This is a genomic window from Aurantibrevibacter litoralis, from assembly GCF_034651555.1.
GTDB lineage: Bacteria > Bacteroidota > Bacteroidia > Flavobacteriales > Flavobacteriaceae > Aurantibrevibacter > Aurantibrevibacter litoralis.
Window position 1 is genome coordinate 1 of the sequence record NZ_JAYEEQ010000002.1, and the last position, 57,671, is coordinate 57,671.

Genomic DNA, 57,671 nt, shown 5'->3' on the forward strand with positions numbered 1-57,671 from the left:
ACAAAGTTATCTCAAAAGATAACATTTTCCTAATTTTCGTAAGATTATTTTCGGTCGGGTCAAAATGCACCACAACGGTTTGTGTATGATTAGTTGCGTGTTTCAGCAACTAATTTAGCAAACAAAAACGAACGAGAGAAAATTCCGAAGGAATTTTCCAAATAAGCAACGACCAAAGCAATTAATTATACACGGTGTTGTGTGTAGGCTTTTTTTGTTCTCACGACTATTGTATTCGCAACCATATCTCCAATACGTTTATTCTGCTTATTAGTTGCTGCTATTATCAATCCGATTAGAAATATGTAATCTATAAATCCGAGAAAAAATCGACCGAATGCTTGTCCGATTCCAATTGGTTTGAATTCGTTGGTAACAACTTTTAAGTCCAAAAATCTTTTTCCAATTGTTTGTCCCCAAATTCCTTCGCTTACTGGCCAGAGAAAAATTCCGCAACACATCCACGCAAAGGCAGGAAATCCATTAAAACTATATCCAATTCCATCTTCGTGAGGTGTTCCAAAAAATATTCCGATGACCATTCCAATTAGCCAGAGAATTAAAAAGTCAATTAGAAATGCTCCGATTCTATATCGTTTTTTTGCGATTTCAATTCCGTTATTTTGAGTTTTAGTTTGGTTTTCAATTGTAATTTCTGTCATTTGGTACTTTTGTTCTTAAAATTCTCAAAAAAATCTCCACTTTTCATTCCGTTATTTTCTGTAATAAAGTACTAAAAATTTGAATTGAAGCACGATTTTCGTTGGTCGGTTCAGCTTACACACAACGGTCTCGGCTATGAGTAGTTGCGTGGTTTAGCGATTAACTTTGCAAGTACACACCAAGTTGGAAATTCCTGCGGAATTTCCAAAGTAGGCGAGAACAAGCAATTACTTATAGCCATTGTTGGGCACAGTATTTATTTTACATTTTTCTATTTTATTATCTCTTATTGAGTCAAATTTACGCTCGTACTTAAAATTAAACTTTTCTGTTAAATCACTATAAGTCGAAACGTAAAATTCGTTAAAAGTGTAAAGGTCGTCTTCGTTAGAAACCTCTCCATTTTCGTCTATCATTTTTCCCATACTTCCAGTTCTTCCCCAATGAAAAACTCCAAGTTTTTCTCTTGGTGGTTCGTTAGGGTTTTTCTCCAAAGTCCATTCCTCATTAAAGTCTCGTACATCCATTTTTGGCAATTCAGTCCGTTTTCCATTTTGGTCAATCAAATAGTATTTATGGTCGATAAAACCATATTTTTGTTCCTTGTCAAGAATTAGTATTCCGTCATTCGGTATTTTATAAACTAATCCTTCTTCGGTTTTTTCCAATTCTATTCCGCAATCTTTTTTATATATTATATTTACTCGTCCACGATAATTTTCAGGAATTAAAAAAACTTCTGGTCCAACAGTATTTATTCCTCTCCATATTGGCCAAAAGGCTACTATTCCAATAATAAAAATTCCGATTGGAATTAGTCTTTGTTTCCTAGTCTTTTTTAAAGAGACCAAAACCAGAATAACTCCTATTACAAAAACTGGTAGTCCGATTATTGCAAAGAACGCAGCAAAAGTCAATCCAAATGCTCCGATTGTGAGTAAAATCAGTCCGCTGTAATATAGGATGTTACTTGTCTTATCGGTCATTTTCATATTGTGCCCAACGGTTTGGGCTATGAAAAGTAGCGTGCAAACAATCGCAAACTTTTCGGATTAATAACTGAGAATAAAAATAAACAAAAACTTTGGATTAAGCACTTTGTAGCTATTTTTTATAGCCATTGTTGGGCGCAGGTTTTTAATCCGCGTTGTTTTTAGTTCAGCTCGTTTTTAAAGGGTTCAATTTGATATTCAGTTTTTTAGTCCGAGATTTTTCTTTTAAAATTCCGAAAATAAAATCGGTTGCGCTTTTTTATTCAGCTTTTTATTCAGTCAATTTTTGAACGAATGTTTGTCGGCAAAGTTGCTAATCCCAAGCGATTGTCGGTTGTGCCTTTTTCGATGCAAGTTGCAAGTTTTTGGAAAGTCCATTCAGCGTTTGAGTCAGCCGTAACTTTTATCGTTTCTGCTAGTCAGCCAAAAGATGATGACTTAGACTATGTTCGAATAAATGCAAAGACATTTGGCGAGCGTTTAAGTCTGCGCAATTAATTCCGCACTGTTTTTTATTCCGCTTAGTTTTTCAATTCTACATTTTTTTTCAATCCGCACAGTTTTTCAATTCGGTTGAGTTGATTTAATTCCGATGATTGGTTTTAATTCCGATGATTATTTTTTAATCAGCCTAAAATTTTGATGTTAAAGAACTTGTTTTCGGGTTTGGTCAACTTGCGCCCAACGGTTAGTGTATGATTAGTTGCGGACTTTTCCAACGGAAAATGTCCGCCTGACTTTAAAGATAATTGATTGCAGTGATTTCCCTTGTGGAAATCCGACCGCAATTAATTATACACCGTGTTGTGGGTAGTTTTTATTTAAGTCCAAGTTGGGTGTCCAAATAGTCGGCCCACTTTTTATTTCCAATAGGATTTAATCCATGTTCTGTTTCCAAGTCAAACACATCATTAATCGAATCGGAAATCTTGTAATAATATTCGATTAATTTGTATTTTTCTTCTATCGATGGGAATCTTAGCTTTTCAATACTGTCCATAGCTTTTCTTCTATAAACCTCTGTCAAGTCCAAATGTCTTTTTTCATGCCTAAGAAGCTTTTTTAAAGCATTGCTATCCTTCTCTTCAAACAATTCTTTTTTTATCCATGAATTTTTACTGTTGTCAGCGGTGAAAATAATTGATGAAGGAAAATTATAAACTTTGCTGAATTTTCCAATAATCGATGGATAAACAGCTGCAGTAGCATTCAAATCTTCCATAGGTTCGCCCTTAAAATGCTCTTTTCTCAATTCCTTTTCAGACCAGTAATGCCAATTGCTAAATAATGTTTTGTAAATCAATGCATCTGGTAAAACAGTAACAATTATATTAAGAGAGATAAATACTATGGAAATTGATTTTAGTAATCCATTTTGCATATTTTTTATTTCGTAGACATAAAACAGGGCAACTAAAATCAGAGGAAATATAAAATGATAGTAGTCATAATGCAGTTTTAGGATTACAACGATTATAGAAGCGATTATTAAAATTGCAGTTCTAAATTCTTTCAAAAGAGTCATTTAAATTACCCACAACGTTTTCGGGCTTGGCGAAGGTGGCGATTTTCGCCACAAATTTTGATGCGGAGAACCAATGTTTGATTAACCACAAATGTGTCTGCGGAGCACTGAACCGCCACTTTTGCCAAACCCGTGTTATGCCTTCGTTGTTTTTTCACTCGTCTGTCAGTGCGTTAGGGAAGGCACACTCTTTGGCAAGTTTTGGTCAAGCATTGGGATTGTGCGACTTGTCAATGTGTGTGACTTTGAAGCGTTGGCTTTTGTCTTGTTAAATATGTCGTTGTTTTCAATCAGGTCTGTAATTACTGCTTCAATTACAGGAACAGAAACAGCATTGCCCATTTGTTTATATACTGCGTTGTCGTTGTCTAAAAGTTTGTAAGTGTCAGGGAAGCCTTGAAGTCTTGCACATTCTCTCGGTGTCATTTTTCTTGCTCTACCATTTTGAACAATTCCAAGTCTGTTCGTGTCAGAAGCTGTTAGAGTAATTGAAATACTTTCGGGGTCAAGGAATTTGAAAACTTCAAATGACATATTTCCTGCTACTGGATTGTATTTGTCTTCATAAGCACTCAAGTAACCTTTGTTTACTAATGAAGTCAAAATGGTGTCAATGTCGTTCTTCTTGTAAAATGTTTTTATTTGTTCAATGGTCAATGACTTCCCATCTTGATGAGTGCCGAAAGTCTTCTTTCTTCTGTTTCCGATTAGAAGATTTAAAAATTCAATTTCTGCTTTTGTACATTTTCCCTTTATTCCTAATTCCCAAGAGTGAATTGCTTGTCCACCTCTGTAATCAATAAGTCTATAGCCGTGAAGTTTTGATAAATCCTCGCCAACTACATTTTTTAATTTATTTACAAAGTCTTTTGTGCATTCATAATTTTCCGGAAATTTCTTTTCAAGAATATCTTTTACAACTCGAATTGTTTTTGGTTCTGAAAAAAGTGAGGTCTGTCCGTTTTGTTCTTTAAATTTATGAGAGTCAGAAGCTCCAACGTCAGAATGTAATTTGGATTTAATGTCTCCGTTTAATGTGCCAAGAATGTAAATACGAACTCTGTTTTGCGGAACGCCAAAACTGCTGCTGTTTAAAAGGAAATAATTAACACTATAACCAAGATTTTTAAGGCTATTAATTATGGTTTCAAAAGTTCGTCCTTCATCGTGAGTTGTCAAACCTCTTACATTTTCAAGTAAAAATCCATTAGGCTTATATTTGGATAACAATCTTTCAACTTCAAAAAATAAAGTTCCTCTCGTTTCTCCAAATCCTCTTCGTTTTCCAGCGTATGAAAATGATTGACAAGGGAACCCTGCTAACATAAAATCAAAAGGTGGTAATTCTTCAACTTGTGTAACGTCTGAAAATGGGTTGTGTCCAAAATTTAATTCATAAGATGCACAAGCATTCTTATCAATCTCGGATGAAAAAACACATTCAGTTTTTAAATTAAAATTTTTACAAGCCTGTTCAAAGCCTAAACGAATACCACCAGTTCCTGCGAATAAATCAATGAATTTTATCATAGCACACTTTTTATCCAGTTAGACAATACTTTAAATTCTGCAACTGTATAGGCTACTGTGCAATCGCTATGATTACAAATTGTTGAAATTGCAGATGAACGTTGAAAATTTCCTGCACCGTCTAGAACATAAGCAATCTGATAACCGCTTTTGTGAACTAATGCTTGGCGGTCTGCTGCTTGTCCAGCTTTTCTTTCTATGGTGCTATTTGTAGTAACTTGAAAGCTAACTTCAATGCCAACTTTTTTCTTTCCCTTTTCTACAACTAAGTCGAAAGGCATTCCACCTTTTTTATCATAACCGTCAATGGTAATGTAACCGTTGCGAATAATTTTGTATTTGTCGCCAAGTTCTTTGGTAAGAAAACTTACTATTTCTGTTTGTGCTAATTGACCCAAACTATTAGCGGTTGCAACGCTTGTTTGCTTACTAACGATTATATATCTCTGCTTTACAAATTTTGTTAACACATCCTCATCGCCAAGCATAGTGCCAATTTCACAAGCGGTTAAACCAGCGTGTTCAGCATAATCAGAAGTGGAAGCAAACAATAAAAGTGCAATCATATCGCACGTTAAATCGTCTAATTCTTTTTCTTTAATTAATCCTGCTCCGTCAATGAATAGTTTTTTGCTGTTTAGTCCATTAACAGGTAAAGCCTTAAACTCGTATTTAAATTTTTTCTCTTTCCAAATAAAATCGAAATAGTATTTTCCATTTGCTCCCTTTCCTTTTGGAAAAATGTCTTTGAAAGAACGACCTAGGCGTTGAATTGGTTCGCCTCCATAGTCAGACAAAACAGCTAAATGTTTAAGAAATAGATTTGATGGGTATTTGGCAACTTTTATTAAATCAAAAAGTTGAAATGGGTCATTTTTACTTAAAACAATTAGATGTAAAAAGTCCTCTTGTGTTTTGAGAAGCAAAGGAAGAACATTAGCTAAAGCGTTTTTGGTTTTTAATTCTTCAGGCCACCACATTGCAGCCTTTGTTTTAAGTTCCGTTATATTTCTATTGTATTTAGCCATTGTGAGTTTTTATGTATTTAATTTTGCCTTCGGCAACTTTTAAAATATTCAAATCTGTTTCCTCGTTTAAAATTTTATAAACTATTTGGTCGCTAAGAAATTCATCAACCAATTCTTTTTCTTCAACTTTAAAGAAGTTTGCGAACTGTTTTATTAGTTGTCGAGTAGGTTGTCTTTCGTTGCGTTCAATTTTTGCAAGAAGAGATGTGTCAAGAGCTAAACTGGCTGCAACTTCTCGCAAGGTCAAGCTATTAATTTCTCTGAGTGTCCTGAGATGTTCTCCGAAAGTGGTAAATTTTTTCACGACTGTCATTTGGTCAATTTGTGTCCAAAAATAGGCAATATTTTCTTTTGGTCAAAAGTAGTCCAAAAGAATTTATTCACATTGTCGTGGGCAGGGAAATTTTAGCTCTTTTGGTTGCGAAGCGGTCGCCTGTGTGTTGGGCAACCAAAAGTGCTAAAATGTGCGGTCGGCTGTTTCGTTTTCTTGTCGAAGCCTGTCGGTTTGTCTGTCGTCCTACAATGAGGCATAACGGTTTGCGTATATGACTTGTGGCGGTTTTGGAAGCACTTTCTTGTCGGCTTGCGACAAACTTACTTAATTGCCCAAAGCTTGAATTTACCACTTTCCCCGCCATAAGTTATATACGCTGTTACCTGCTGGCTTTCTATCTTTCGCTTTGTATTTCATACTTTTTCTTGTCAGGGTTGTGAATTCTGTATGTGTACTTTTCAAACATTGTCGAGGTACATACTTCGTCCGCAATTTGTCTTGTTTTTAAAAACAATGTGTCTCCCGAAAATTCAATATCTCCAATTGTCTTCCCACACGCATTTACTTCAATTAAAGTCGTTACAATTAATGTGTCTCCATTTTGTTCTTCAGAAAAATAGTCCTTGATAAAATTTTCATAATCTTCGTGGTATCCGTCCGCTTCTTCTCCGTCTTCCATTACATATCTCGTTTTACAGTCTATTAGTCTTTCGTGAGTTTTTGTCTTTTTAGTTTGCTTTTTGTTGGTCGAGTTTGAACACGAAAAAAGTCCGAACGATAATGTCAAGAAGATTGTCAAGCCGTATGTTTTCACTTTATTCATTTAGTTTTAAGTCTTGAAAGTATAAATGAAACAATGTTCAACAGGATAAGTCCGGGAATGTAAAAGAAAGCACCAACAATTGTGAAGGTCATTCCTGTGTTCATAAGAATATCTGTAAAGTCAGTACTTTGTCCTTCTGCATATATTTTCTTGTCCATAAACCCCATTAATCCTAAATACAACCCTGCCAAGATAATTTGAACAATAAAAGCAAAATTGAAACTTTTAGTCAATTGTCCTAATGAAAACGGGGTTAATGCTTTTCTTGTCAAAATGAAATACAAAACAGGAAGTCCAAATGATAGAACTGTCAAAAAGATTGCTATTTCATATTTTCCTGTCATAATGTTGTATCGTGTCGCTGTCTTAGCTTGCAGGTAACGGTCAAGTATAAGCGTAGTGCGGGGTTTCGGAGCGATTCACTGTCCGCCCGCACTAAACTTTGATAGATGCCAAAATACTCAATTTTAGCCATTCAGCCCGCATTACGCTTATACAATGTTGGTAGCCGTATTTTTTTACTTACTCTTATGTTTCGGTTCTTAAATCAGTCTTACAAAAGAACTTAACCTTTCATTTTCACGACTTACTGGAATTCCTGCTACAATTCCAATTAGTAAGTTGTCCGTAATTCTCATTCTCATTTGGGATCTTTTACAATAATTATCTCCGATACTGATTTATTATTGACAAATTGATTTACTTCTTCCGCATACTCAAATTCTGATACATCAAATACCGAACCTAATGATGTTAAGAAATATGCATCACTTTCAAACTTTTGTATAATTGCTTGCTCGATATAACAATCAGGACAAATGAGATATAATTTTTCTTTCTTTATTATTGATTAATCAAGGTGATAAATTTTCATTACATTTTTTAAAATTTTGCTGAAGTCTATTTTTAAATCAATTAGTTTTCCTGAATGTATATCGAAAACCCAACCATGAACAGTTATACCTTTATCTCGATATGCTCTTTGAACTGCTGCCGTTTTTATCACATTGATGCATTGTTCTTGCACATTTAATTCCACAAGTCTTTTATAGCGTTTTTCTTCGTCACTAATTCCTCTTAACTCTTCATGATGAGTACGATAAACATCGCGTATGTTCCTTAACCAAGGATTAAGTATTCCTAAATCTTGTGATTGCATAGCGGCTTTTACACCACCACAATAATAGTGTCCGCAAACAACTACGTGATTAACTTTTAAATGAAGAATCGCATAGTCAATTACAGACATTGCACTCAAATCGGTATTTGAAACCACATTGGCAATATTTCTATGTACAAAAACTTCCCCTGGTGAAACTCCCATTATTTCTTCGCAAGTTACTCGACTGTCAGAACATCCAAATTAAAGTATATCAGGATTTTGTCCTTCCGATAGGTTTTTGAAATAATTGGAATTAAACTTCATTTTGTCCTCCACCCATTTTTGATTGTTTTTAAAAATTTGCTTTATGTCCATTTTTTTATTTGTTTTAAGTTTAATTTATTCAGCTTGCATACAACGGTTCAGCAGTGTCATACCTTCTATTAAAATTCTTCAAAATGGTTTTGTTTGATTTGTCCATTTTGAAATGATTTGACGGAATTTTGGTTTCACTTTTAATACTGCTTGGCACTATCCTCAGATTCGTTCAATGTACAACTGAAGTGACGTGGGTTTGGGAATTTTCTATATTGTACTCTTTCCTAAATCCAACCAACTCCACGGTTATATTTCTTTCTTTCGAGGAAATATTCACAAAATCCCTAATAATCTGTAAAACATCGTGATCTATATAGACGGTATTAGAGGCATCAATAATTACCCTACTATTTTCAGGAAAATGAATGAAGGTTTGCTTAATTGCAGCCTTGTTCAAAAATGAAACTTCCTGTGCCAATTCTACTCGAATGGTTTCATCATCCTTATGTAGTTCTTTTTTAAAGAAGTAGGCGAGTTTGACATTTCCTCTAAGAATAAAATATACACTGATCAGCATTCCAATTCCAATCCCAATGAGTAAATCGGTCATTATAATGGCAATAACTGTTACGACAAAAGGAATAAACTGAAATTTCCTACTGGTTTTCCACATATGTTTGAAGATTTTGGGGTTTGCCAATTTATAGCCGATCATGATTAACACTGCTGCTAGAGAAGCAAGTGGGATTTTGTTCAGTATATTAGGTATGACCAAAACGGCTATCAAGAGAAGAAACCCATGTGAAATTGCAGATAGCTTGGTACGCCCCCCAGAACTTACGTTGGCAGAGGTTCTTACAATAACGGACGTCATGGGGATACCACCGATTGCACAACTCAATATATTTCCTACCCCCTGAGCTTTCAACTCAGTATTGGTATTGGTAAAGCGTTTTAAAGGGTCTATCTTATCAGCTGCCTCAATGCAGAGTAAAGTCTCGATACTTGCTACTGCTGCAATCGTAAATGCAACTATCCAAACCTCTGGATTAGCTATTTGCGTAAAATCAGGCGATCTAAACTGTGCCCAAAATTCAGTAATAGAAGATGGTACAGGAAGGCTTACCAAGTGGTTCGGGCCAATCGCCAAGGATGAGCCAGAAATTTTGAAGGCTTCATTGAGTGCCACTCCAACAAGTACTGCTATAAGAGCACCTGGAACTGCCCTAATCTTTTTCAGGAACGACACCCTTTCAAAGGAAATTAACACGGCCAAGGACGATAGTGCCACTAGCAATGCACCGATGTGTGTAAAATTAATGGCGTCAATAATGGTCGAAAAAAGTTGGTGCTTCCCTTCTTTATCGACATAAAAATAATCACCTTCATGCAATACATCATACCCAACCGCATGTGGCAATTGAGTGAGTATGATAATGATGCCTATGGCTGCGAGCATACCCTCGATCACATTGGAAGGCAAATAATTTGAAATGACACCAGCCTTTACATATCCTAAGATAATTTGAAAAACACCTGCCAAGACTCCTGCCATTAAGAATCCCTCGAAAGAACCTAAACTGGAAATAGCAGCTAAGATAATAGCGGTTAAGCCGGCAGCCGGTCCGCTAACACTTAATTGTGAATTACTAAGAAACCCTACAACAATACCACCTACAACCCCCGAGATTATCCCGGAAAATAGGGGTGCACCACTTGCCAGTGCAATTCCAAGGCAGAGGGGAAGGGCAACTAGGAAAACCACCAAACTGGCTCTAAGGTCTGATTGAACGTATTTTGACTTTAATCTTTTCATAATTTTTATTTTTCAATTTGTTTTATTCATTTTTTCTTATGTCCTGGTTCCCAAATCAGTCGTACAAAAGAACTTAGTCTCTCATTTTCACGACTTACAGGAATTCCTGCAACAATTCCAATGAGCAAGTTGTCCGCAATTCCTAAGCGCATTTGTGGTCGCATTGTCATATCAAAGTCGCCATTGTCGAACGTCTTATTGAATTCAATGCCAATAAAGTTTCTCGTTCCTGTTATCATATAATGGAAACTTGTATTGATGTCATAAGTCGTATGGAATTTGTTGGTGCTGAAATCCTGTTCAACCATTGGTCCTGTGTAAATCAATGAATGAAAATTGTTTCCCCAACGTTTGGCAACCACCAGGAAAGGGTTATACACGTTTCCTTTAATAAATGGCTTTCCAAAGTTCCTGAAGTCTGAAAGCTCAAACTCGTTTATGTATCCGAGTGCCATTGAGGTAGCCATAGGCTCATTCACAAAAAACGACCATTGAGCAGCAATTTTGATACTATTCAATTGGTTAGATGGAATTGAGTCGTTTTCTGTTCCGTTTACAGGCGAATAAAAAGTGAAAGGCAATTCCACTTCCAAACCCAACCTGTCTATAGGTGCCCACTCATATTCTACCAAGGCTTCATAAGAATCATATTTTAGATTGTCAGTCAGTCCTAGTCCTAAGTTCCACTCTTTTTCACCTTTACGAGCTCCTAAATCTCGAATCAGGTCTATATATAAAGGTTCTGCGTGTAGAACTTTGTCAGGTTCTTTGTGGTCTTCAATTTGTTGAATGTAAAGACTGTCTTTTTCTGCATCCGTAGTTTGAGCAGAAATATATGTTGAAGGTGCTAATACAATGATTAGCACCAAGATTTTTTTGATGTTCATTTTTGATTTGTTTTAAATGCAATAAGGATTACCCCGTATCCTATTTGGTCACAGGGTGAGATAGAGCTGGAAAACAAATCAAACTTTGGGCGGAGGACTGTCTATTTCGTTGAAGCCATTTGATAAGCGAGCTTCATAGTCAGTAAAGAGTTTTTTTCTTTCGAAGAATTGATTATGGTCAATTTTGTCGGCTTTGATTACATGAACCAATAAGTCAATTTTCACATTCTTTTTCTTGTTGTGGTCTTCAGTATCATGGTCGTCATACTCTTTGATTGCATCTTCAAAGCCTAAAACTTTTTCGACTACTATTTCTACGATACTTTCTTGGTCATTTAAGGACAAGTCTTCAGGAATATGTTCAGGGTTGGGGTCTGCCGTGTCAACGCTAATGTTGAGCAGGTAAAGTCCCATGATTCCCCAAAGGAATTTCGTGAAAATGCTATTTCGTATTCGACTTATCACAGTTCAAAATTAACGTTTTTTTGTCGGTTTTCGTATATGGCTACCAACGGTCTTGGCTATGCGTAGTGCGGGATTTCAAGGCACTTCACTTTCCGTTTTGCAGTTAGTTTATTTAATGTAATTACTTTCATATCAGCACTTTCGCCCGCATTACGTATAGCCATTGTTGGGCGTTCGTTATTCTTTTTCCGCATATTTTATTGTTAATTCATCTTCTGAATCAAAAATCGTCAATGCGTGTTTTATCTTCTCAAATTTCCCAATATTGTCAATGTTTCCTTCAATGAAATAAGTATCATTAATTGCAACTGCTTGTCTTGGATTTCCTTCTTTTGGATTTTTGGTTAACGTTATTTTCTCTGCCAAGTCTGTTGTAAAAAATGTCTCTGGCTGTAAGTCAAAAAGTTGTTTAAATACTTCTACATACAATTTAGCAACTTGATTAACTTCTATTTTTTGGTCGAAGAAAATGGCATACTCCAATTTTTTATGTTTTGGGTCTTCTGCTTCAAAAATGTTTACTTCATTGTTTTCATCTCTTTCTTCTAATTCGATTTCTGGCATTTGCCAAATTTTCAAAAATCGTTCTGCAAGAAGGTCAAAGCGTCTTTCTATTTCTGCTTTATCCCATTTGTCTGCAATTGACAAATACTTATTAAGCCACAAGCGACTGTCTTTATATCCTGCATTTTCTAAATCTCTTTTAAATACGAACGGTTTGTTTCCAAGTTTTCCATTGTTACCCGATAACGTCAAATTACCAATTGTGTTCAAATAGGTTTCTTTGATTAAATTATATTCATCTGCTCCCAAATCCACTTTCCATTTCGGGTCAGGGTTTTGAGGGAAAATGTGTTCTATGGTTATATCTGCGTTGCCTTCTATTATTACTGGTTCGTTATTTTCAAAATTCTCAAGTCGTTCAAGTAGGTAAGTTCTGTTTTTGGATTTTATGTTGTAAACATCTTTTAGTTTAAGGCTTTCAATAACTTCTTTATTTTTTGGAAAACGTTGTGAGCCTGGTCTTTTTAGTAACCATTTTTGCAAGGACAACAAATAATCGTTTTTATCCACTTTTTCGTAAAGTGTCATAAATATTTTGTTCAGTGCGTTTGTTGGCAAACCAACAATAAATCTTCTCCAAGCAAAGGATTGTATGAAATCCAAAACTTTTATAAATGTTGCTTTGTCAATTACGTTTTCTGAATAGTCTTCATAAACTTTCATTAAAAACGGATAAGCCACATTTATTTCAAGTCTGTTTATATATTCAAGTTGTAATCTTATGTCTTTGTCCGTCTCGTTCTTAGGATTTAGAAGTTTATTGTAAAACTTAACAAGTGATTTTATTGGCGAAAGATTAGCTTCTAATTCTTGCAAATCCGTTGTTGGAAACTTTGCTTTAAATTCCAAATAAACTTTGCTTTTGTTTGGGATTTTGTTGTTGACTAAAGTCAAATAATCTCTAATAAAATCAGAAACTTTGCTTGTATTTAAGGTTTCATCTTTTGCGAGTTTCTCAATGATTTCCCAATAGTTGTTGTAAATCTTATTTTGGTCTCTACGATTGAGCCCCATTAAAATATAGTTTCTAATTAAGTCCGCTTGTGATAATTCAAGTCCTGTTGAGTTTAAACTTTCAAAAATTCTTTGAGGGTCGTCTTTTTCTCTGTCAAGCGAGATTTCTACAAACATCAGTTTTGAAAGTCCTTTCAATACGAACTCAAAATTTTCTTCAGTTATTCTGCTTTTAAAGTAGTTGAAATTGTCAATTACTTTCGAGAAGTCACTAAACTCTTCATCTTTATCGCTTCTTAAAAGGTATTTTATTGCTTTGTCGTTATTTTCAGTTGGTCGAAGTTTTAATTTTTCTTCTTCGGGTGCAAATTTGTTTGTGAGATATGTTTCTGAAATTTCAGCTTCAAGTCCTTTGTCTCCAATTTCAATTGCCAAACGATAAAGAGCTAAATAAATTAAAGTCAAAGTAGTCAATCTTTGCTGTCCGTCAATTACAGTTAGTTCCTTAATTCGTGAAGAAGTATAAACATCATCGTGAACGTAAACAACACTACCAATGAAGTGAGCATTCATTTTGCTACTTGTTCCGACTTCCAAAATGTCGTCTAAAAGTTGTTTGCATTGACTTGTCGACCAATCGTAATTTCTTTGGTAAACTGGAATTACAAATTGTGTCTTATTTGAAGATAAAAAGTCTTCTACTTTCGTTTCGTTTGCTTTCATTTATTCAATTCTGTTCAATGTTTGTTCGGGTTTTCTTTAATGACGCCCAACGGTTTGGCTATGGTTTCGTTGCGGATAAATCCGCAGGATTTGTCCGCCGTAAACCGAAGATAGCAAATTAGCGAGGACTTTCCGCAAGGAAAGTCAGAAGCAATGAACTATAGCCGGTGTTGTAGCCAGTTTTTTTATTCATTTTCTATTCCAAAATTCGCCCAATTCAGCACATTAAATTCGGCTCTCCGAAAATTGGATAAGTCCGATTTATTAAATATCAATTCCACGCTATTTTTGGGTCGCTCATATGTCATAAGCCAAGGCGAGCAAATTCGGTCGGTCAATTCAATTGATTCTGCAACCGAGTTTTTATCCGTTATTTGTCCAACAATTTCTATTCGATATGAGTTTTCAAACTTCTCATATTTTGAAATTTCATATCCGTTTTTACAATTCAGTGTTCCACAAATCAGTTCCGCAAACTTTTTTGCTTTTTCAAGGGATTTTTGGTTTTCAGTTACTAAAGTCAGTCGGAATTTTGTCATTTCTCAAATTGGCTACAACGGTCTAGTATAAGAATAGTAGCGGATTTTTACGCACTAAATTTTCGGTTAAACACAGACCTTTTTTATATTTACTTACCTTCGTTTTAGCGATTAAACCGCTATTATTTTTATACATTGTTGGCAACTGCTTTTTATTCGTATGCAAATGAAACGGGTTCATTATACTCCTTTTTCAGATGATTGTTTATTTCTAAATAATTCATCCATTCTTTTGCTCTTGAACGTGAATTGCAAGCGTACATTCCATTTGAACTACAAAGTTTGTTTGGAAAGCCTAATGTCTCATTAAAAGTGATTTCAAGAACCTTTATAACAGCATATACTCCATTATCCTTTGTACTTCCTCCACCACCGGCAAAAGCAGAATTTATATCGTATTTCAAAATTTCATAAATCTTGTCAAAATCTAAATTGCTGTTAGAGTCTGTGAAATCGATTCCGGCATCTTGCAAGTAATATTTGTACAATTCTAGCTCATTAAATTTTTCATAGTTGGCTAAAAATTCTTTTCGAACTTCTGATTCCTTAAAATCTCCAATAAATGAAAACCCAAAATCTCTGTCTAAGAAGGTATATTTAATAAAATCCTTAAAAGGAAGTTTTTCTACAGTTTTTATAGCTTTTTCTATTTGAGAATATTTGATTTTTGACAATAACAATTCAATTTCGTCTTCAAATACATCTAAGCTATCAGAAAACTTTTCTAGTTTCGTGAATGATTTGTCAAAGTCGTCAATTCTATCAAATGTATTTCCATTCCAAGTTTTCTTTTCTTTTTCTTTGAATTCAATTTGTTTATTAGCGATTTCTAATGCTTTATCGATTTGGTGTTGAATCTTTAGATTGGTAGAACTTAACTTTTCGATTGAAGTTTTAGTTTCTTGAGATGAGCCAAGAAATTTGACTAAATAATTATTGCAAAACCCAATAATACCAAGGTCATCGAAAAGCCTTGATTTGAGCAAATAGGTTTTAAGGTGTTTGGGATTATTAATTAAGTTGTTCCAGTTGTTTGAGTAGAATTTATCCAAAATTCTTCCTGCAGAATAAGTCAATGACCAAGACTTTTGGTAAATCAACGACCAATACTCAAATGCTGTAATATTGACCAATGTCAATTCGTTTATTAATTGGTCTTCTAGCTTTCTACGTTTACTGAAAGTCAAATTCGTTTTTAAGAGCTCAATTTGATTCTTTAGTTTTTCGTTTCCTTCAAAGTCAATATTATTCTCTTTGCTGTAATTCGTTAATTGAACCAATTGTTTTAAAAACCTAAACGAGAATTGTGGAAGAATATAATTTTCTGATATATCTGCTTTTCTATACTGGTCTGATAATTCACTGACTCTTGTAGGGTCTAATTTTGTAAGACTTATATATGCATTTTGAGCTATTGTATCATTTTCACTGGAAAGCATTTCAAATAATTGACTTTCGTAGTCAACGGTTTTTCTGTCAAGATTTTTGTTGCTAAAAGCTCTTATACTTTCGTTCCACTTGTAGCTTTTGTAGTTATTAGCAAAGAAAATAAGCAAGTTTATTTTGGGCTCATCATAAAATTCTTTTTCCAAATGATAGCTTAATTCTCCTCTTTCATTAGGTACAGCAATTTCTGATTTAGTCAAGAGTTGAATTAGATTGACCACTTCTTCTTCGTTGTAATCATATTCATCAAATCTATTTCTGTCCTTTAGTAAAACAGATGCTGTTTCTAATAATGCTAAAGAATTTTTAGCCTTAATCAAACTGTCAATTTTATTTTCCTTAACCCAATCAAGACTTAATAATTCATTCCGCTTGGCATTTAATTCTGACCACTTGAAGTCTGTTAAATCAACAATCTCAAAGTCTGTGGTTCTCTTATCGAAGTCTGTGATTAAAAACGCATTTGCCAGATTTGAAAATTTAATTTTCTGCTGATTATCTGTTAGGAATTTTTTGAAATCAGCAGTTGTCGTGGTTGAGTCAATAACTATTTCTGAATATAGAAACATTGTGTTTTCTTGAACTATTCTTTTAGAAACAGTTGATTCGTTAGTGTTTATTATGTGATAGCCTAAATATTCAGTCAAATCAGTTTTGCTGTTAAAAAATTCAGCTATTTCGGTTAAAGCATTAAAATCTCCTTTACGCAATTGCCAATCTAAAAAATATAGTCTCTCTTTTTGAGCAAATAGATTAGAAGAAATAATTAGTAATAATATCAGTATGTTTCTTTTCAATCTCGATGTTTTTCAAAGTTGTTGCCAACGTGTTCGTGTATGATTAGTTGCGTGGTTATGGACTAAATTTAGCAAATAAAAACCGAATAGAAAATCCGCGAGGATTTTCGTAAGCAAGCCAGAACCTAGCAATTAATTATACACGGTGTTGGCAACTGTGTTTTTATTCCACTGTCATAACATAAGGTGTTTTCATTTTTCCAATCCAATTTTTGTCAAATAAATTCAGCACCTCATTTCTATTATTTGCAATTATCGTGTCTTTTTTAGTGTAAATTTTTAACTCACTAAAAGGTAAATCATTTTCCAATTCGGCAATGCTAAATCCACACTCAAATTCCTGTCCAGATTCAATTTTGAATTGAAGTCGGCCATTTTCGTCCGCAATATATGTTGTCGTTAATCCAGGGTTAAAAGAATTTGTCAATTTTGCGTCAACGACAATTTCAGTTCCGCTATTATTCTTTATCGAAATAGGATAAGTCGGGTCGCAAGATTGTATTAAAATTGCAATCAAAACTATTATTCCAATATTTAGTTTTTTTCTCATTCTCGGTTTTCCGACATTGTTGCCAACGGTCTAGCTATGCGTAGTGCGGAAGCAGATATTCTCAGAATTTCCAGTCAAGCCCATCGCAAAAGCGGTTTGTTTTGTTTTTCTTTTTTTTATCACAAAGCAAAATCAAACTGATTTTGCGATCTTATAAAGATACACAAACCATTTAATAAAGGACCATACTCCGCATTACGCATAGGTTTTGTTAGCAAATCGTTTTTTTTTTTTTTTACGTCTGAGTACGGAAAAGTCAGCGCACTGCTTGCGTATTGCGTGCGTCTGAGTAAGAAAGTCTTGCGTACTGCTTGCGTATCCCTCCGAAAGAAGCTAAAATCCATTTGCGCCTGAGTAAGCCGTCCACCTTTTCCAATGTATTGAACACCTAAAACCGCCGGATCTAATTTTAGATAAAATCGTTTTTTTGGGGATTGAGTAAGAGAAAATCATACTGCTTGCGCCTGAGTAAGCCGTCCAACTTTTTCCACGAATGTGATATCTCAAAACGGCACGGCATACCTTTTATAAGCACCCCGAAAATGTTTGCTAACGGTCTAGCTATGCGTAGTGCGGAAGCAGATATTCTCAGAATTTCCAGTCAAGCCCATCGCAAAAGCGGTTTGTTTTGTTTTTCTTTTTTTTATCACAAAGCAAAATCAAACTGATTTTGCGATCTTATAAAGATACACAAACCATTTAATAAAGGACCATACTCCGCATTACGCATAGGTTTTGTTAGCAAATCGTTTTTTTTTTTTTTTACGTCTGAGTACGGAAAAGTCAGCGCACTGCTTGCGTATTGCGTGCGTCTGAGTAAGAAAGTCTTGCGTACTGCTTGCGTATCCCTCCGAAAGAAGCTAAAATCCATTTGCGCCTGAGTAAGCCGTCCACCTTTTCCAATGTATTGAACACCTAAAACCGCCGGATCTAATTTTAGATAAAATCGTTTTTTTGGGGATTGAGTAAGAGAAAATCATACTGCTTGCGCCTGAGTAAGCCGTCCAACTTTTTCCACGAATGTGATATCTCAAAACGGCACGGCATACCTTTTATAAGCACCCCGAAAATGTTTGCTAACGTGTTGGCTATGGTTTGTTGCGTGTCTCGGCACTAAGATAGCAAAAAAACACAGATAGAAAATCTGAGAAGATTTTCGCAAATTGGCAATGACCTAGCAATGAACTATAGCCGGTGTTAGCAAACGTTTTTAATTCATATTCGGCATTATTAAACTCAATCCATAAAAGTAAATTACACCAATAATTAAAATTCCGATTAAGTTTAATTTCAAATTTTTGCTTTTAAGGTCAGTCCAAATTGTTTTTAATTTTTCCTTTTCAGAAACGACAACTTTCGTATTGGCTAAAAAATCTCCAATTCGCCTTTCGGGATTAATTAGTCCAAAAATAACTTCTAATGGCCAAGCTACAGCAATTGTCAAATTCCTGACAAAGCATTGTAATTCAGATGCTGGTTTTTCAGTTTTTCGATTGATAACTTGATAACCTAAAATTCGTTTCGCAGGACTTTTAGCATTAAAAAAATCTTTGTTGATATAGATGAACATCATAAAAAAGAAAACCACAGAAAAAGTTCCATTTCCTATTTCCAATATTCCATTCGTAGCTAAAATCATTAGAAGAATCAATGTTGGAACGATAACGATAGTCATAATTATATGGTCCAATAACATACTTGAAATCCTATGAAATCTTGGGTTGATTCCAGCAAGTTTATTAACCTCTTTACGCAAAACTCCTTTGTATTCTGTTTCGTTCATTAAATCTCGACTAACGTCAAATTTTGTTATTGATAATCAGTTATTTGTGGTTTTTGTAAATTTATTAATTTTCTCCAACATTTGATTGATTTTTTCTCGTTAGCTCGAGGAATTAATCGGAGCTTCTGATGTGGGGAATGTTTGCTAACGGTTTCGGCTATGCGTAGTGCGGGATTTCAAGGCACTTCACTTTCCGTTTAGCAGTTAGTTTATTTAATGTAATTACTTCCATATCAGCACTTTTGCCCGCATTACGTATAGCCAATGTTGTAGCACGTTTTTCTTTTTCATAAGTCCTCAACAAAGAAGATTGCATTGTTATTCAAATCATAAAACCCAAATTCGCTAGTATTCCAAGCCGTCTTTAATCTCAATTTTTCTCTCTTTATTGTCCCTCTTTCTACCAATTCCTCGAAAATTGGCATTAAATTCTTTACAAAAACCTTTATCACAGAGCCTCCGAGAAGAGGGTCATCTTCTGTATCTGCATGCCACTGTAGATGGATACAAAGATTTTCTCTCCTCAAAACAGCATACATATTGTCTTTGTGGAGTAGTTTAAATCCGACTTTTTCTTCATACCAATCTACATCTCTATCAATATCTTGACTTGGCAGAACTGGCGATATTTCTAAAAACTTTGTTTTCATCTTCCTTTTTATTTTAGTGATGTTGTTTGCCGTATTTCTTCAAAGCGGTTTGAACGTCTAAAATTGGCACTTTGAGCGTTCCGTTTTTTTGGTCTTCTGATTCATAAATATCAAGATTGTGAATGTCATAATTTTTGTCGTTCAAGTCTAATATTATAACGTCAAATGTAAATGCGGTTTCCGTATTGGCTATAAACCAATGGACATTATCTTTTTCATCAGAAATAGAGGAACTGTCTCCAACTTTTGCAATACGGTCAATAGAAGGTTTGATTAACAAATTTTGTCCTTCTTTATGGATTTTCTCGTAATGTCTTAGGTGCATTTCACCGTTTAATATCAAATGAGCAGAAGCCATATTGCTGTGCCCGTGTGGAATAATAGCTCTGTCTTTTTTCATTCCAAATATTTTTTTAACAAATACGGTTCTCTCGGGCAGACCATTTAGTTTAGGAAGTTTAACTGATTTTGTTGAAACACCTAAATCAGGATAATCAAAGCCCTTTATCAAATTGTCAAAATCAATAAATTTTAAAATGTCTTGAAGTTCGACTTTAGCATAGAGTTCTTCGATTTTTTTTTGCCATTGTATGGTGCTTATTGAATTCGTTTTCAAGTCGGCACAGTATTCATTGAGTTGAATTGCCCAATGGTCAGTTATAGGTTTAATGTCCTTTCCAATTGCATTAAATGCAAAAAGAGAGTCCATCAATGCAAAACTTGTAACAGTTGCTAAAATTCCTTTTGTAAATTCTCTTCTGTCCAATGGTTTTCGTTTTTCTCAAATGTGCTACAACGGTCTCGGCTATGCGTAGTGCGGGATTTCAAGGCACTTAACTTTCCACTTAGCTGTTAGTTTATTTAATGTAATTACTTTCATATCAGCACTTTCGCCCGCATTACGTATAGCCAATGTTGGCAGACGTTATTATTTTTTTATTAAATTGCTTGTAACAAATTCTAATGCTTGTTTAGATTCTATTTCTATATTTGGTTTTACTCCATTTTGGTCAATTTTATATCCGTCTGAAGTATAGTAATCTGCTGTCGGAACAATTAAGGAATATCCATTTTGTAAATCAAACAATTCTCCATTTAACATCGCTCCTGCTGTGGTTTCTCCAATTATTGTCGCTCGATTATGTTGTTTTAAACTATAAACAATAGGTTCGCAAGTGCTTGCTGTATTACTATTTGTTAATATAAAAAGATTACCTTGATATGTGTCTTTATTTGGAATTACTTTAAGAACCAAACCTTCTTTTTCGTGAATTCCTTGTATAATCAAATCATAATTTGATGCTGAAAAATCAGGAAATTGATTGTATTCATTTAATTGGGGAATTTTGTTGTGTTTAGAAAACCATTTTTGCGTAAGAAAAACACCGCCAATTATTGTTGTATCAACTACATTTTTAGCGAATTCCATTCCTGCCTCTACGGTTCCACCTGAATTATTTCTTAAATCTACAATCAGGTTTTGAAAGTTTCTTTTTTTGATAATAGAAAAAACACTATCCATTTCTTTTGCACTTCCACTAAATGACTCTATTTTTAAATAAGCCGTTTTTTCTGATTTTTCTTCTAAACTTACAAAACGCTTTGAATATCCTATGTTTTTTTCATCATTAGTCGATGGTTGATTTTTTAAAAGTGAATAGTGAGAAATTGGTAAATTATCTGCAAAATAATAATATGTAAATATAAGTTCTACATCATCCATTACTTTTTCCGATTTATTTTTAATCTTTGTTTCAAAATTTTCCCATTCCTTTGTTTTTAAAATTCTGGGGTTGAAAATCTTATTTTTTGTAACTTTGATGGCTTGATTTACAATGGTTGGATAATCAGAAAGAGGTGACTTTATTGTTGTTTTGTTTCCTGAAATACTTCCTCTGTGTTTTTGATTTTTATTTGTTAGCTTAGCTGTTAGAGAGTCATTTACAATTTTTCCGTTGAAATAATAGTTCCCCATTACTGACCTAAAAATTCCTTTTAAAATTAAAGTATCATTTCTCTTTTCTATTATTCCATCGGTTATATTTAATAATGAACCGTGTTTAAAATCACTGGTAAAAATTTTAGCTAATGTAGATTTCCAAAATCCTAAAATGTCATTTGTAGCTTTTTTTCTTGTATAAGCATTAAATGTACTTTCATCGGTCTCAAACGTAAAAATTGTTTTAGCTAATCCAATATCATTGCTATTTAATTCGATTAACCATTTTCCTTCAATCTCAGAAAATGAACCTTGTTTTTGAGCATTACAGCTAATTGTTATTCCGATGGTTAAAATAAAGATTAATTTTTTAATCATATTTCGTTTTTTTATAATGACTGCCAACGGTTTGGCTATGCGTAGTGCGGGATTAGAATGCACTTCACTTTCAGTTTGCTGTTATGTTTGTTAATATTCATTTACTTTCAAATTAGCTCTAAAACCCGCATTACGTATAGCCGTTGTTGTGCTTTCGTTATTTTATTTCTACTGTTTTAAATATTTTCATTAATTCGTTTTTGTCAAATTCCATATCTGACTTTATTCCGATTGATAATTCATTTTTTGATTCGCCATAAATAGGCTTAAAATTCACGCTTGAAATATTCGGATTTTCTTTGTCTTTCCACAACGATATCGTCCTTTTGTGTTTTCCAATTGTGTCTATTGTCAATTCGTAATTTTCAAATTGCTTCCTCTCTTCATTTGGTATGCAAAAAGGAACTTTAAATTCCGCTTCTTCATATTCAAAGGTGTAATAATACTCGCAATTGTTTTTAAAATTATTATGAAAAGCAATACTATCGGTCATTTTATGTAAAGTCAAATTCTTTATCTTTTTAATGATTTCTCTTGGATTTACTCCTCCATTTGCGTCTTCGTAGGGTTTTAAGTCTATTTGGTTAAAGAACTTTTGGGTAGTTTCAAAATCCATTCCTTTTCGGCTTTCCTCAATATAGGTTTTTTCGTCCAATGGTGGTTTTGGTGAATACCAACCATAATCAAAAAAGAAAGTCGATTTTCTACTTTTTATTTCTCCAACAAAGGAATCAGTTCCGTCAACCTTTTTGTATTTGAAATCAGTTGGCAGAATAATACTGAACAAATCGAAATCAATTAGATGACTTTTCCCGTCTTCTTGAGGGACGTAATTCACTCCGTTATTACAGCTGATTAGTAGTAGAAGTGAAAATAATATGATTATGTTTTTTTTCAGTTTGAATGTTTTTTATAATGAAGCACAACGGTCTCGGCTATGCGTAGTGCGGGATTTCAAGGCACTTCACTTTCCGTTTAGCAGTTAGTTTATTTAATGTAATTACTTTCATATCAGCACTTTCGCCCGCATTACGTATAGCCATTGTTGGCATTTCGTTATTTTTTATTTTTCTTAATCGACTGTTTTATAAGGCTTAAAATATATTCTAAATCCTCGTCTGAATTTATTTGTAATTCATAATCTCCATTTCCCCAATGTCCTGTCGAAGAGACGTCTCTTGTAATTCCTTTCGGGTCGTCAAGTTCTCCAATTGTCATATTAATCCACATTTTCAATGCTTTCCGTTGCGGATGAATATCAACTACGTTTCTTCCCGAAACAAAAGCGATATATTTCTTTTTTGGTTTAATCTCAATATTGTCAAAATTCAGAATTGCGTTTTTCATTTTTTCGTACAATTCCTTAATTTCCTCACTTGCATTTTCTAAATGTTCTTGCTCGGAATAAACTTTTATTTCTTTCGCAACATTGTCAATTGTATGGTCAGTTTTGGAAATAGTTTTTATGCTCTCTTGAGCTCCGGATTTCTGTATTTGTTCAAACGAAACGGTATTATTTTCAAATCTTTTTACTTCCCATAATTCGATTGGCAAGTCCTTAAAATTAATTGCCTCACGTTGATAGTTTGTAAATGCTGGAGAAACAAATAAAACTCTTGATTGAGACCAATCCACATCATTCCGTTTGAGTGTTTTGTCAAGATTTTCATTGAATTCCAAAATGAAGTCGGCTTTGTTATTTAGCATTAAAGACAAGTAGGCATATCCTTGGTCAATTACGCTGAAATTTTTATCTCGTTTGTACTCAATTATAACAAAAGCGTTGGCTTCTTTGTCAAACGCAAGAGTGTCAATTCGGAAGTTATTTAGAGAAAATTCAGATTTCACAAAGTCAAGTCCGAGAATTGTCTTTAGATTACTTTCGGTCAATTCTTGAATGTCTTTTTCAAGTCGGAAAGGTTTTTCCTTTATGTATTCTAAAGATTTTTCAATTTTAAATAATGCCATTTATCTTCTCGATTTTTGTTTTTTCATAATGAATGCCAACGTATCGCAGCTAAGAAACGTGGGGCATTTCGGAGCGAGTACCTGTCCACCGAAACAAGAGTTGCTATAGAGAACAAACCTTGCGGAAACCACTGTCCGCCCCATGTTTTCTTAGGTGCTGTTGGCATTAGTTTTTATTCCTTTCGGTCAATTGTTAAGTCCTTTTTTTGTCTTTTAATCCTTGCTTGATGCGAACGTCCTAAGTTTTTTCCTTTCTTAACCAATCGCAAGTTTGCTTTATCTCTATGATAATTTTTAAAATTTTCGGCAAGTTCAATGTCTGTGAAATGATAAACTCCGTCCATGATTTCTGTGTATTGAACAGCATTTATGTCAATCCTGTGAACTTCAATAAATCTGTCAACAATTACTGAAAACGTATTTGGTTGGCGGTGGTCAACATTCAATTCTTCCCATTTACATAATTCTCCCGTTTCTTGGCATTTTACTTCACCTTTGGTTGAGAATTTTTTAAAGTAAGTCAGTTTAACATTTCTCAGGTCTTCGCTTATTGTTTCACGACAAGTTTTATTGAATTTCGCTAGCGGTTTAGACTTTCCATTTATACAGTTTAAATAGGAAAAAATTTCTTTAGAGCCGTCTTTCCGCGTTAACTCAAAACATTTTGTTTTATAACGGACTTCAATAACTTGAATGCTTTCAATTCCACAACCAATTTTCTTTTCCTTGTCAGGGCGAAATTCTATTAGTCCAACCAAGTCTCTAAAATCATTTTCGTTAACTGTGTGTGGCGGTTCATATGAATTCAGTATCGCTTTATAATAATTAAGAGCGTCTTTCTTGTATTTAAATTCTTTGTCTCCTATTATCATGTTCGGTTCTTTTCAAATTAATGCCAACGGTCTCGGCTATGCGTAGTGCGGGATTTCAAGGCACTTCACTTTCCGTTTAGCAGTTAGTTTATTTAATGTAATTACTTTCATTTCAGCTCTTTCGCCCGCATTACGTATAGCCATTGTTGGGCAATCGTACTTTTTTTCGTCCGTCTGTCAGCGTTGGCAAAGACATACTCTTTTGTAATTTTTGGTTGCAGCGTTGGCTGGTGCGAATTGCAAATGTGTATGGCTTTTAGCGTTGGCATTAGATTTTCCATCCCATTCTTTTTGCTTTTGATTCTAAAAAGTCATTTTCAGTCGCCCATTTTCTAAGCAATTCAATTCTTGTTTTCATTTTTTCATCAAATTCACTTTGTCCAAAAGATTTGAGAAATTTCTCTTGATTCTCTAACCATTTTGTAAAACCTTCACCATTTTCGATTGACATTTTTTCTAAGTTGATTATTTGCTCTTCAACTTGTTCATCTGTCATATCTGGAAATGAACTAATTTCTTTAATTGTCTCTTGCGTAGTCGGGTCTTCATTGGCTATAATTTCAATATCTTCTAAATATTTTTCAGGTAGTATTGAAGCAATTTTATCAATATTATATTCTTCCAAACCACCAAAGCTAGGAATATCAATACCGAATTTTTTACTGTAGTCAAATCTAATTACTGAAATGGGGTATTTTAAAAGGTGTAATGTGCTTACTAGAGAAATGATATCTGCGTAGGAATTCAACCATTTTAAAATTAACTTTTCTTCAAAAGTTTGCGAATTACTTTTTAGTAAACCCATTCTGTTTGAATGTTTAGCTCCTTTTGTATGAACGTAATTATGTAAATAACCAAGGTCTTTGTGTACTTGCTCTAAGTCGTGTTTTTTATCAAACTTTTTGATACTATCATTTTGCCTTAATATTTTCCAAATTTTGTCTGCTCTTGGCGTATTATCTTTTGAATTAAGCCACTCCTTTACGGCATTATGACCATCATCATTGATGTTAAAATAAACTGATAGTAGACCTAATTCTAAACCACTTCTTAATGAAACAAAAGCTTGTTTGTATAAACCAAAACAAATTTGATTAAATGACACTTGAAGCTCTTCCCAAGAATCTATGAATGGGAAATAATGACCTGACCAAAAGTTTTCAAAATTTTGAGGGACAATCATTCCAACAGTATGATAAATCCAACCCAATTCTTCAATTCGTTTTTTTATATCAGGATTCGCTTCAAAGTATTTTTCAGTTTCCCTGTAAACTTCAATGCTTTTGTCTGGCTCGTATATGTATGGTGAAAACTTCATTGAATCTCAATTTTATCAATCTCTTTCATCAACCTGTCCGTTTCTGAAAGTGCTACAATGATTTTTTGATAGTGCAAAATATCGTCAAACTGCAATTTGCGGTCTTTTCTGTCTTTCAGCCATTTTTGAGCGGGTTGATAACCACCAATGTAAAACTCCCAAGCTATTTGTGGAACATTGTCAAAATATTGCGTGTCGTTGATGTAAACTTTACCGTCTTGATATTTTGGTTTGCCTACTTCATTATCTCCATCCATTGGATATTGCGTAATGTATTGCTCCACTTTTGTACTTTCCAATAAATGGATTTGGCGCATTTCTCCGCCCAATTTTACCAATTTCCTAAAGGTATTTTTGTCTTTTGGGTAGGGAACTCTTGGAAAATCAATCTTTAAAAACTCTTTGTATTTCTCTCGGTAAGTAGGCGAATGCAAAACTGCATAGATGTAATCTAAAATATCAATTGGGGCAAAAGTATTTTCCGTAGTTTCTTTCTCGTTGGTGAAAGTTAAACCTAATTTTTCCGCAATTTGATGTACAATTTCAGCTTTTAAATTTGGTTTTCTTTCATTTGATTGTTCAATCGTTTGTTGTCCATTGGTTTCTGGGTAAATATATAGAGGGAAAGTAGAAGTTATTTCACTTGTTCTATTTGACACATACGAACTTTCAATTACTTTATTGGCAATAAATGCGTGTACATAGTTGTCGCCTGTTTTGAATTGTTTACATAGCGTTAACCCTATATTTTTACCAAGTGTGAAGTGTTGCATTATTTCTGTTCTACTTCTTTCTACAAAGTTGTCATTGTAGTATAGAAACCGATTATCAAATGGGCGATAAGATATTTTTTGAATATCAATAGGTTCAAATGCTGACGCTTGTTTCTTTACGACATCAATTTTCCAACTTTTGTTTTCTCTTACACCATATTTAGACTTCAAGAGGTCTTTTTCAAGTATAAAGAAATCTGTTATTCTATTTGATAAAACCGATTTGCTTTCATCAATAACAAATGAATCCCGCGAAGTAACAACACCGACATTATTTAATGAAAACAATTCTGTTATTGAAAAACCTTCATCATAAGTTTTTTGAGCTTCAAAATCCTTTTGCACCATAAAATACATTGGTGCTACATTTGGTAATTCATTAAAATCAATAGTTCGGATTGAGTTTTCACCTAGAAAATCATATTTAAAATCACGTTTCCCATAAAGGTCGTAATGCAGAATTTTACCTAATTCGTTGGCTTTCTTTTTGCCTGTTTTTACAAAAACGTTAATTGAAACTCCTTGTTGAATATCAAAAACATTAGTGTCAGCACTTCCGTCTGGTGCAGTTTCTTTTTTCTTGCTGTTTCCGTGTAAATCTATTGTATAAATTTTGTCATAGGTTTTAAGTAAATTCCAACGCATTCCCCTGAATGTTGGATTGTCTAAGAATCCGTGAGGATTGATAAAAGCCAAAACACCACTTCCGTTTTTCTCAATAAAATGTTGTCCATAACGCAAAAACTTTACATAATCATCATTTATCCACTTCGGATTTCGTTCTTTTAGTTTTTCTTTTCCGCCTGGTTCTTTTTTGTAGTCATCCATTAGGCTCATAATCCATTCGCCTTTATTGGCACTTTCTCCGCTATATGGCGGATTTCCAATAACACACATTACAGGTGTATCTCGTTTGATGTGGTTGGCTTCATTGGCTTCTGTACTCAGCCAATTTGCAAATAAAGTTCCAGTGTCTTGGTGGTGTTCTTCTAAACTATTGGTCAAATAAACTTTAAATCGTTGGTTGGTTGTTGGTTTAAATCCTGTTTCGGTCAATAGTAAATCCAACTTTAAATGTGCCATTGCATAACTCGCCATTAGCAACTCAAAACCGTTTAAACGAGGCAATAAATGCGTTTCTACATAATTGCTCCAAATGCCTTGTTGTCCTTGAAATTTTTTGTGAATGTGTTTTACCACTTCTGCCAAAAAAGTTCCTGTTCCTGTGGCTGGGTCAAGAATCTGTACTTTGTGTACTTCTTGCTCCATTTGTTTGTAACCTGTTGCCGAACGTTTGTCTGCGGTTTGGGTGTTTACTTTTATGCTTGTTTTGCTGGTGTCGGCAAGTCCTTGCGGTAAATCAAATTCTGTTTTCAAAATGTCGTCAACTGCTCGAACAATGAAATTTACAACGGGTTGCGGTGTGTACCAAACGCCACGAGATTTACGCAATTTTGGGTCGTATTCGCTTAGAAATGTTTCGTAAAAATGGATAATCGGGTCTTCCATTTTGGTGGATTTCCCATAGTTCTTCAAAATTTCTTCTACGTTACACGCCAAAAAGATTTCCGAAAGGTTTTCTACTACCCATTTAATTCGGTCGTCAATGTCTGGTCCTGCAATGTAGCCAAAGAGTTTTCGTAAAAACGGATTGGATTTTGGAATCAGTTCAGCTGCTTCTTGTCTGCTAAAATTATCCAAAGTAGGGTCGTGCAAACGAGCCGCAAACATTCCATAAGCAATGGTTTGTGCGTAAACGTCTGCAAAACCTTGTGGCGTAATGTCGTGAATCAAAATTTGCTTGAAAGCCAACATTTGCTCTTTAAGCGTAGAGTTTTCTTGATTCTCTTCATCACTGGTCAGCGACTTCTCGATAATATCAGAAAGAAGGCGGGCTTTGCCCGCCATCATTTCTGCTAATTTTTTTGAGCTTTTTATCGTTTGTCCAACGTGAACGCAAAAGTCTTTTATCAGATTTTCAAAGTTGCCAAAGTTCTCAGGTAAAGGTTTTATTCCTTTGTCCGTGATTTCTGCAATGGAAATTTTGGTAATAAATTCTCCTTCTCGGTACAGATGAAAGTTAATGTAATCCGTAAAAATCAAATTGTTTAGAGAAGCCTTGTAGCGGTCAAACTGCTCTTTGTTTCCTGTTTTCTTTGTGCCGTCAAGGTCTTTGTCGCCAATGTCTTTAGCTTCAATAAATCCAACAGGAATATCTTTTTTAGTCAAAATGTAGTCAGGTGCTCCGCAACTTTGTCTTTTTGGTTCGTTGGTCGCTCTGATGGTCGGCACCAAACTTTCCAAAAGTTGTTGCAAGTCTCCACGAAAAGTATGTTCGGTTGCGTTTCCGAGTCTGTACCTTTTGTCTAAGTTGTCAATATATTGTTCTAATGTCATTTATTCATTCAATTTCTGTCAGAGCGTTGGCAAAAAACAGCTCTTTTGGTTTTTTCAGCGTTGTCTTTTGTGTCGGCAAAAACCAAATGTGCTGTTTGTGCGGTGGGCTTTTTGTATGTTGCCCAACGGTTCGCTATGAACACTGGTGTCCATATATTTCCTTTGTGAATATACTTAATCTAGTGGATTTTTTATGGTTTTATAAGAATTTATGGCTACATGGGTGTAGATTTCCGTGGTTTTACTGGAACCATGACCTAAAAGCACCTGTATTTGTCTTAAATCTGTTCCAGATTCCAGTAAATGCGTAGCAAAACTATGCCGAAGTACATGAGGGGTTACCACCTTTCGTATTTTACTCTTTTGGGCGGCCATTTTCACAATTTTTAAAACACTTTGCCCGCTGTATTTTTCGTTCGTTTGCCCTTCAAAAAGATAGGTTGTAGGTTTCCATAATCGGTAGTACATCCGTAAATCGGTAAGTGCTTTTTGGGGTAAAAGGGTATAGCGATCCTTGTTGCCTTTACCACCCTCTACTCTAATTAACATGCGTTTACTGTCGATATCGGTAATTTTCAGGTTTAGTAATTCATTTCTTCGTAACCCCGAGCCATAGAGCAATTCTAAAATGCATTTATGTTTCAGATTAGAGGTGTTGGCAATCATCGCCAAAATTTCGGCTTTGGAAATAACCTGTGGTAATTTGTATTCCTTTCTAGGGCGCTCAATTTCATAAAATCGGTTGGGCATTCCCATCACTACTTCGTAATAGAATTTAATGGCGTTAATGACCTGATTTAAATAGGAATTGGATACATTTCTTCGTATTAATTTTTGTAAATACGCCCTTATATCGCTTTCAGTTATGGTATGAAGCTCCCTTTCTTTGTAATGATTAATGAACATTTCAAACAAGGGCACATACGTACGTACCGTGTTGTTGGCATATCTTTTAAGCTCTAATTTTTGCAAATAAGATTCGGGGCAAACACGATAATTCGGGGGCACTTCTCGCTCCCTAAACCAACTTAGGTCAACTTCTTTAGCACCATTATGAATGGGCTTGTTAGATAAAAATCGGTTGTAGTTTATCCATGCCACACCTTTAAATGTAGTGTAAATCCGAGACAAATTTTCTTTGGTGTTGGGCACGTAGGCCATATGATATTGGGCACTCCATTTAGGATTTGGCAACGTCTTTAGTAAGGCATGAATTACCTTATCCGGACTAAATTTTAGGCCGATCATTTTCCTGTCATTAATCATTAAATGACACAAAGTGATGCATTTTAAAGGACTCATTTTGCAATAATAACCTTTAAATAAAAAATAAATAGTATATTATGCGTATAATATGCTATTAAACATGAATAATAACAACATATGTCCGGTGTGCGATGCGGTGCTCCGCGGACGATCAGACAAAAAATTTTGCTCTATAAAATGCAAATCCATATACCAATATGAAAGCCGTCAGAAATCCGATCAATTTTACCTACGGGTAGATAGGCAACTGAAAACGAATCGGAAAATTTTGAAAAAATATAATAAATTAGGCTATACCACCCTCCCAAAATCGGATGTTTTGGCAGAGGGCTTTAACCCTAAATTCTTTACACATTATTGGAAAAACCAAGCAGGAGATGTCTATCTCTTTTGTTACGATCATGGTTTTTTATCGATAAACCGTGGAGGTAAGGCCAAATACCTCATTGTATTGTGGCAACCCTACATGGAAAATTCACTGTGAAAAAAGAACACCTAAATTTCATCATGCAATACCAACCAATAAGCGTACATTTTTTTTGCAAATTCCTAAAGGTGTAAATCTTAGGGTTTCGATCTTCGTTTATTTATTCTTGATACACCATAACATTTGAAAAAGACGAAACGGCCATGAGCAAAGTATGCGTCACACAGAGAAATGATTATGTATGAGTTCCATTCCTGCATTTAGTGCAATCGAAGCATGACCGATGTCCAAAAATAGATGTTAATACCTGAAACATTCATGATTAATTTTTTATCGCACAAGAGAATGATTACTTTTATGTTCCATAGAATGGCTTAGAAACAATACACATAAGCAGATGTAACAGCCTTGTAAAAATAGGGACAAACCAGAGTTTGATTATGTGGAAGTTACATTCTTGTACTGAGTGCAGTAGAAGCATGATCAATTTTAAAAAAATAAATAAAAACTCATGAAAAAGCTATCTTTATGTCTACTGATACCGCTAACATTTGCCCTCGGTTTGGGGCAACAAAACACAAAACTTCCCAGAATTGCCATTGCGGGTTTGGGTATAGAATCCAGCACTTTTTCGCCGGCCGTAACACATGAAGAAGCGTTCCATGCCAAAACGGGTGATGCGGTTTTTAGCCTGTATCCCTTTTTGGCTTCGGATTCATTGAACCGCAATAGGGCGCAATGGATTCCCACCGTTAAAGGGCATGCGCTTCCGGGCGGAATTGTCACCCGAGCGGCTTATGAATCTTTGGTCAACAAAACGTTAGAATTATTAAAAGCAAACCTGCCGTATGACGGACTTTTCTTTGATATTCACGGCGCCATGAGCGTAGTAGGATTAGATGATCCCGAAGGAGATTTTATCCAAAGAGTGCGCGACGTGGTGGGCAAAGAAACGCTAATATCTACTTCTATGGACTTGCATGGCAATGTATCTTGGCGTTTGGCACAGTACACCGATTTAATCACCTGCTATCGTATGGCACCTCATGAAGATGCCATGCAGACTAAAAAACGGGCCGTAAATAATCTGTTGGATCGATTAGAAACCGGAACCGGAAAACCGGCCTTTAAGGCTTGGATTCCTATCCCCATACTTTTGCCGGGAGAAAAAACAAGCACGCGTATAGAACCCGGAAAAAGCCTATATGCCAAAGTGGCTCCTATAGCCGAGCAAGAGGGGATCGTAGATGCGGCCATTTGGATTGGCTATGCCTGGGCAGATGAACCTCGGAATCATGCCGTGGTGATGGTTACCGGAGACAATAAGCAAAGTGTAACAACAGCGGCAGAATATTTGGCCCAAAGTTTTTGGGATGTGCGAGACGATTTTGTTTTTGTGGCACCAACGGCTTCCCTTGCAGAAAGTTTGGAAAAGGCATTGGCCAGCAAGACGCAGCCTTTTATCATAAGTGATATGGGCGATAATCCTACCGCAGGGGGTGCGGGTGATGTTACTTGGACGCTGCAACAAATTTTGGCACGCCCGGAATTTAAAGCCGCAACAGGGCCTTCGTTAATTTATGCGTCCCTACCCGGGCCTGAATTTGTTGCTAAAGCCATAGAAACTGGTGTAGGAGGCCGTATAACGGCATTGGCCGGGGCGGCAATAGATCATCGTTTTGCCCCGCCAATAGAATTGTCGGGTACCATTGAAGCTATAGTGCATGGCGATGTGCATGCCGAAACTGAGGTGGTGGTAAAAATAGGAAGTGTATCTGTTATCGTTACCAAAAAACGAAAACCTTACCATAAAGAAAGTGATTTTATGCGTCTTGGGCTGCACCCCAGAAAGTCGGATATCGTGGTGGTAAAAATCGGATATTTGGTACCGGAACTCTATGATATGCGGGCAGATTGGATTATGGCGTTAACGCCGGGAGGAGTAGATCAGGATATAGAAGAATTGGATTACCAACGCCTTAAAAGACCCATTTTTCCGCTAGATCGCAATTTTAATCAACCCAATCTATCGGCTCAATTTGTGCCGCTATCAAATGAGGAATAAAGGAAACCGACAAAATACAGCAATGAAAAAGATTGTAACATTTATACTTTTGATGGGTATAACGGCAGGTATCCGGGCGCAAAAGCCGGAAATTGGGATTGCAGAATATGTTAAAAATGATAGTCTTGTGGCTGCGATAGGGTTCAGTTGTATGCTGGAATCGGTGTCGCGACTCGTATCTCCTATCACTGTTACGGATGCGCAGTTTGAAGCGAATAAAGCTATGTTAAGGCAAATGAAAACACCTATGTATGCCTTCAATATTTTTATTCCCGCCACGCTTAAGGTGGTAGGACCCACTGTGGATGAAAATGCAGTGCTGAGTTATGTGGAAAAACTAATGCAACGCCTAACAGAGACCAACACTAAGGTTATTGTATGGGGGAGTGGAGGCAGCAGGAATCTACCCGAAGGATGGGACAAACGTGTAGCATTCCAACAAATCATTGCCATCGGAAAAAAAATAGCGCTTTTGGGCGAAAAATATGGCATTACTGTAGCCTTAGAAAGTTTAAACACCACAGAGTGTAATTTTATTAATTCGGTGAAGGAAGCGCTCTATGTAGTAAAAAAAGTAGATCACCCTAACCTTAGGCTTACCGTGGATATTTACCATATGCTGAAAGATAACGAACATCCTAAGATCATTTACAAAACCAAAAAATACCTTTTTCATGTAGAGATTGCAGAACGCGAAGGGCGCACACCACCCGGAGTTGCCGGTACAGATTTTAAGCCTTATTTACGGCCTATGGCAGCGATGGGATATCAAAATAAAATAATCATTGAAGCTTATTATGACGATTTGGCTGAGATAGGAAAAATGACCAAGGACTATCTTCAGAGGCAGATTGATGCCGTATATACGGTTTCAAAATAGCCGCACTTGGCATCACTTTATTTCGTATTTTTAAAAAAATCATTTCTTTTTAATCTTTTAGATAGTGCTATAATGAACTACCTCTATGCTCTCTTTTTATTCGTTTTGCTGTTTTTACCGCAAACATCAAATGGCCAGACAGACCCCTTACGGGTAGGTGTGGTTGGATTAACACATTCTCATGTCCATTGGATTTTAGGTAGAGATGATTTTGGGGATATTGAAATTGTCGGTATTGTAGAGCCCAATGTGGCCTTGGCCCAACGGTATGCCACGCAATACGGTTTTGATATGGCATTGGTATACCCTACTATGGATGAAATGATATTAGCCACCCAGCCAGAAGCCGTAACCGCTTTCGGCACCATTTACGAACATTTGGAAGTGGTACAAACCTGCGCTCCAAAAGGAATTCATGTGATGGTGGAAAAACCTATGGCCGTAAGTTTAGAACACGCAAAAGAAATGGAAGCACTGGCCAAAAAACACAACATTTATTTGCTGACAAACTATGAAACAACCTGGTACCCTTCGAACCATAAAGCGAACGAATTGCTTAAAAAAGGAACGGTTGGAGAGCTTAGAAAGGTGATCGTTCGCGACGGTCATCGGGGACCTCTGAACATAGGTGTGAATCGTGAATTTCTAGATTGGCTCACCGATCCGGAACAAAATGGTGGTGGCGCACTGATGGATTTTGGCTGTTATGGCGCTAATTTAATGACTTGGTTGCAGGAAGGTAAACGACCGTTGACCGTAACTGCGGTAACCCAGCAATTGCAAGCGGAGAATAACCCCAATGTAGACGATGAGGCTACTATTATTTTAACCTATGATACAAACACAGCCATCATTCAAGCCTCGTGGAATTGGCCCATTGGTCGCAAAGACATGGAACTATACGGACAAACCGGGGCCATTTATGCCGATAATAGAACAAAATTAAGGGTTCGTATGGCCGAAGGTTATGATGGTTTTAAAGAAGAGCATTTCGATTTGGAAGAACGAATGATGCCTTTAGATGATCCTTTCGCACTTCTTGAAGCCGTTGTACGTCAAAAAATTACATTGCTACCGTACGATCTATCGTCCTTGGAAAATAATATGCTTGTCATGGAAATATTAGAGGCCGCACGCCTCAGTGCCCAAACGGGAAAAACGGTGAAGTTGGCACAGTAATGAATTTTTAAGTGGTTGTGCTTCATTCTGACATTTTTTTATCCCATTGGCTTTTTCGGATTGATGTTCCAGAATAGAAATACGGAACATCTTTTTTAGACGTCTCCAATTTAAGTTTGCCAACTGGGTGTCATTTATCATTACCATTAGTATAGGAGTGATACTAGTTACAATGTTTTTGTTCGAAATGCAAGCAAGCATGAACAAATATACATGAACAAATATATAGGATTATAAAAAATGATTTCCCTAGGAAAATTAGGGGTTCATACGAGTAATCTGAGGCGTTTCAAGAGTTATTCCTGCATGGTATGATACACGTTTTGTACATCATCATCTTCCTCTATTTTTTCAAGCAACTTTTCTACATCGGCTACTTCTTCTTGGCTCAGTTTTTTGGTTACTTGCGGAATACGTTCAAATCCCGAAGACAAAATTTCAATTTCTCTGGCTTCCAGTTCTTTTTGTATGGCACCAAAGCTTTCAAAAGGCGCATAAATTAAAATCCCGTCTTCATCTACAAAAACTTCTTCGGCACCAAAATCGATCATCTCCAATTCTAATTCTTCTGGATCCAATCCTTCGCCATTGATCCGAAAGTTGCAGGTATGATCGAACATAAACTCTACCGAACCGGAGGTACCTAAACTTCCATTACATTTGTTGAAATAGCTGCGGATATTGGCGACGGTTCTGGTGTGGTTGTCGGTAGCGGTTTCTATAAGTATAGCAATACCATGCGGAGCATATCCTTCATACAGCACTTCTTTGTAATCGCCTTGGTTTTTGTCGGTTGCTTTTTTAATAGCTCGTTCTACATTTTCCTTGGGCATATTAACTGCCTTGGCATTTTGTATAACGGCTCTGAGCCGGGAATTAGAGCTGGGGTCCGGGCCACCTTCCTTTACGGCCATCACGATGTCTTTACCAATTCGCGTAAACGCCTTAGACATGGCAGACCACCGTTTCATTTTTCTTGCTTTCCGAAATTCAAAAGCTCTTCCCATTGCTGACGTAATTAAATTATTGTGCGCAAATTTAGCAAATTTTACTACCGAGCCAAAGGTGTTTTAAAAATAGCGGCTAGACGGTTTCAACAATATCTTCGATCGTTTTGGCCAGTTTAAAATCCTTTTCGCTTAAACCCTGAACATCGTGTGTGTTCAGCCTTATATGAAGGGAATTGTACACATTGCTCCAATCCGGATGATGGTTTTGCGCCTCACATTCAAAGGCAATGCGCGTCATAACAGTAAATGCTTCTTTAAAATTCTTAAATTCGAAGGAAGTTTCAATGGCTCCATCTACATATTCCCAGCCCTCCAGCGTTTCTAAACGCGCTGTTATTTCTGCTTCAGGTAATTTACTCATGATGTCTTATTTTTTTTAAAGTTAAAGAAATGAATTTTGTTTTTAGAGGTTCGGAGCCAAATGCACCAATTACCCCGATACATGATGGTCTATAATCTGTTGGTAGCTTATTTGTAAATTCTTGGGTAATTGTTGCTCTTTCGGAAGTACGGCCAAGTAACGTTCTTCATTGGTAGTGTACACCTGTTTGTAAATCACCTGCTGATAAGTACCTATTCGTTTGACAACTTCCTTTATAAAATCTTCATGATGCACCAAGTCACTGCTTCCCAAATGGTAAATACCGCTTTTATTTCTATTGATAAGGTAATGAATTTGTTGGGTTAGCGCATCATCATTGGTAACGTTGACCACCAAATTGGGAAATACCTCTATAGGTTCCTTTTGCGCTAGAGCTGTTTTTATTTCTCTAATGCGGGGCGATTTGTTGCCAAATACCATGGGGAGTCGTAGAATGCACGATTTCTCCTTGGGAAGGCGCAATAAAAGATTTTCTATTTTAATTTTAAAGCGACCATAAATACTTTCCGATAAGGTTTTATCATGTTCATAAGAGGGATACTTACTGTAGGCATCAAACACATTGGCAGAGGAAATAAAATACAACTTGCTGTGGTATTCCATAATGTATTGGGCAATATGTTGATGGGCTATGATCTGAGCTTCAAAATTACCCCGAAGAGCAGAAATGATAAGGTATGGTTTCACTTGTTCCAGAATGGCGTACACATCATCCTCTTCCAAATTATAAGGAATAAATTGATGGTTATTTTGGAATTCCTTTGTTTTGGTAAAATAGGTGCCGTAGGTGTCAAAATAAGAGCAAAGTTCTTTGTAAATGGCATTTCCGATAAAGCCGCTAGCACCTAAAATAAGTATTTTTTTCGATTCCAAATTTTAAAATTTTGATAGCCCGGCACGGGTTGGTACATGGCACTTTCCGCTCCTAGTAATCCTCTTGGGGTGTTTCGGAATTTCATGAAGTACAGATTGGTCATCTATCATTTATGGCGTATAAAACGGTAGCCGAACTACGGTTGCCGAAACAGTATTTTTTCGAATCTTTATATAAATAGAAGTACCAACTCCGGCATGGGATACAGAAACATAACCCAGACCTATACCTTTAAGTAGGGAGGGCGACATAGTGCCCGAAGTAACGGTACCAATCACTGTACCGTCTGCATCTAAAATCTCATAATCTTTACGGGGAATACCCTTTTCCAGAAGTTCAAAAGCAATGAGTTTACGTTTGGGGCCATTGGTCTTCTCGAGCTCCAATGCTTCTGCGTTTACAAAGTTTTTTGTGAATTTGGTGATCCATCCCAATCCGGCCTCTATGGGCGATGTGGTGTCGTCGATATCATTACCATAGAGGCAATAGCCCATTTCCAGACGGAGTGTGTCGCGGGCGGCGAGACCAATCGGTTTGATTCCGTAGGCTTCACCGGCTTCAAATATCTTTTCCCAAAGATGTTGCGCTTCAGAATTTTTACAATAGATTTCAAACCCACCTGAACCCGTATATCCTGTGGCGGAAATGATCACATTGGGGATACCCGCAAATTCAGACACACAAAAGGTATAAAACTTAATCGTTGATAAATTCACCCTTGTAAGCGACTGCATGGCTTCTGCGGCTTTCGGTCCTTGGATTGCCAATAGCGCATAATGGTCCGAAATGTTACGCAATTCTGCTCCGTAATTTTCATTGTATTTGGAGATATGCTTCCAATCTTTTTCAATATTAGACGCATTTACCACCATAAGGTACTGTTCTTCCTTTATTTTATAAACGATTAAATCGTCTACAATACCACCAGTCTCATTGGGCATACAACTGTATTGTGCTTTTCCTATGGTGAGATGTGCAGCATCATTAGAGGTTACGTTCTGTATAAGGTCTAATGCTTTAGGGCCGCTAATAAGAAACTCCCCCATATGAGATACATCAAAAACCCCTACGCCACGTCGTACGGTTTCGTGCTCCGCGTTTACTCCTTCATAAGAAACGGGCATCATATATCCTGCAAAGGGTACCATTTTAGCGCCTAATTTTTTATGAATTTCCGTTAATGCTGTATTTTTCATCGAAACGTATATTTATAAACCATATATACTTAGATCTTATTCTTCGTACCCTGAGCTTAAAAAAAGAAGCTGCACAGGTGGCTAAGTAGACCGTAAATTTATCGAAAATTAACGGGAAGCACATAAAAAATTTCTTGAAACTGACTATCCTCGAGGCAAGCCATAGAGGTATTTCGCCAGTTTCGTTTTGGCCTTTGGGCCAAAAACCGAAATTTTGTATTTCACCTCACCCGGAACTGCAAAAAGACAGTTCCGACCTCTCCAAAGGAGAGGTAAATAGGAAACCCCGACCCAATGGTCGGGGAATCTTTAGATTAAAGATTGTCTATCTTTTATGACTTTATATGAAATCGTGATTTGGGAAAAACAGAGTAGCTACGACATGAAAAGGTAATTTTTGAATTCGATGTAGTTGGCAATTTTAATGGTTTTCTTTTTTTTGTCCATCAGCTTCCGTATTTTCTCCGGAAGTTCAATATTTTCTCTGATGGTGTCTTCTACCACATCTAAAAATTTAACCGGATGTGCCGTTTCTAAAAAAATACCATAGGCATTTGAATGGGTTTGTTGGTATTTCTTTAGCCCCAAATAAGCCACTGCTCCATGCGGATCGGCTACATAGGTATGCTCGTGATATAAAGTACGCATGGCATTTTTAGTAGCTTCATCCGTAAACGAATACGCTGAAACATGGCGACGCAATTGCGCTAAATCATTTTCGAAGATGTGCCTAATACGGATAAAGTTGCTGGGGTCGCCAACGTCCATAGCATTAGAAATAGTGGCTTTGGAAGGCTTGGGTACATAAGAACCCGAAACCATAAATTGAGGCACCACATCGTTTACATTGGTCGCGGCTATAAAATGCCTTGCGGGCATGCCCAATTGTTGTGCTATAATACCGGCGCAAAGATTGCCGAAATTACCGCTGGGTACCGAAAAGACAATCTCTTTTTGAAGTGATTTTATCCGTTTATAAGCAAACAAAAAATAAAACATTTGCGGTAACCAACGAGCTACGTTAATTGAATTGGCCGAGGTTAAATGAAGCATTTTGTTGATATCCGTATCTAAAAATGCTGTTTTCACCATTTCCTGACAATCATCAAAGGTGCCATTTACTTCAAGTGCCGTAATGTTTTTTCCAAGGGTGGTCAGTTGTTTTTCTTGTATATCACTCACTTTACCGCTGGGGTACAAGATAACTACATTGACACCATCAACCCCTAAAAATCCATTGGCTACAGCACCGCCGGTATCTCCGGACGTGGCTACCAAAACAGTAACTTTAGCAGTGCTGTCCTTGGAGAAAAAACCAAGGCATTGGGCCATAAAACGCGCTCCTACATCTTTAAAGGCTAAGGTAGGGCCATGAAAAAGCTCCAAGGAGGCCGTATGATCGTCTATTTCTATGAGGGGGAAATCAAAATCGAGTACGTTGGCTATGATTTCCTTTAACACCTCTTCCGGAATGTCATCTGCAACAAACTGATGTATTGCTTTAAAGGCAATTTCATGATCCGAATACTGTTCAATCGTTTCAAAAAATGCTGTGGGCAAAGGACGTATAGCCGTTGGAAAATAAAGGCCTCTATCGGGCGCAATACCGTTTATTACAGCATCTTTAAAAGATACTTCGGGTGCTTTTTTATTGAGACTAAAGAAATTCATGAGTAGCGTATAAACTGTAGTTTCTGAGTTTTTAAATATACTTCTTCCTCCCTATGCTCCCCTTATTTTAGTGCTAGTTTTTTGGTTATTATAAAGCGAATTATGGGAACAGTAAATTCAGAGATCAAATTTTATCAATTTAGTATTTTGATGCCCTCTGTATTGATTTTTGAAACGTGTATATCGTAATCTACCCCAATGGTAGTGTACACTTTTTGCATAGCCTTTGCCACTTTTTCAGCAGTATCTAATCCTTTACTCAGCGCAAAAATGGAAGGCCCGGAACCCGAAATACCACAGCCCAAGGCTCCGGCTTTACCCGCTGCCGCTTTTACCTCATAAAATCCCGGAATAAGAAGGGCACGCATAGGTTCTATAATGTGATCTTCCAGAGAGCGACCAATGAGCTCGTAATCGTTCCTATATAATCCCGCCACCAGTCCGCCTACATTCCCCCATTGTTTAATGCCATTTTCTAAGGATATGGTGGTTTTTAAAATTTTACGAGAGTCCGATGTTTTTACCTCTATCTGTGGATGTATCACCGTAGCATAAATTTCTTTTGGGGTGCACAATGGTATAATGTCGAGAGGGTGGTAACTGCGTATCAGGATAAATCCGCCAAAGATCGCCGGAGCCACATTATCAGCATGGGCTACCCCACTGGCCAATCGTTCTCCTTCCATGGCAAAAGGTACTAATTCCTTTGGTGAAAAAGGATTTCCCAGTAAGGCGTTTATAGCCCACACAGCTCCGGAAGCACTGGCGGCACTACTGCCTATACCACTCCCCGCCTTAATTTTTTTGTAAATTTCTATTTCAAAACCACCGGTATAGTCGGTTTGCGCCAATAACGCCAAACCCGCGACACCAGCCACATTTTTAAGCGTCTCTTTAGGCAAGTCCTGCCCATCTATTTTGGTAATTACAATGCCCTTTTTATCGGTTTTCCGAATAATCATTTCATCACCTATGGTATCGAGAGGTACGCCTAACACATCAAAACCGCAAGAAATATTGGCTATGGTTGCCGGGCAAAAAATTTTTATTTCGTCCATTGTCTAAAAATTACCAATCCGTATAATATCTGCAAAAATCCCGGAAGCTGTAACCTCGGCACCGGCACCGGCACCTTTGATAATCATTGGTTGGTTGGGATACCTTTCCGTGTAGAATAGCACAATATTGTCACTGCCTTCCAAATTGTAGAAATCGTGTCCTTTGGGAATATGTTGCAAGCCAACACTAGCCACACCATCTGCAAATTGAGCCACATATTTAAGTTTGCTATCGGCTTTACTGGCTTCGCTGTATAAGTTCTGAAAAGAATTTTCATGTTTTTTTAGAGAAGCAAAAAACGCATCGTTGTTTGTAGTGTCTAAGGCTTCTTTGGGTAAAAAAGACCTGTTACTAATGTCGTTGATGTCTAATTTATAACCGCTCTCTCTGGCCAAAATCAATATTTTTCGCATTACATCAATCCCGCTGAGGTCTATTTTAGGATCCGGTTCTGTGTATCCCTGTTCTTGTGCCTGCTTTACAACATCGTGAAAGGTAGTTTTATCATTAAAATTGTTAAACACAAAATTTAAGCTGCCCGATAGTACAGCTTGTATTTTTAGAATACGATCGCCGGAGGCTATTAGGTGCTTTAGGGTGTCAATGATAGGCAGACCGGCACCCACGTTGGTTTCGAACAAAAATGGAGCGTTAAATTTTCGAGCCAGATCCTTTAGCTCTTTGTAGTTTTCATAGGCTGAGGAACAGGCAATTTTGTTACAAGTAACAACAGAAATACTGTTCCTTAGATAAGATGCATACGTATCCGAAACGGCCGAGCTTGCCGTATTGTCTACAAAGATGCTATTTCGTAAATTCAAAGTGCTGATTGTGTCAAAAAAAAGGGATTTGTCCGCCTTCTGACCTGCAGCCAATAACGATTCCCAATCTTTTAGAGCAATTCCGTTTTCATCAAAAACCATGGTTCGCGAATTGGAAATGCCAATGACTCTAATATTCAGTTTTAAGTTTTCTTTTAAATACTTGCGTTGTTGCTGTATTTGGTTAAGGAATTTAGAACCTACATTGCCAACGCCCATAACAAATAGGTTTAACTGCTTTATATTTTCTTCAAAAAACGCTTCATGCAATGCATTAAGAGCCTTTTTAACGTCGGCTTTGGCAATGACAGCCGAAATGTTCCGCTCGGATGCACCTTGAGCGATTACCCTAATATTTACATTGTTTTTTCCTAAGGTACTAAACATTTTACCACTCAATCCTTGGTGATTTTTCATGTTATCACCTACAAGAGCAATAACGGCTAGGTCGGATTCTGCAACTACCGGTTTTATTTTACCAAGCGCAATTTCGTATTCAAAGGCTTCATTTACAATACGCACGGCGTGGTCTGCATCATCCGCAGAAAGTCCCACGCAAATGGAGTGCTCCGAGGAGGCTTGCGTTATTAATACAGCGCTGATTTGAGCTAGAGAAAGTACTTCAAAAAATCGTTTCGATATGCCCGGTATACCAACCATTCCGGAACCTTCAAGAGAAATTAGTGCAATGTGTTCTACATGGCTTATACCGCGTACTGTTTTGCCTTTTTCATTCTGATTTTTGGTAATTAAAGTACCCGGGGCATCGGGTTCGAAAGTATTTTTAATGAGAATAGAAATTCCTTTGGCCAATACAGGTTGTATAGTAGGCGGGTATAGTACTTTGGCGCCAAAGTGTGATAGCTCCATGGCTTCTTCATACGAAATGTGCGGAATAACGATGGCTTGTTTTACCAACTTCGGGTTGGCGGTATACATGCCACTTACATCCGTCCAAATTTCTAGCATTTCAGCCTCTAATGCACCAGCGATAATTGCGGCAGAGTAATCCGATCCGCCACGACCCAAGGTGGTGGAATTCCCGGTGGTAGAGGAGGCAATAAAACCACCCATTACAAGTACTTTTTTTGATGCTCCGCCTAATTGTTGAATGCAATTTTGGCGTGTCAACTCAAAATTCACTGCTGCTTTTCCGAAGGCTTCGTTCGTTTTTATAAAAGATCTACTGTCTTTGTGTTCTGCGTCTATTTGCTGCGCCACAAGATATTCACTGATGATGAGGGAGGATAAAAGTTCACCGTAACTCACTATTTTATCTAATAACTTGGGCGTAGTTTCGCCTATAAGAAAAGCACCTTCTATAAGGGTTTCCAAAGTGTTTAATTCGCTTTTTACCTTGCTGAGCAAACTGCTTTGGTGGGTTATAGGGATAAGCTCTTTTACCGTTTGTAAATGACGCTCCTCTATTTGTTGAAGTACGTTTTTGTACGCAGCATCTTGTTCGGCTGCCAATTTGGCCGCAGAAAGAAGCAGGTCTGTAATACCGCCCAATGCAGATACTACAATAATTATTTTATCGGCCTCCGTACGGACAATAATATCTTTTACTAAACCTATATTTTTTGAATTGGCTACCGATGTGCCACCGAATTTTAAAACTTTCATTGTGTTTTATGCGTTAAAAATGAAATGCGTTGATCGAAAAAAACAAAAAATGGAGGCAAATATAGTGAATCGCCCCTAAGGGGTAGCCCTCTTTTCATAAACAATGGCACCAAGGGTCAAGAAGAACCGCAGTTATGGATTACTATGCATACATTTTTGGTTAGTCACAGACGATTGGATTCGGACGTGGTCAAATCCCCGTAATTGCCGTTATGCGTCGTTGGCAGTAGGTTTTTCTTTCGGATGTGATTTTCCTTTTGGCGAAGTTTTCTTGCCCGTTTCAATTTTTCGTTTTTTTATGAATTCGCTCAGCTCTTTCCTTTCTTTGTCAGTCAAAGGGGGACTTTGAATTAAGAAATCAACTCCTTTTGGTTCTGCTATGTGTCCCATTTTATGATGTTTTAAAATATTTTGTTACTAAAAATTTTGCGGCTTTCGTATCAATTATCATTCTTTGGCTTTTGAAATGAAAAGCACCCAAGGTTTCTTCGTAATGCTTTATCAGTCCGGATTTTGCAGTGAAAGCAACAAATCCATCAAATCCTCTTTGAAATGAAACTTTGCAAGCAAAAGCGACTAAGTTGCCCGCTACACCTTCGTAAAGCTTTTGTTTTCCGATATTGAAAGGTGCGCTTTCCAACAGGTTCATAAAAATATGGTCTCTCTCAACCGTTATGCTTAGCAACCCTTGAATGATGTCCGGATTGTTGATTATTGTCAATTTGTAAACCTCTTTGGTCAAATCATTGAGTTCGGGTTTCCAGTCGAAGTTCCAACCGTTCTTTTTCAGTATGTTTTTCAAATCCGATTTCTTCAATGTTGAAATTTCAGTCTGGAAACTGTCGCCAGAAATTGTATTCAGTATCGAATCAGTCAGTACGTCAATTATAAATCCTTGTTCAACTCTTTTCATTTAACCAATTTACGAAATTCTGCGGGACTTTTTTAGCTTACCCCCAACACTGACATAAGCTGAAGTAAACAATGTTTTTTTCGCACATGATGGAAAAATGGCTAACTTTAAGAAAGGTTCAAAAGTAGTATTTTAGACATCCCTAACCAATGATTCGCTGTATTTTTATTTGAAATGCAGGATTTTTAAAATAGTTTTCTAAAATGAAGATTTTTACAACACCTCAAATTTACGAGGCAGACAGAATTACCCTAGAAAGACAGGGAATTACTAGCGATGCGCTTATGGAACGTGCCGGGAAACAGGTGTTTCATTGGATGCATTCGCGACTACAAGGCACTCAAAAAAAGATTCATATTTTCTGTGGTATAGGGAACAATGGGGGCGACGGTCTTGTAGTAGGACGACATTTGCTTGAACACAGTTATAAGATATCGGTCTATATTGTAGCCTACAGCACGTCGTATTCCAAGGATTTTGCAATCAATTTAAAGCGATTAAAAGATCAAAAAGTGGATCCTATCTACTTGAATAAAGACAGCGATATTCCGACCCTTGGTTCTGATGACTATATTGTAGATGCTATTTTCGGAATTGGTTTAAATAGGCCTCCGGACGCCTGGGTAGGCCGTCTTATTGCAACTATAAATCGTTCTAACGCTTTTACGGTATCTGTAGATATACCCTCGGGCTTATATATGGATCAAGCACCACAGGATGAAGACAGCGTGGTGAGGGCTACTTATGTACTGAGTTTTCAGTTTCCCAAACTTCCTTTTTTTCTGCCGCAAACGGGAAAATATATCGAACAATGGGAGGTGGTAGGTATTGGTCTTGATATCGAATATATCCGAGAAACCCATACAGCCTTTGAACTAATGAGCCGCGATGAGGTGCGTTTATTTTATGTGCCCCGCAAAACCTTTTCACATAAGGGAACGTATGGGCACTCCCTTATTATTGGTGGTAGTAATGGCAAAGTAGGGGCCGCCATGTTGGCATCAGAAGCCTGTATTACGTCCGGTAGCGGTTTAGTTACAGCTTATATTCCCCAATGTGGTCTTTGGCCTATGCAAACCGCCTTGCCGGAGATCATGGCCATTACGGATGTGCAAGAACACTATATTTCTGACATTGTTTTCGGGTTTAAACCTTCCGTAATTGGCTTAGGCATGGGTCTGGGAAGGCATATTGAAACACAAATGGCATTGGAAAAATTTCTAAAAACCAATAAAATACCGCTGGTACTAGATGCCGATGCACTGAATATTGTATCCGAGAAACCGCATTTATGCAGTGTACTACCACCGCAAACGGTACTTACCCCGCATCCTAAGGAATTAGAACGACTCATTGGATCTTGGAATGATGATTTTGATAAATTGAAAAAGACCAAGGCATTTTCTAAGAAATACGATTGTATTGTAGTTATAAAAGGAGCGTACACTATGGTTGTATATGAGAACCGTGGTTATATAAATAGTACCGGTAATCCCGGGATGGCCACTGCGGGCAGCGGGGATGTCCTGGCCGGAATTATTACCGGTCTAATAGCCCAGGGGTACAAGCCATTGCAAGCAGCTATATTGGGGGTGTATGTGCATGGTAGGTCGGGCGATTTGGTTTCGGAAAAACGAGGGCAAGAGGCACTTACAGCACGCAGTATTATTCGGTATTTGGGCAAAGCGTATTTGGATTTAATAGGTTTTGTTAAGGAGACCCAATAAAGCGAACCGTTTTTTTTGAGTAATATTTTTTTTTCTTCTACCGATCCGTCGGGCTCTATACTTGAGATAAACTTCGCATTCCAGTGGGATACCAGCCCCCACTTTTACTTTGGTATCTTCAATTTTTCAAAAAAAGTATCGCCACCACGAATAAGCTTAAAAAAAAAACGCTCATCAATGGTAGGAGTATGCGCCAATTTTAAGTTCTCTGTACGTAAAGGTGATTTAGTCTGTAACACCGCCATTGCGTTCCGGCGATCTGGGGGTGGGCCATTGCCGCTGTTCTCCGGTGCTGGGGTCTATATCTAATACCGCCTTTTCTCTCGGCAGTTTTTCGGGATCCTCACTGGCCATGTAGGCCAATATAGCCGTAAGGATTACATTATTGCGCACATCATCAAAAACAATTTTATCGTACGTATCTAAATTGGTGTGCCAGGTATAATTCCAATAGCTCCAACTCAACGAACTTAATGAAAATCCGGGCGCACCGGCGGCTACGAAGGAAGCATAATCAGATCCGCCACCCCCCGGATTTCCAGGAAATGTGGTTGCTATGTGCTGTGTAATAGCTGTAGGAACGGCCGCTAACCATTTATTGAGAAAGGCATAGGAGTGCAAAAATCCTTGCCCTGAAATTTGAACCACCCTTCCGGTACCATTGTCCTGATTAAACAAGGCTTGCATCCCTTCCACGATATCCGGGTGATCTTCTACAAAGGCTCTGGATCCGTTTAGCCCTTGTTCTTCGCTTCCCCAATGACCTATAATAATAGTACGTTTAGGATTGGGGTATATTTTCTTTAAAACACGAGCCGCTTCCATCATGGTTATGGTTCCTGTGCCATTATCGGTGGCACCTGTACCCCCATCCCAAGAATCAAAATGAGCAGAAAGAATCACATATTCGTCGGATAATTCTGTGCCGGGAATGGTTGCGATGGTATTAAAAGTAGGAACAGTGCCTAAATCTTTAGAGGTGGCAACGACTTTTATCGTAGGATTATCTCCATGGGCTACCATCCGGTACAACAACCCATAATCTTCTAAGGAAAGATCTACTACAGGAATTTTCTTGGTATTGGCACTAAAAATTTTGTTGGCTCCAAAGCCGTTAGACCAGCGCGATTGTACAATACCGACGGCACCGTTTTTCTCCAATGCTTCATTAATGTTTCTGGTGGTATAACCGGTATTTTTTAGATTTTGTTGCCACGCCTTGGTTTGGGCGTCTCTATCGTTTTTCATTTTTTCGAAGGATTCTTTTGTGGCAAATTCTTCCCAATTATAATCGGGTCGCCCTGTGGGTTGGTGCATGGACACCAAAACAAACTTTCCTTTCACCTGCGGCAACCACCGGGCAAATGAGAGAGAATCTGCCACCGCAGGAAAGCTAATAAGAGTTGCCGTTATGCCTTGTTTTGGCGTGCTTGGACTCCATGCCAGCTGCATCCCGCTAAGCGATACCACACGAGGAGAGACCAAGTCTACATGGGTTATGCCCCTTTCCCAGCCTTGCCATTTGCCCCATGCCTCGTTTTTGGCAGAAATACCCCATTTTTCGTATTGTGCAATGGCCCAATCGTGCGCCGCTTTCATTTGCGGGGTTCCTACAAGTCGAGGACCAATGACATCCATCAGTTCATGTGCCAATTGTTGCAGTTGCGAATTATCTGTAGCTTCCTTTTGAATGTTCGCTATAATTTGGTCCGACGATTGTGCATTAATGAGCGTGCCAGTTAAAAAAAGAAGCAAGCCCGCAAAAAGGATTTTTTTCATTTCAATCTATTTAATGTTAGTTTTTACGTAATTTCGAGGCACTATCAACGCTTAATTTTATTTTTTAGTCCTTTGGCTTCAAATCTAAGCGCATATTACGCATCCTATTTTGTTCGTAATCTATGACTTGAAAATCAGTTTAATTCCTTATCCAGTTTTAATATAGTTTGCAATAACACATTGGCACCTTTTGCCATATCTGATGCGGAGGTAAACTCTTTGGGAGAATGACTAATGCCACCCGCACTTGGCACAAAAATCATCCCAGTAGGTGCAATGACCGCCATATCCTGAGCATCATGTCCTGCTCCACTGGGCATTTTTTTAGAAGAATATCCTAACGATTCTGTAACGGCTAAAATGGCATTTTGAATCGTTACATCGGTCAATGCCGGGTCTGCAGTGGTATCTAATGGGGTAAAGCTTATAGAAACCTTAGTTTCATCTGCTATTTTTGATGCTTCTGTTTTAATGGCTTCAAATACTTCCTTGATCACTTCACTAGAAAGATCTCTAATTTCTAAACTAGCCACCACCTTACCCGGAATAACATTGGGCGCGCCCGGTGCTGCTGTAATACGACCTACGGTACCTACTTGGTTTCCTTTAAAACCAGTGGTGATTTCATTCACGGCAACAACAAATTTAGCCGCAGCCAATAATGCATCTTGTCGGGCATTCATGGGGGTGGTGCCGGCATGATTGGCAAAGCCCGAAAAGGTAACATCCCACCATTTAATACCTACAATACCTTCTACAATTCCAATATCAGTAGTTTCTTTTTCGAGAATGCCGCCTTGTTCTATATGCAGTTCTAAAAATGCAGCCAAAGCACCTTTTTTTCGTGCAACTTCTGCAATTTTGGTCGTATCACCCCCTAATCGCATAATACCTTCACCGATAGTATATCCCGTACTATTACTCACTTTTAATGCCTTAGCGCTTAAGTGGCCTACGATGGCTCTACTTCCGGTAAGGCCTCCTTCTTCATCCGAGAAAATAATAACCTCTAACGGATGTTCGGTTATGATACGTTGTTGATTTAATACGTCGATGATCTCTAAGGCAGCCATGGATCCTACACAACCGTCGTAGTTGCCCCCATGGGGTACACGGTCTATGTGAGAACCAAAAGCAATGGGCTTTTTACGAGCATCTTTTCCGTCTCGATAACCAATGATATTACCAGCAAAATCTACCTTAACTTCTAATCCTAAATTTTCCATGGTTTCAATGACCCATTTTCTTGCGGCAATATCGGCGTCGCTAAAGGCTACTCTTTCCGTTTCACCATTGGGTTTTTTACCGAATTCGGCCAATGTAAAAATTCGTTTTTCCAATCTATCCGGATCAACTTCCGAACGTAAAGCAGGTTGAAATGCGAGTGCATAGCCACAGAAGAACAGATATGTAATGCGAATAATTCGTTTCATTAGGAGCTTCATTTATGGCACTTAAGGTACTAAAAATAGCCTGAATGGCAACCCCAGAACACTTTTTGTGATCTTATTCTTTAAAAAGAGAATAACGCTCGCTTTTAAATAATTTTTATTTGCCGTTGCAAGGGTTGTGTTGTTGCTATTTTTTATTAATTTTGCAGCCGATTGAAAGAAAAGTGCTTTTTAGTTTAATGGGTCGCGTAGCTCAGCTGGATAGAGCATCTGCCTTCTAAGCAGACGGTCAGAGGTTCGAATCCTCTCGCGATCACCGGTAAAATAAGGGCTTCCGAGAAAGCGGAAGCCTTTTTTGTTATAAAACGGGCAATAGCAATTTCTTTTTTAGTTTCCGAACCACTTGCAGAACCCCAAACTGAGCGATTAGTGCTTTCCGTTTCAATTATCTTTTATTTTGTTCTAATTTTTTTCCCCTTTTAATATCCCTTTGTTAAGTCGATTTATCTACCGATTAAAATTAGAAGAATTACAATTTTGTTGTCTTTTTCCTTAAAATAAGTGCTACAGGTACCGTGAATGTGATCTTTAGCACTTTTACCAGTTTCCTTTCTGATACGGTCTTCAAATTAATTCGGGGACAGTTGTGGTTCTTCTATAGAATAACGGAAAGACAACCAACTGTAAAGAAAACACCTACTGCCCGACTCACCACTTAAAACCACACAACCACATGGGCAAGCTCGTTTTTCTTCTATTCGTATTTGGATCGCTGCATATAAATTTGGCAAATGCCCAGCAGATGGATGGTGCCAAACTTAAAGAAATTATTAAGAACACTTCAGACACTTTGGTTGTCAATGGGAATTCTATTCAATTTATCCTCAAAGAGCGACCCCTAATTTGTATTTACGACGAAAAGGCCAATAGAATGCGCATTATATCGCCCATTGTAGAACGTTCAGATATTGAAGAAGAACAAATTTTGAATGCCTTGGTCGCCAATTTTCACTCTGCGCTAGACGTTAAATATGCGTTAAGTGATGAAATTATCTGGTCCGTTTTTACCCACCCGTTACTAGAACTTACAGAACATCAGGTAACCGATGCTATTTACCAAGTATACGCAGCAAGTGTTACTTTTGGCAGTACGTATACCAGTACTAATCTTGTATTTCCGGGCAATACCAAAAAAGTAGACGAGCTCCCCAAAAAAGAATTGATGGAAAAATTTTAACCGAGTGTGATGCCAATCACACTCCATTTTCCGGTATTTTACCTTTCACGCCTTTAAAAAAGGCCTTGTAAGCTTTAAAGTCCTCAGTACTATTATCGGTGGTGAAAATCGGCTCCGAAATTTTAATCTGCTTCTTTCCAAAATCAAAAGCTACCATCACTATTGGGACTTGGGCTTTTTTAGCGATATAATAAAACCCTGTCTTCCATTGCGTTACTTTCTTTCGGGTACCTTCGGGCGAAAGTGCCAACCTAAAAACTGTTCTTTTTCTGAAAATTTCCGCGGTAGCGGCTACAGTGTCGCTATTTTTACTTCGGTCTATGGGCGTTCCGCCAGTGTACCTAAAAAACCATCCGAAAGGAGCGTTAAAAAGACTCTTTTTTCCAATGTAATGGATCTTTTCTTGCAAAACCGCTCGGATGAGCAACCCCAGAAAAAAATCGATCCAACTGGTATGGGGTACCACAATAACCACACATTTATCAATTTTTGGAAATGTGCCCACCAACTGCCAACCCATCAGTTTAAAATAAATAAAATTGGCTAACGTATGCACGGGTCGTTTTTAGATAAAATAGAGCACGATACCTTTATTGGGCTAAATGTACGATATTGATTTTAATACCACTGTAAAAATGACCCTTTATGAAAAGATTCCCTAGGTCTGCGGTACCCTCATTGCATAACCTCGACACCCCATTTCGTTTTTAAGAACAAAATCAAAAAAAATAAAAATCTTAAATTTTTTGATAAATTGTCCTTAGTTTATTGGGAGTAACAATATTGCGCCAATTTTGTCCCAAGGCGTTCTCCCAAAGCGGTGCCATCCCCAGAGCAACGGATGTTAAAAGATCGAACTCAGCATCGCTTAAATTATGACAAACACCTGTAGGAAGTGCTATTTCATGTTTGTCCATAAAACGGTGGAATAGCGCCACCCCGTCCGGGTAAAATTCGTCTAAATGTTGAAACACCAAACAATTTCCAATACCGTGTTTTGTGCCCAATACATACGACAGTCCATAACTCAGTGCATGAGCTACACCCACCTGCGAATATGCGATACTCATGCCGCCATGCCAAGAAGCCATCATGAGTTTCTCGCGCGAAACCGAAGGCGAAAGGTTGCCCAGGTACACTTCTTTGCACAAATCCAATGCTTTTTCGCCATAACTTTGGCTAAAGGCATTGATATAGGTGCCTTTTAGCGATTCTATACAATGAATAAAACAATCCATTCCGGTATAAAACCATTGGTCTTTGGGCACCCCTTTGGTGAGCTCCGGATCTAGCACCACTTGATCGAAAACGGTATAATCCGAATTGATTCCTAATTTCTTTTCCGGACCCAAAAGTACCGTGGTTCGGGAAACCTCTGCCCCGGTACCACTAATTGTTGGGATGCCTACATGATACACAGAAGGCCTATGCACCAAATCCCAACCCTGATAATCCTGTGCCTTTCCTGCATTATTGAGCATTATCGCAACCGCTTTAGCCAAATCTAAAAGGGTACCCCCGCCAATTCCTATAATTCCGGAGGGTAATTCGTCAAACTCCTCCTTTATTTTTTGCACCAACGCATCTACCTGCGCTGTTTTGGGTTCTTCCAACGCCGAAATAAAAATAATCTGATCGTTATACACCCTTGGAATTCTCGAAATTAGGGCTGTACCTTCAAAAACATCGTCTACTAAAAAGATGCAAGGGGATTCCGAATGTTTTCTTACAGGCCACAAAATAGCGTCTAGCTGATCAAAACTACCCTTACCAAAGACGACCTTAGGTACCATGGGGAAATTCTTGTATACCATTCGTTTCGGTTGCGGCATAGACTGTTGATGTAGTTGTTGATGTAAATTCATAAATTCGATGCTTACAGGTATTTTAAAATATCTGAAATTTTGTTTAACGTAAGATGCCCATTACCTCGACCTTCAGGTGGTACCTCTTCGTGAAGCCATGTGGTATGAAAGGGAATATGAACCGCCTTGGCACCAATATTTATGAGAGGCAACACATCCGATTTTAGCGAATTTCCCAGCATTAAAAACTCTGAAACTTCAATTTCCAAATGGTTCAACAAATTTAAATAGTTTTCTTCCTTTTTATCACTTAAAACCTCTACATGGTAAAAATAAGGTGCAAGACCGGATCGTTCCAGCTTTCGTTCTTGATCTAACAAATCGCCTTTAGTAAGCACAATGAGTCTGTATTTTTTATGCAATGCTTGCAATACCGCTTCTACCCCTTCCAAAAGTTCCACAGGATGAGCGATCATGGCTTTTCCTAGATTCAAAATATTCGATAACGTTGCTTGAGATACCTTATTATTTGAAATCTCCAGTGCCGATTCTATCATAGATAGCATAAAACCCTTAATGCCGTAGCCGTATAGCTCCAAATTTTTAATTTCGGTTTTAAAGAGTTCTTGATCTATTTGATTTTTGGTTTCATACTGTTCTAATAAGGAGGCAAAAGTATCCTCTGCTTCCCTAAAATAGGTTTCGTTTACCCAAAGGGTATCATCGGCATCAAAACCTATTACTTTTATGTTACTAAAATTTATTTCCATACTTTCTTGGCCATTTCCAAATCCTCCGGGGTGTCAATTTCTATACCCAAAACATCGGTTTCTACCATTTTAATTTTTTTTCCATACTCTAAGTACCGTATCGCTTCAATTTTTTCAGTGGCCTCTAAAGGCAGCATGGGCAGCCGTTGAAAATCCATGAGCGCACTTTTTCGAAAGGCATAGATACCTTTATGTTTGTAATACGTAGCATTCCCATCCGTGGCTCTCGGATATGGAATGGGCGAACGGGAGAAGTAAAGTGCAAATTGCTGTTGGTCTACAATGACTTTTACGGTATTGGGATTACTAATTTCTTCCCAGTCCGTGATTCTTACCATTAATGAAGCCAAATCGATGTTCTTTTGCGTATCTTCTTCAAAAACATCCAGCACAGATTTCAGGCTTTTCCGGTCGGTAAAGGGTTCATCTCCCTGGACATTAACGATAATGTCCACATCCATCGGTGCCACTGCTTCTGCAATTCTATCGCTACCGCATTCGTGTTCCTTTAGACTCATAAGTGCCTTTCCGCCTTCCTTAATAATGGTATTGTAAATGAGCTCGCTATCCGTAACCACAAACACCTCATCAAAAAGTCCGGTATTTTGAGTCGCCTCGTAGGTCCGTACAATAACCGGCTTACCGCCCAAGTCCTGCATTAACTTGGCCGGAAATCGGGATGCGGCAAAGCGAGCCGGAATCATAGAAATAATTTTCATTAGCGTCAATAGAGGATTAAAATATTACGTCTTTTTTTGAACCTTTTTATAGATCCATGCCAGTGCAAAAAAAATAAACAAGACCAAGATAGCTGCCAAAACTGGAGCGAAAATGGATGCTGTAGAGACTACTAGGGCGGTACCTGTTTCTACACCGGAAATTATGGGATTTGCCATACCGCCCGTAACTCCGGTAGCCGCTAATCTTCCGGTAGCCGACGCACTTTTTATGGCGGTAGCAGTACCTCCACCGGCAATTATGGCTAAAGACCATGTAACCAAAGGATCCATATTGGTGGCTGTAGCCACCATAATGGCCGTACCGGCTAGGGCTGCCAAGGGCAAGGCTATGGTGTCTAGTATATGATCTACCCATGGTACAAAATAGGCTCCTATTTCTGCCAACATGGCAACGCCTAAGGCCATAACAGCGGGCAAACTTCCTAACCATTGCCACTGTGCATTTAGTGGCCAAAGACCGGCATAGGCTGCTAAACTTAACGCAAATAAGGGCAAAAACACTCTAAACCCCACAGAGGCAGCCAATCCTATACCCAAAAAAATACTGAGAAGCGTATCCCAGGTCATATCTAGTTCTTTAAGCTAAATTACGTTATTCCCCATCAACAAAAAAATCATCTTTAAATCCAATAAGGTACAGTTTTTTTTTCGCCCGGGTAACTGCGGTATAAAGCCATCGGTAATATTCCATATCCGCACCATTAGGCAAATAGGGATGCTCCACGAAAACGGTGTCCCATTGTCCGCCTTGCGATTTGTGGCAGGTGATGGCATACGAAAATTTCACCTGTAAGGCATTAAAATAGGGATTGCTTTTTACGCCCAAAAACTGTTTGTATTTTGATTTTTCGTGGGCGTAATCTTTTAGAACTTCCGTATACAACCTATTTCCATCTTCATAGGAAAGCGAAGGTGTTTCGGCCATTATAGTATCTAGAAGTAATGTCGTTTCAAAAGGCTTCTGACCGGGATAGTCAACCATTTTTACTTTAACCTCGGCAAATTTAAAGCCGTAAAGTTCTTTTATTGCGAAAATTTCTAATAGTTCAATAATATCACCATTAGCAATAAAACCAGCCTCCGAACTGGATTTTAACCAAAAATAGTTGTTCTTCACTACCATCATAAAATCGCCAACCGACAAATCGTTCTCTAAGAATAGAATTCTATTTCGTATATTTTCATTATACAAATTGGCCCGCTTATTAGACCGCACAATGATGGCGGTTTCCTCTTTTCCGTTTTGCGCGTAGGCATCATTTATAGCCTCTTGTATCTCCGTACCGTCCACAAGGCGGACAATATCTGTATAGGAACTCACATAAAATTGAAAAGCATCCGAAAAATGACCGTTGAGTTGTTCCCTTAGCTGTGTGGCATTCCACAAAATACCTGAATCTTCGGTTTGGCGCACCACTTCATTCAATTCTAGATGGATCACTTCTTTATGGTAATGGAGTGCCAATAGTTTTTCATCCAATGCCGGACTTAAGGATACATTTACCGGAGGTAACTGTGCCGTATCGCCAATTAAAATGAGTTTGCATTGATGCCCGGCATACACAAACTGAATTAAATCATCTAACAAAGAACCGTTTTCAAATAATTTCGAATCCGTTGCAGTATCCGGAATCATAGACGCTTCATCTACAATAAAAACCGTATGCCTGTGCTTGTTGGGCGCCAATACAAATTGCACCCCACCACCGCGCTGCGTTTTCGGGAAATAAATCTTTCGGTGAATGGTAAAAGCTGGTGTCTTGGCGTAATTAGACATCACCTTTGCCGCTCTCCCTGTGGGTGCCATGAGCACCGCAGTTTGCTTTGTCTGCCATAAATTCGCCACCAACGTACCTACCAGCGTAGTCTTCCCGGTACCTGCAAATCCTTTGAGCAAGAAGAGGGAATCGGTATTCTTAGCGATTACAAATTGTGCAATTTTCTCTAATGCTACAGCTTGTTGTGCAGTGGTTTGATGCGGAAATTTATCTTGTAAAACTTTAAAGAAAGAGGAGGCAGTGAAAGATTCCATAGGCATTCAAAGATAATCATGATTTTTGCAACAAAACCTTTTGTGATAAAAAAAAAATTGTAGATTTGTCATAACCACTAAATTCAATTAAAACAAATCACATGAAGACCGTTATTCAATTAGTACTTTGGGCCTTGAGCATTTTATTTGCATATCTTATTTACAACTCTGTAAATGCGCCCATAAAATTTAATAATGTAAAGCAAGAACGTTTTGCTAAGGTTGTGGCTTCTTTAAAAGATATTCGCAACGCTCAAGAAGCTTACAAAACCGTAAACGGTAAATTTGCAAGTGATTTTAATGCGTTGGTTAGTTTTATTGATACCGGAAGATATATTATTACGCAACAGCGTGACTCTTCCTATATGGAGTTTGATAAAGCCTATGGTATTGACATGCTTAAGGAAGTAAAGATTATAGACACTTTGGGGTTTGTTTCTGTAAAAGATTCGTTGTTTAAAAAAGACGACAGATACAAGACGATGATGAATGTGCCTTTTGCTCCTAATGGTGAAAAATTTGAAATGAAATCTGCAATCTTGGACAAAGGTGGTTATAAAGCATCTGTTTTTGAAGCTAAGGTTAAGAAAGATGTAGTTCTTTATGACCAACCGAAAGATCTTCTCGTTAAGGAAAATGCCCAAGTAAATGTAGAAGAAGTTAACGGTAGCGAAATTAAAGTTGGTTCCTTGAACGATGTAAGTACAAGTGGCAACTGGCCCCCCATTTATGACAAAAAAGGAGATATTCAATAAAAAGGGAGATTTCCCATCGGATTATCACAAGTTGTCCATTCAAGTTAGCTTGAGTGGACTTTCTTTTTGTGTGCTAGATATCATAGGAAACACCATATTGGCCTCGGAAAATATCAGGTTCGAAAAAGAGTTATCCCCTTATGAGGTTCAGAAGACTTTAAAATCCTTGTTAGAAAAAAACAATATCAAAAAAGTTTCCTTTTCCGAAATTGTAGTGGTGCATCGTAACAATCTCTTTAGTTTAGTACCCAAATCTCTTTTCGACCCAAAAGAACTGGCCAATTATCTAAAATTCAATACCAAAATTTTAGCGAATGACCACTTGGCTTATGATGAGATCGAAAACCACGATATGATGAATGTGTACATCCCTTTCGTCAATATCAATAACTATATATACGACCTCTTTGGCGAATTCGATTTTGTACATAATGGCACTGTACTCATTCAATCATTATTAAACCTACCCGCAACCACCAAAGACACCATTTGTTATGTACATGTGCTGGAGAACCAAATGGATATTACCCTTATTGCGGGAAAAAAACTAGTATTGTATAACAGTCATAATTTTGAGACCAAAGATGACTTTTTGTACTATATTTTGTTTACGCTAGAACAGTTAAAATTGCAGCCCGAAACAACTATCGTAAAACTATTTGGAACTATTGAAGAAGATGATGACATCTACACTTGTTGCTGTGCGTATCTAAAGCAGATTTCTATTTTTATTCCTACCCACACCACCTATCCGCTTGGAAGTGAAGATCAGGACAGTATAGATTTTGCCGTTTTAAATTCTCTTTAATGCGCATTATTTCCGGAACACATAAAGGAAGGCGCATTTTAGCTCCTAAAAAACTTCCCGTACGCCCCACTACCGATATGGCTAAAGAGGCTTTATTCAATATTTTACACAACCGTTTTTATTTTCCCGATCTTCATGTACTCGATCTTTGTGCAGGCACGGGCAATATTAGCTACGAATTTGC

51 protein-coding genes, 1 tRNA gene and 2 pseudogenes (1 of these 54 running past the window's edge) are annotated in these 57,671 nt (G+C 37.4%); 10 read left to right on the top strand and 44 right to left on the bottom strand.

The genetic code is table 11. The features are described from left to right. Positions 1-185 precede the first annotated feature (185 nt). The 27 genes and pseudogenes from U1E44_RS02065 to xerA all read right to left on the bottom strand — a co-directional run bounded on the left by U1E44_RS02065 (position 186) and on the right by xerA (position 30,322). On the bottom strand, positions 186-662 hold the full coding sequence (locus U1E44_RS02065; protein ID WP_322929287.1) for an RDD family protein: 477 nt from the start codon (positions 660-662) through the stop codon (positions 186-188). 228 nt (positions 663-890) lie between these two features. Beyond that, complete coding sequence (locus U1E44_RS02070) at positions 891-1,655, bottom strand: DUF6843 domain-containing protein (RefSeq protein ID WP_322929288.1); 765 nt, start codon at positions 1,653-1,655, stop codon at positions 891-893. A gap of 817 nt (positions 1,656-2,472) precedes the next feature. Further along, entirely contained in the window at positions 2,473-3,171 is a 699-nt protein-coding gene (locus U1E44_RS02075) for a hypothetical protein (protein WP_322929289.1), read from the bottom strand. Between the two features lie 174 nt (positions 3,172-3,345). Continuing rightward, entirely contained in the window at positions 3,346-4,710 is a 1,365-nt protein-coding gene (dcm, locus tag U1E44_RS02080) for a DNA (cytosine-5-)-methyltransferase (RefSeq protein ID WP_322929291.1), read from the bottom strand. Then, positions 4,707-5,738 (bottom strand): hypothetical protein, encoded by a 1,032-nt coding sequence (locus U1E44_RS02085; RefSeq protein ID WP_322929292.1) that lies wholly within the window; start codon positions 5,736-5,738, stop codon positions 4,707-4,709. Before U1E44_RS02085 ends, dcm begins: the two co-directional genes overlap by 4 nt. Further along, positions 5,731-6,042 (bottom strand): helix-turn-helix domain-containing protein, encoded by a 312-nt coding sequence (locus U1E44_RS02090; RefSeq protein WP_322929293.1) that lies wholly within the window; start codon positions 6,040-6,042, stop codon positions 5,731-5,733. The genes U1E44_RS02085 and U1E44_RS02090 overlap by 8 nt, the downstream gene beginning before the upstream one ends. Before the next feature lie 364 nt (positions 6,043-6,406). After that, on the bottom strand, positions 6,407-6,691 hold the full coding sequence (locus U1E44_RS02095) for a hypothetical protein (RefSeq protein WP_322929294.1): 285 nt from the start codon (positions 6,689-6,691) through the stop codon (positions 6,407-6,409). Positions 6,692-6,831: 140 nt separating this feature from the next. Continuing rightward, positions 6,832-7,179, bottom strand: a complete 348-nt coding sequence (locus U1E44_RS02100; RefSeq protein ID WP_322929295.1) for a hypothetical protein — start codon at positions 7,177-7,179, stop codon at positions 6,832-6,834. Positions 7,180-7,377: 198 nt separating this feature from the next. Beyond that, positions 7,378-7,488, bottom strand: a pseudogene (locus U1E44_RS16900) (HAEPLYID family protein); the annotation flags it as partial. A 197-nt stretch (positions 7,489-7,685) separates the two neighbouring features. Then, a pseudogene (locus U1E44_RS02105) lies at positions 7,686-8,312 on the bottom strand (carbonic anhydrase). A 172-nt stretch (positions 8,313-8,484) separates the two neighbouring features. Next, positions 8,485-10,071, bottom strand: coding sequence for a SulP family inorganic anion transporter (locus tag U1E44_RS02110; protein WP_322929296.1), 1,587 nt, complete (start codon positions 10,069-10,071; stop codon positions 8,485-8,487). Between the two features lie 26 nt (positions 10,072-10,097). After that, positions 10,098-10,958, bottom strand: coding sequence for an HAEPLYID family protein (locus U1E44_RS02115; RefSeq protein ID WP_322929298.1), 861 nt, complete (start codon positions 10,956-10,958; stop codon positions 10,098-10,100). A 78-nt stretch (positions 10,959-11,036) separates the two neighbouring features. Continuing rightward, the gene (locus U1E44_RS02120; protein ID WP_322929299.1) at positions 11,037-11,372 is read right to left on the bottom strand and encodes a hypothetical protein; all 336 of its coding nucleotides are present in this window, start codon (positions 11,370-11,372) and stop codon (positions 11,037-11,039) included. A 228-nt stretch (positions 11,373-11,600) separates the two neighbouring features. Beyond that, positions 11,601-13,664 (bottom strand): DUF262 domain-containing protein, encoded by a 2,064-nt coding sequence (locus tag U1E44_RS02125; RefSeq protein ID WP_322929301.1) that lies wholly within the window; start codon positions 13,662-13,664, stop codon positions 11,601-11,603. 185 nt (positions 13,665-13,849) lie between these two features. After that, a complete protein-coding gene (locus U1E44_RS02130; protein WP_322929303.1) occupies positions 13,850-14,203 on the bottom strand; it encodes a hypothetical protein in 354 nt (117 codons plus the stop codon). A 152-nt stretch (positions 14,204-14,355) separates the two neighbouring features. Then, a complete protein-coding gene (locus tag U1E44_RS02135; RefSeq protein ID WP_322929304.1) occupies positions 14,356-16,446 on the bottom strand; it encodes a hypothetical protein in 2,091 nt (696 codons plus the stop codon). A 163-nt stretch (positions 16,447-16,609) separates the two neighbouring features. Continuing rightward, the gene (locus U1E44_RS02140; protein WP_322929306.1) at positions 16,610-16,996 is read right to left on the bottom strand and encodes a hypothetical protein; all 387 of its coding nucleotides are present in this window, start codon (positions 16,994-16,996) and stop codon (positions 16,610-16,612) included. Positions 16,997-18,206: 1,210 nt separating this feature from the next. Then, positions 18,207-18,779 carry an RDD family protein gene (locus U1E44_RS02145; RefSeq protein ID WP_322929307.1) on the bottom strand — a complete coding sequence of 191 codons (573 nt, stop codon included), beginning with the start codon at positions 18,777-18,779 and terminating at the stop codon, positions 18,207-18,209. Between the two features lie 287 nt (positions 18,780-19,066). Continuing rightward, entirely contained in the window at positions 19,067-19,429 is a 363-nt protein-coding gene (locus U1E44_RS02150; RefSeq protein ID WP_322929308.1) for a VOC family protein, read from the bottom strand. 13 nt (positions 19,430-19,442) lie between these two features. After that, a complete protein-coding gene (locus tag U1E44_RS02155; protein WP_322929309.1) occupies positions 19,443-20,195 on the bottom strand; it encodes a cupin domain-containing protein in 753 nt (250 codons plus the stop codon). A 162-nt stretch (positions 20,196-20,357) separates the two neighbouring features. Further along, the gene (locus U1E44_RS02160; RefSeq protein ID WP_322929311.1) at positions 20,358-21,746 is read right to left on the bottom strand and encodes a S41 family peptidase; all 1,389 of its coding nucleotides are present in this window, start codon (positions 21,744-21,746) and stop codon (positions 20,358-20,360) included. A 157-nt stretch (positions 21,747-21,903) separates the two neighbouring features. Then, a complete protein-coding gene (locus U1E44_RS02165; RefSeq protein WP_322929313.1) occupies positions 21,904-22,533 on the bottom strand; it encodes a hypothetical protein in 630 nt (209 codons plus the stop codon). A 269-nt stretch (positions 22,534-22,802) separates the two neighbouring features. Continuing rightward, positions 22,803-23,714, bottom strand: coding sequence for a DUF5655 domain-containing protein (locus U1E44_RS02170; protein ID WP_322929314.1), 912 nt, complete (start codon positions 23,712-23,714; stop codon positions 22,803-22,805). A gap of 173 nt (positions 23,715-23,887) precedes the next feature. Beyond that, positions 23,888-24,586 carry a DCL family protein gene (locus U1E44_RS02175; protein ID WP_322929315.1) on the bottom strand — a complete coding sequence of 233 codons (699 nt, stop codon included), beginning with the start codon at positions 24,584-24,586 and terminating at the stop codon, positions 23,888-23,890. Between the two features lie 268 nt (positions 24,587-24,854). Then, positions 24,855-25,904 carry a hypothetical protein gene (locus tag U1E44_RS02180; RefSeq protein WP_322929316.1) on the bottom strand — a complete coding sequence of 350 codons (1,050 nt, stop codon included), beginning with the start codon at positions 25,902-25,904 and terminating at the stop codon, positions 24,855-24,857. Then, entirely contained in the window at positions 25,901-29,074 is a 3,174-nt protein-coding gene (locus U1E44_RS02185; RefSeq protein ID WP_322929317.1) for a type ISP restriction/modification enzyme, read from the bottom strand. The genes U1E44_RS02180 and U1E44_RS02185 overlap by 4 nt, the downstream gene beginning before the upstream one ends. Positions 29,075-29,248: 174 nt before the next feature. Next, a complete protein-coding gene (gene xerA, locus U1E44_RS02190; RefSeq protein WP_322929318.1) occupies positions 29,249-30,322 on the bottom strand; it encodes a site-specific tyrosine recombinase/integron integrase in 1,074 nt (357 codons plus the stop codon). A 286-nt stretch (positions 30,323-30,608) separates the two neighbouring features. Here xerA and U1E44_RS02195 point away from each other — a divergent pair, with 286 nt between their 5' ends. The 4 genes from U1E44_RS02195 to U1E44_RS02210 all read left to right on the top strand — a co-directional run bounded on the left by U1E44_RS02195 (position 30,609) and on the right by U1E44_RS02210 (position 34,891). After that, positions 30,609-30,824, top strand: coding sequence for a hypothetical protein (locus U1E44_RS02195; protein WP_322929320.1), 216 nt, complete (start codon positions 30,609-30,611; stop codon positions 30,822-30,824). A gap of 454 nt (positions 30,825-31,278) precedes the next feature. Further along, complete coding sequence (locus tag U1E44_RS02200) at positions 31,279-32,832, top strand: M81 family metallopeptidase (RefSeq protein WP_322929322.1); 1,554 nt, start codon at positions 31,279-31,281, stop codon at positions 32,830-32,832. 22 nt (positions 32,833-32,854) lie between these two features. Next, the gene (locus U1E44_RS02205; RefSeq protein ID WP_322929323.1) at positions 32,855-33,712 is read left to right on the top strand and encodes a sugar phosphate isomerase/epimerase family protein; all 858 of its coding nucleotides are present in this window, start codon (positions 32,855-32,857) and stop codon (positions 33,710-33,712) included. A gap of 6 nt (positions 33,713-33,718) precedes the next feature. Continuing rightward, positions 33,719-34,891 (top strand): Gfo/Idh/MocA family protein, encoded by a 1,173-nt coding sequence (locus tag U1E44_RS02210; RefSeq protein WP_322929324.1) that lies wholly within the window; start codon positions 33,719-33,721, stop codon positions 34,889-34,891. Positions 34,892-35,187: 296 nt separating this feature from the next. Here U1E44_RS02210 and U1E44_RS02215 read toward each other — a convergent pair whose 3' ends face one another. From U1E44_RS02215 to U1E44_RS02255, 9 genes are all read right to left on the bottom strand, one after another. Further along, positions 35,188-35,898 carry a YebC/PmpR family DNA-binding transcriptional regulator gene (locus tag U1E44_RS02215; protein WP_322929325.1) on the bottom strand — a complete coding sequence of 237 codons (711 nt, stop codon included), beginning with the start codon at positions 35,896-35,898 and terminating at the stop codon, positions 35,188-35,190. 76 nt (positions 35,899-35,974) lie between these two features. Then, positions 35,975-36,262 (bottom strand): 4a-hydroxytetrahydrobiopterin dehydratase, encoded by a 288-nt coding sequence (locus tag U1E44_RS02220; RefSeq protein ID WP_322929327.1) that lies wholly within the window; start codon positions 36,260-36,262, stop codon positions 35,975-35,977. 69 nt (positions 36,263-36,331) lie between these two features. Further along, on the bottom strand, positions 36,332-37,156 hold the full coding sequence (locus tag U1E44_RS02225; RefSeq protein WP_322929328.1) for a sugar nucleotide-binding protein: 825 nt from the start codon (positions 37,154-37,156) through the stop codon (positions 36,332-36,334). A 111-nt stretch (positions 37,157-37,267) separates the two neighbouring features. Further along, positions 37,268-38,353 carry a glycine cleavage system aminomethyltransferase GcvT gene (gene gcvT / locus U1E44_RS02230; RefSeq protein ID WP_322929329.1) on the bottom strand — a complete coding sequence of 362 codons (1,086 nt, stop codon included), beginning with the start codon at positions 38,351-38,353 and terminating at the stop codon, positions 37,268-37,270. A gap of 375 nt (positions 38,354-38,728) precedes the next feature. Further along, the gene (thrC, locus tag U1E44_RS02235) at positions 38,729-40,024 is read right to left on the bottom strand and encodes a threonine synthase (protein ID WP_322929330.1); all 1,296 of its coding nucleotides are present in this window, start codon (positions 40,022-40,024) and stop codon (positions 38,729-38,731) included. Between the two features lie 134 nt (positions 40,025-40,158). Continuing rightward, complete coding sequence (locus U1E44_RS02240; protein ID WP_322929331.1) at positions 40,159-41,082, bottom strand: homoserine kinase; 924 nt, start codon at positions 41,080-41,082, stop codon at positions 40,159-40,161. Positions 41,083-41,085: 3 nt separating this feature from the next. Continuing rightward, positions 41,086-43,530: a bifunctional aspartate kinase/homoserine dehydrogenase I gene (gene thrA / locus U1E44_RS02245; protein ID WP_322929332.1), complete on the bottom strand. Its 2,445-nt coding sequence runs from the start codon at positions 43,528-43,530 to the stop codon at positions 41,086-41,088. 210 nt (positions 43,531-43,740) lie between these two features. After that, positions 43,741-43,920, bottom strand: coding sequence for a hypothetical protein (locus U1E44_RS02250; RefSeq protein WP_322929334.1), 180 nt, complete (start codon positions 43,918-43,920; stop codon positions 43,741-43,743). Position 43,921: 1 nt separating this feature from the next. Beyond that, positions 43,922-44,443 carry a hypothetical protein gene (locus tag U1E44_RS02255; RefSeq protein ID WP_322929335.1) on the bottom strand — a complete coding sequence of 174 codons (522 nt, stop codon included), beginning with the start codon at positions 44,441-44,443 and terminating at the stop codon, positions 43,922-43,924. A gap of 203 nt (positions 44,444-44,646) precedes the next feature. On the opposite strand from U1E44_RS02255, the gene U1E44_RS02260 reads away from it, so the two are divergent. Beyond that, the gene (locus U1E44_RS02260; RefSeq protein WP_322929336.1) at positions 44,647-46,170 is read left to right on the top strand and encodes an NAD(P)H-hydrate dehydratase; all 1,524 of its coding nucleotides are present in this window, start codon (positions 44,647-44,649) and stop codon (positions 46,168-46,170) included. 225 nt (positions 46,171-46,395) lie between these two features. Here the strand turns inward: U1E44_RS02260 and U1E44_RS02265 are convergent, their stop codons facing one another. Together U1E44_RS02265 and U1E44_RS02270 are read right to left on the bottom strand one after the other, a co-directional pair. Next, positions 46,396-47,949, bottom strand: coding sequence for a M20/M25/M40 family metallo-hydrolase (locus tag U1E44_RS02265; protein ID WP_322929338.1), 1,554 nt, complete (start codon positions 47,947-47,949; stop codon positions 46,396-46,398). A 134-nt stretch (positions 47,950-48,083) separates the two neighbouring features. Further along, positions 48,084-49,382 (bottom strand): Zn-dependent hydrolase, encoded by a 1,299-nt coding sequence (locus U1E44_RS02270; RefSeq protein ID WP_322929339.1) that lies wholly within the window; start codon positions 49,380-49,382, stop codon positions 48,084-48,086. A 200-nt stretch (positions 49,383-49,582) separates the two neighbouring features. Between U1E44_RS02270 and U1E44_RS02275 the strand changes: the two genes are divergently transcribed. Next, positions 49,583-49,656: transfer RNA gene (locus U1E44_RS02275), tRNA-Arg, on the top strand. A gap of 417 nt (positions 49,657-50,073) precedes the next feature. Beyond that, positions 50,074-50,577, top strand: a complete 504-nt coding sequence (locus tag U1E44_RS02280; protein WP_322929340.1) for a hypothetical protein — start codon at positions 50,074-50,076, stop codon at positions 50,575-50,577. Positions 50,578-50,593: 16 nt separating this feature from the next. Here U1E44_RS02280 and U1E44_RS02285 read toward each other — a convergent pair whose 3' ends face one another. From U1E44_RS02285 to U1E44_RS02310, 6 genes are all read right to left on the bottom strand, one after another. Beyond that, positions 50,594-51,133 (bottom strand): 1-acyl-sn-glycerol-3-phosphate acyltransferase, encoded by a 540-nt coding sequence (locus U1E44_RS02285; protein ID WP_322929341.1) that lies wholly within the window; start codon positions 51,131-51,133, stop codon positions 50,594-50,596. Between the two features lie 181 nt (positions 51,134-51,314). Next, positions 51,315-52,391: an iron-containing alcohol dehydrogenase family protein gene (locus U1E44_RS02290; RefSeq protein ID WP_323673834.1), complete on the bottom strand. Its 1,077-nt coding sequence runs from the start codon at positions 52,389-52,391 to the stop codon at positions 51,315-51,317. A 62-nt stretch (positions 52,392-52,453) separates the two neighbouring features. Beyond that, positions 52,454-53,152 carry an HAD family hydrolase gene (locus U1E44_RS02295; protein ID WP_322929343.1) on the bottom strand — a complete coding sequence of 233 codons (699 nt, stop codon included), beginning with the start codon at positions 53,150-53,152 and terminating at the stop codon, positions 52,454-52,456. Next, positions 53,143-53,871 (bottom strand): 3-deoxy-manno-octulosonate cytidylyltransferase, encoded by a 729-nt coding sequence (kdsB, locus tag U1E44_RS02300; protein ID WP_322929345.1) that lies wholly within the window; start codon positions 53,869-53,871, stop codon positions 53,143-53,145. Before kdsB ends, U1E44_RS02295 begins: the two co-directional genes overlap by 10 nt. A gap of 24 nt (positions 53,872-53,895) precedes the next feature. Then, a complete protein-coding gene (locus U1E44_RS02305) occupies positions 53,896-54,459 on the bottom strand; it encodes a DUF4126 domain-containing protein (RefSeq protein ID WP_322929346.1) in 564 nt (187 codons plus the stop codon). Positions 54,460-54,484: 25 nt separating this feature from the next. Next, positions 54,485-55,924 carry an ATP-dependent DNA helicase gene (locus U1E44_RS02310; RefSeq protein WP_322929348.1) on the bottom strand — a complete coding sequence of 480 codons (1,440 nt, stop codon included), beginning with the start codon at positions 55,922-55,924 and terminating at the stop codon, positions 54,485-54,487. A 101-nt stretch (positions 55,925-56,025) separates the two neighbouring features. Between U1E44_RS02310 and U1E44_RS02315 the strand changes: the two genes are divergently transcribed. The 3 genes in view from U1E44_RS02315 to U1E44_RS02325 are tightly spaced (each overlapping or abutting the next) and all read left to right on the top strand, a layout consistent with a single transcriptional unit that may run on beyond the window. Then, the gene (locus U1E44_RS02315) at positions 56,026-56,679 is read left to right on the top strand and encodes a hypothetical protein (RefSeq protein ID WP_322929349.1); all 654 of its coding nucleotides are present in this window, start codon (positions 56,026-56,028) and stop codon (positions 56,677-56,679) included. Further along, positions 56,654-57,487 (top strand): DUF3822 family protein, encoded by an 834-nt coding sequence (locus tag U1E44_RS02320; RefSeq protein ID WP_322929350.1) that lies wholly within the window; start codon positions 56,654-56,656, stop codon positions 57,485-57,487. Before U1E44_RS02315 ends, U1E44_RS02320 begins: the two co-directional genes overlap by 26 nt. Then, positions 57,487-57,671, top strand: partial view of an RsmD family RNA methyltransferase gene (locus U1E44_RS02325; protein ID WP_322929352.1) — the start only. 355 nt of this gene lie beyond the right edge of the window; 185 of the gene's 540 nt are visible here — the first part of the coding sequence; its start codon is at positions 57,487-57,489; its stop codon lies beyond the right edge, outside the window. Before U1E44_RS02320 ends, U1E44_RS02325 begins: the two co-directional genes overlap by 1 nt.

Bases quoted from the DNA above. Each gene is read 5' to 3' on its own strand.
- U1E44_RS02130 (WP_322929303.1), bottom strand. From the start codon at position 14,203: ATGACAAAATTCCGACTGACTTTAGTAACTGAAAACCAAAAATCCCTT.
- U1E44_RS02265 (WP_322929338.1), bottom strand. From the start codon at position 47,949: ATGAAAAAAATCCTTTTTGCGGGCTTGCTTCTTTTTTTAACTGGCACG.
- U1E44_RS02280 (WP_322929340.1), top strand. From the start codon at position 50,074: ATGGGCAAGCTCGTTTTTCTTCTATTCGTATTTGGATCGCTGCATATA.
- thrC (WP_322929330.1), bottom strand. From the start codon at position 40,024: ATGAATTTCTTTAGTCTCAATAAAAAAGCACCCGAAGTATCTTTTAAA.
- U1E44_RS02180 (WP_322929316.1), bottom strand. From the start codon at position 25,904: ATGAAGTTTTCACCATACATATACGAGCCAGACAAAAGCATTGAAGTT.
- U1E44_RS02110 (WP_322929296.1), bottom strand. From the start codon at position 10,071: ATGAAAAGATTAAAGTCAAAATACGTTCAATCAGACCTTAGAGCCAGT.
- U1E44_RS02250 (WP_322929334.1), bottom strand. From the start codon at position 43,920: ATGGGACACATAGCAGAACCAAAAGGAGTTGATTTCTTAATTCAAAGT.
- U1E44_RS02070 (WP_322929288.1), bottom strand. From the start codon at position 1,655: ATGAAAATGACCGATAAGACAAGTAACATCCTATATTACAGCGGACTG.
- gcvT (WP_322929329.1), bottom strand. From the start codon at position 38,353: ATGAAAAATACAGCATTAACGGAAATTCATAAAAAATTAGGCGCTAAA.
- U1E44_RS02295 (WP_322929343.1), bottom strand. From the start codon at position 53,152: ATGGAAATAAATTTTAGTAACATAAAAGTAATAGGTTTTGATGCCGAT.
- U1E44_RS02320 (WP_322929350.1), top strand. From the start codon at position 56,654: ATGACAAAAAAGGAGATATTCAATAAAAAGGGAGATTTCCCATCGGAT.
- U1E44_RS02085 (WP_322929292.1), bottom strand. From the start codon at position 5,738: ATGGCTAAATACAATAGAAATATAACGGAACTTAAAACAAAGGCTGCA.
- dcm (WP_322929291.1), bottom strand. From the start codon at position 4,710: ATGATAAAATTCATTGATTTATTCGCAGGAACTGGTGGTATTCGTTTA.
- U1E44_RS02255 (WP_322929335.1), bottom strand. From the start codon at position 44,443: ATGAAAAGAGTTGAACAAGGATTTATAATTGACGTACTGACTGATTCG.
- U1E44_RS02125 (WP_322929301.1), bottom strand. From the start codon at position 13,664: ATGAAAGCAAACGAAACGAAAGTAGAAGACTTTTTATCTTCAAATAAG.
- U1E44_RS02240 (WP_322929331.1), bottom strand. From the start codon at position 41,082: ATGGACGAAATAAAAATTTTTTGCCCGGCAACCATAGCCAATATTTCT.
- xerA (WP_322929318.1), bottom strand. From the start codon at position 30,322: ATGATCGGCCTAAAATTTAGTCCGGATAAGGTAATTCATGCCTTACTA.
- U1E44_RS02160 (WP_322929311.1), bottom strand. From the start codon at position 21,746: ATGATTAAAAAATTAATCTTTATTTTAACCATCGGAATAACAATTAGC.
- U1E44_RS02270 (WP_322929339.1), bottom strand. From the start codon at position 49,382: ATGAAACGAATTATTCGCATTACATATCTGTTCTTCTGTGGCTATGCA.
- U1E44_RS02175 (WP_322929315.1), bottom strand. From the start codon at position 24,586: ATGATAATAGGAGACAAAGAATTTAAATACAAGAAAGACGCTCTTAAT.
- kdsB (WP_322929345.1), bottom strand. From the start codon at position 53,871: ATGAAAATTATTTCTATGATTCCGGCTCGCTTTGCCGCATCCCGATTT.
- U1E44_RS02150 (WP_322929308.1), bottom strand. From the start codon at position 19,429: ATGAAAACAAAGTTTTTAGAAATATCGCCAGTTCTGCCAAGTCAAGAT.
- U1E44_RS02170 (WP_322929314.1), bottom strand. From the start codon at position 23,714: ATGGCATTATTTAAAATTGAAAAATCTTTAGAATACATAAAGGAAAAA.
- U1E44_RS02200 (WP_322929322.1), top strand. From the start codon at position 31,279: ATGAAAAAGCTATCTTTATGTCTACTGATACCGCTAACATTTGCCCTC.
- U1E44_RS02185 (WP_322929317.1), bottom strand. From the start codon at position 29,074: ATGACATTAGAACAATATATTGACAACTTAGACAAAAGGTACAGACTC.
- U1E44_RS02065 (WP_322929287.1), bottom strand. From the start codon at position 662: ATGACAGAAATTACAATTGAAAACCAAACTAAAACTCAAAATAACGGA.
- U1E44_RS02290 (WP_323673834.1), bottom strand. From the start codon at position 52,391: ATGGTATACAAGAATTTCCCCATGGTACCTAAGGTCGTCTTTGGTAAG.
- U1E44_RS02220 (WP_322929327.1), bottom strand. From the start codon at position 36,262: ATGAGTAAATTACCTGAAGCAGAAATAACAGCGCGTTTAGAAACGCTG.
- U1E44_RS02205 (WP_322929323.1), top strand. From the start codon at position 32,855: ATGAAAAAGATTGTAACATTTATACTTTTGATGGGTATAACGGCAGGT.
- U1E44_RS02315 (WP_322929349.1), top strand. From the start codon at position 56,026: ATGAAGACCGTTATTCAATTAGTACTTTGGGCCTTGAGCATTTTATTT.
- U1E44_RS02095 (WP_322929294.1), bottom strand. From the start codon at position 6,691: ATGGAAGACGGAGAAGAAGCGGACGGATACCACGAAGATTATGAAAAT.
- U1E44_RS02140 (WP_322929306.1), bottom strand. From the start codon at position 16,996: ATGAGAAAAAAACTAAATATTGGAATAATAGTTTTGATTGCAATTTTA.
- U1E44_RS02115 (WP_322929298.1), bottom strand. From the start codon at position 10,958: ATGAACATCAAAAAAATCTTGGTGCTAATCATTGTATTAGCACCTTCA.
- U1E44_RS02215 (WP_322929325.1), bottom strand. From the start codon at position 35,898: ATGGGAAGAGCTTTTGAATTTCGGAAAGCAAGAAAAATGAAACGGTGG.
- U1E44_RS02260 (WP_322929336.1), top strand. From the start codon at position 44,647: ATGAAGATTTTTACAACACCTCAAATTTACGAGGCAGACAGAATTACC.
- U1E44_RS02120 (WP_322929299.1), bottom strand. From the start codon at position 11,372: ATGGGACTTTACCTGCTCAACATTAGCGTTGACACGGCAGACCCCAAC.
- U1E44_RS02305 (WP_322929346.1), bottom strand. From the start codon at position 54,459: ATGACCTGGGATACGCTTCTCAGTATTTTTTTGGGTATAGGATTGGCT.
- U1E44_RS02145 (WP_322929307.1), bottom strand. From the start codon at position 18,779: ATGAACGAAACAGAATACAAAGGAGTTTTGCGTAAAGAGGTTAATAAA.
- U1E44_RS02310 (WP_322929348.1), bottom strand. From the start codon at position 55,924: ATGGAATCTTTCACTGCCTCCTCTTTCTTTAAAGTTTTACAAGATAAA.
- U1E44_RS02100 (WP_322929295.1), bottom strand. From the start codon at position 7,179: ATGACAGGAAAATATGAAATAGCAATCTTTTTGACAGTTCTATCATTT.
- thrA (WP_322929332.1), bottom strand. From the start codon at position 43,530: ATGAAAGTTTTAAAATTCGGTGGCACATCGGTAGCCAATTCAAAAAAT.